Origin of the sequence: Turicibacter sanguinis (assembly GCF_013046825.1) — a bacterium.
GTDB classification, from domain to species: Bacteria; Bacillota_I; Bacilli_A; order MOL361; family Turicibacteraceae; genus Turicibacter; species Turicibacter sanguinis.
The window spans coordinates 857,501-915,171 of sequence record NZ_CP053187.1; the positions used below are offsets into that span (position 1 = coordinate 857,501).

53 protein-coding genes and 2 riboswitches (2 of these 55 running past the window's edge) are annotated in these 57,671 nt (G+C 34.1%); of the genes, 19 read left to right on the forward strand and 34 right to left on the reverse strand.

All coding sequences use genetic code 11. From position 1 onward, the window contains the following. The 12 genes from HLK68_RS04225 to HLK68_RS04280 all read right to left on the reverse strand — a co-directional run. Positions 1 to 1,493: the 5' portion of a zinc-binding metallopeptidase family protein gene (locus tag HLK68_RS04225; protein ID WP_055164436.1), read on the reverse strand. The gene continues 232 nt to the left of window position 1, outside the view; the window shows 1,493 of its 1,725 coding nt (coding positions 1-1,493); its start codon is at positions 1,491 to 1,493; its stop codon lies off the left edge, out of view. A gap of 21 nt (positions 1,494 to 1,514) precedes the next feature. Then, a complete protein-coding gene (locus tag HLK68_RS04230) occupies positions 1,515 to 2,606 on the reverse strand; it encodes a pyridoxal-phosphate-dependent aminotransferase family protein (protein ID WP_006784964.1) in 1,092 nt (363 codons plus the stop codon). A 134-nt stretch (positions 2,607 to 2,740) separates the two neighbouring features. Next, on the reverse strand, positions 2,741 to 3,991 hold the full coding sequence (purD, locus tag HLK68_RS04235) for a phosphoribosylamine--glycine ligase (RefSeq protein ID WP_006784963.1): 1,251 nt from the start codon (positions 3,989 to 3,991) through the stop codon (positions 2,741 to 2,743). Positions 3,992 to 4,015: 24 nt separating this feature from the next. Next, a complete protein-coding gene (purH, locus tag HLK68_RS04240; protein WP_132942737.1) occupies positions 4,016 to 5,548 on the reverse strand; it encodes a bifunctional phosphoribosylaminoimidazolecarboxamide formyltransferase/IMP cyclohydrolase in 1,533 nt (510 codons plus the stop codon). 14 nt (positions 5,549 to 5,562) lie between these two features. Further along, a complete protein-coding gene (gene purN / locus HLK68_RS04245; RefSeq protein ID WP_132942738.1) occupies positions 5,563 to 6,123 on the reverse strand; it encodes a phosphoribosylglycinamide formyltransferase in 561 nt (186 codons plus the stop codon). Then, on the reverse strand, positions 6,120 to 7,145 hold the full coding sequence (purM, locus tag HLK68_RS04250) for a phosphoribosylformylglycinamidine cyclo-ligase (RefSeq protein ID WP_006784960.1): 1,026 nt from the start codon (positions 7,143 to 7,145) through the stop codon (positions 6,120 to 6,122). Before purM ends, purN begins: the two co-directional genes overlap by 4 nt. A gap of 12 nt (positions 7,146 to 7,157) precedes the next feature. Further along, on the reverse strand, positions 7,158 to 8,588 hold the full coding sequence (purF, locus tag HLK68_RS04255) for an amidophosphoribosyltransferase (protein ID WP_006784959.1): 1,431 nt from the start codon (positions 8,586 to 8,588) through the stop codon (positions 7,158 to 7,160). Positions 8,589 to 8,598: 10 nt separating this feature from the next. Next, entirely contained in the window at positions 8,599 to 9,309 is a 711-nt protein-coding gene (gene purC / locus HLK68_RS04260) for a phosphoribosylaminoimidazolesuccinocarboxamide synthase (protein ID WP_006784958.1), read from the reverse strand. 333 nt (positions 9,310 to 9,642) lie between these two features. Next, on the reverse strand, positions 9,643 to 13,350 hold the full coding sequence (locus HLK68_RS04265) for a phosphoribosylformylglycinamidine synthase (RefSeq protein ID WP_132942739.1): 3,708 nt from the start codon (positions 13,348 to 13,350) through the stop codon (positions 9,643 to 9,645). A gap of 20 nt (positions 13,351 to 13,370) precedes the next feature. Further along, positions 13,371 to 14,501 carry a 5-(carboxyamino)imidazole ribonucleotide synthase gene (gene purK, locus HLK68_RS04270; RefSeq protein WP_006784956.1) on the reverse strand — a complete coding sequence of 377 codons (1,131 nt, stop codon included), beginning with the start codon at positions 14,499 to 14,501 and terminating at the stop codon, positions 13,371 to 13,373. Further along, positions 14,494 to 15,006: a 5-(carboxyamino)imidazole ribonucleotide mutase gene (gene purE / locus HLK68_RS04275; protein WP_055164430.1), complete on the reverse strand. Its 513-nt coding sequence runs from the start codon at positions 15,004 to 15,006 to the stop codon at positions 14,494 to 14,496. The genes purK and purE overlap by 8 nt, the downstream gene beginning before the upstream one ends. 46 nt (positions 15,007 to 15,052) lie before the next feature. Further along, the gene (locus HLK68_RS04280; protein ID WP_006784954.1) at positions 15,053 to 16,714 is read right to left on the reverse strand and encodes a formate--tetrahydrofolate ligase; all 1,662 of its coding nucleotides are present in this window, start codon (positions 16,712 to 16,714) and stop codon (positions 15,053 to 15,055) included. Positions 16,715 to 17,137: 423 nt separating this feature from the next. After that, positions 17,138 to 17,238, reverse strand: a riboswitch (purine riboswitch). A 485-nt stretch (positions 17,239 to 17,723) separates the two neighbouring features. On the opposite strand from HLK68_RS04280, the gene guaB reads away from it, so the two are divergent. Continuing rightward, positions 17,724 to 19,202, forward strand: coding sequence for an IMP dehydrogenase (gene guaB, locus HLK68_RS04285; RefSeq protein ID WP_006784953.1), 1,479 nt, complete (start codon positions 17,724 to 17,726; stop codon positions 19,200 to 19,202). A gap of 246 nt (positions 19,203 to 19,448) precedes the next feature. On the opposite strand, the gene HLK68_RS04290 is transcribed toward guaB, so the two are convergent. From HLK68_RS04290 to HLK68_RS04345, 12 genes are all read right to left on the reverse strand, one after another. Continuing rightward, a complete protein-coding gene (locus HLK68_RS04290; protein WP_006784952.1) occupies positions 19,449 to 19,988 on the reverse strand; it encodes a stage V sporulation T C-terminal domain-containing protein in 540 nt (179 codons plus the stop codon). Positions 19,989 to 20,046: 58 nt separating this feature from the next. Then, the gene (gene mfd / locus HLK68_RS04295; RefSeq protein ID WP_006784951.1) at positions 20,047 to 23,577 is read right to left on the reverse strand and encodes a transcription-repair coupling factor; all 3,531 of its coding nucleotides are present in this window, start codon (positions 23,575 to 23,577) and stop codon (positions 20,047 to 20,049) included. A 32-nt stretch (positions 23,578 to 23,609) separates the two neighbouring features. Further along, complete coding sequence (pth, locus tag HLK68_RS04300) at positions 23,610 to 24,170, reverse strand: aminoacyl-tRNA hydrolase (protein WP_006784950.1); 561 nt, start codon at positions 24,168 to 24,170, stop codon at positions 23,610 to 23,612. A gap of 218 nt (positions 24,171 to 24,388) precedes the next feature. Continuing rightward, on the reverse strand, positions 24,389 to 25,363 hold the full coding sequence (locus HLK68_RS04305; protein ID WP_006784949.1) for a ribose-phosphate diphosphokinase: 975 nt from the start codon (positions 25,361 to 25,363) through the stop codon (positions 24,389 to 24,391). A gap of 116 nt (positions 25,364 to 25,479) precedes the next feature. Further along, the gene (gene glmU, locus HLK68_RS04310) at positions 25,480 to 26,850 is read right to left on the reverse strand and encodes a bifunctional UDP-N-acetylglucosamine diphosphorylase/glucosamine-1-phosphate N-acetyltransferase GlmU (RefSeq protein WP_006784948.1); all 1,371 of its coding nucleotides are present in this window, start codon (positions 26,848 to 26,850) and stop codon (positions 25,480 to 25,482) included. Positions 26,851 to 27,083: 233 nt separating this feature from the next. Next, entirely contained in the window at positions 27,084 to 27,338 is a 255-nt protein-coding gene (spoVG, locus tag HLK68_RS04315; RefSeq protein ID WP_006784947.1) for a septation regulator SpoVG, read from the reverse strand. A gap of 254 nt (positions 27,339 to 27,592) precedes the next feature. Continuing rightward, the gene (gene ispE / locus HLK68_RS04320; protein WP_006784946.1) at positions 27,593 to 28,447 is read right to left on the reverse strand and encodes a 4-(cytidine 5'-diphospho)-2-C-methyl-D-erythritol kinase; all 855 of its coding nucleotides are present in this window, start codon (positions 28,445 to 28,447) and stop codon (positions 27,593 to 27,595) included. A gap of 97 nt (positions 28,448 to 28,544) precedes the next feature. Continuing rightward, positions 28,545 to 28,784 carry a Veg family protein gene (locus HLK68_RS04325; protein WP_370454856.1) on the reverse strand — a complete coding sequence of 80 codons (240 nt, stop codon included), beginning with the start codon at positions 28,782 to 28,784 and terminating at the stop codon, positions 28,545 to 28,547. A gap of 106 nt (positions 28,785 to 28,890) precedes the next feature. Further along, positions 28,891 to 29,703, reverse strand: a complete 813-nt coding sequence (gene yabG, locus HLK68_RS04330; protein ID WP_006784944.1) for a sporulation peptidase YabG — start codon at positions 29,701 to 29,703, stop codon at positions 28,891 to 28,893. 108 nt (positions 29,704 to 29,811) lie between these two features. Beyond that, positions 29,812 to 30,687: a 16S rRNA (adenine(1518)-N(6)/adenine(1519)-N(6))-dimethyltransferase RsmA gene (rsmA, locus tag HLK68_RS04335; protein WP_006784943.1), complete on the reverse strand. Its 876-nt coding sequence runs from the start codon at positions 30,685 to 30,687 to the stop codon at positions 29,812 to 29,814. 15 nt (positions 30,688 to 30,702) lie between these two features. Further along, a complete protein-coding gene (gene rnmV / locus HLK68_RS04340) occupies positions 30,703 to 31,245 on the reverse strand; it encodes a ribonuclease M5 (RefSeq protein ID WP_006784942.1) in 543 nt (180 codons plus the stop codon). Positions 31,246 to 31,261: 16 nt separating this feature from the next. Next, a complete protein-coding gene (locus HLK68_RS04345; protein WP_006784941.1) occupies positions 31,262 to 32,578 on the reverse strand; it encodes an HD domain-containing protein in 1,317 nt (438 codons plus the stop codon). A gap of 220 nt (positions 32,579 to 32,798) precedes the next feature. Between HLK68_RS04345 and HLK68_RS04350 the strand changes: the two genes are divergently transcribed. After that, positions 32,799 to 33,125 carry a hypothetical protein gene (locus tag HLK68_RS04350; RefSeq protein ID WP_040764009.1) on the forward strand — a complete coding sequence of 109 codons (327 nt, stop codon included), beginning with the start codon at positions 32,799 to 32,801 and terminating at the stop codon, positions 33,123 to 33,125. A gap of 79 nt (positions 33,126 to 33,204) precedes the next feature. On the opposite strand, the gene HLK68_RS04355 is transcribed toward HLK68_RS04350, so the two are convergent. Together HLK68_RS04355 and pta are read right to left on the reverse strand one after the other, a co-directional pair. Further along, complete coding sequence (locus tag HLK68_RS04355) at positions 33,205 to 33,456, reverse strand: DUF1450 domain-containing protein (RefSeq protein WP_006784939.1); 252 nt, start codon at positions 33,454 to 33,456, stop codon at positions 33,205 to 33,207. A 256-nt stretch (positions 33,457 to 33,712) separates the two neighbouring features. Further along, complete coding sequence (gene pta, locus HLK68_RS04360) at positions 33,713 to 34,678, reverse strand: phosphate acetyltransferase (protein ID WP_006784938.1); 966 nt, start codon at positions 34,676 to 34,678, stop codon at positions 33,713 to 33,715. 152 nt (positions 34,679 to 34,830) lie between these two features. On the opposite strand from pta, the gene HLK68_RS04365 reads away from it, so the two are divergent. Continuing rightward, complete coding sequence (locus HLK68_RS04365) at positions 34,831 to 35,253, forward strand: cell wall hydrolase (protein WP_006784937.1); 423 nt, start codon at positions 34,831 to 34,833, stop codon at positions 35,251 to 35,253. A 26-nt stretch (positions 35,254 to 35,279) separates the two neighbouring features. Then, complete coding sequence (gerQ, locus tag HLK68_RS04370; RefSeq protein WP_132942740.1) at positions 35,280 to 35,906, forward strand: spore coat protein GerQ; 627 nt, start codon at positions 35,280 to 35,282, stop codon at positions 35,904 to 35,906. 48 nt (positions 35,907 to 35,954) lie between these two features. Here gerQ and HLK68_RS04375 read toward each other — a convergent pair whose 3' ends face one another. From HLK68_RS04375 to HLK68_RS04385, 3 genes are all read right to left on the reverse strand, one after another. Beyond that, on the reverse strand, positions 35,955 to 36,620 hold the full coding sequence (locus HLK68_RS04375) for a uracil-DNA glycosylase (RefSeq protein ID WP_006784935.1): 666 nt from the start codon (positions 36,618 to 36,620) through the stop codon (positions 35,955 to 35,957). Between the two features lie 83 nt (positions 36,621 to 36,703). Next, positions 36,704 to 37,474 carry an energy-coupling factor transporter transmembrane component T family protein gene (locus HLK68_RS04380; RefSeq protein WP_132942741.1) on the reverse strand — a complete coding sequence of 257 codons (771 nt, stop codon included), beginning with the start codon at positions 37,472 to 37,474 and terminating at the stop codon, positions 36,704 to 36,706. A 15-nt stretch (positions 37,475 to 37,489) separates the two neighbouring features. Continuing rightward, positions 37,490 to 38,038 carry a Gx transporter family protein gene (locus tag HLK68_RS04385; protein ID WP_006784933.1) on the reverse strand — a complete coding sequence of 183 codons (549 nt, stop codon included), beginning with the start codon at positions 38,036 to 38,038 and terminating at the stop codon, positions 37,490 to 37,492. A 158-nt stretch (positions 38,039 to 38,196) separates the two neighbouring features. Here HLK68_RS04385 and HLK68_RS04390 point away from each other — a divergent pair, with 158 nt between their 5' ends. The 6 genes from HLK68_RS04390 to rbr (HLK68_RS04415) all read left to right on the forward strand — a co-directional run bounded on the left by HLK68_RS04390 (position 38,197) and on the right by rbr (HLK68_RS04415) (position 42,315). Continuing rightward, entirely contained in the window at positions 38,197 to 38,616 is a 420-nt protein-coding gene (locus HLK68_RS04390; RefSeq protein ID WP_132942742.1) for an HIT family protein, read from the forward strand. A gap of 75 nt (positions 38,617 to 38,691) precedes the next feature. Beyond that, entirely contained in the window at positions 38,692 to 39,120 is a 429-nt protein-coding gene (locus tag HLK68_RS04395; protein WP_132942743.1) for a hypothetical protein, read from the forward strand. After that, a complete protein-coding gene (locus HLK68_RS04400) occupies positions 39,104 to 40,060 on the forward strand; it encodes a polyprenyl synthetase family protein (protein ID WP_006784931.1) in 957 nt (318 codons plus the stop codon). Before HLK68_RS04395 ends, HLK68_RS04400 begins: the two co-directional genes overlap by 17 nt. Positions 40,061 to 40,070: 10 nt before the next feature. Then, positions 40,071 to 40,880, forward strand: coding sequence for a Cof-type HAD-IIB family hydrolase (locus HLK68_RS04405; RefSeq protein WP_132942744.1), 810 nt, complete (start codon positions 40,071 to 40,073; stop codon positions 40,878 to 40,880). 175 nt (positions 40,881 to 41,055) lie between these two features. Continuing rightward, entirely contained in the window at positions 41,056 to 41,595 is a 540-nt protein-coding gene (gene rbr / locus HLK68_RS04410) for a rubrerythrin (RefSeq protein WP_009606327.1), read from the forward strand. Positions 41,596 to 41,772: 177 nt separating this feature from the next. Beyond that, a complete protein-coding gene (gene rbr / locus HLK68_RS04415) occupies positions 41,773 to 42,315 on the forward strand; it encodes a rubrerythrin (RefSeq protein WP_055164419.1) in 543 nt (180 codons plus the stop codon). Positions 42,316 to 42,426: 111 nt separating this feature from the next. Here rbr (HLK68_RS04415) and pflA read toward each other — a convergent pair whose 3' ends face one another. The 3 genes from pflA to HLK68_RS04430 all read right to left on the reverse strand — a co-directional run bounded on the left by pflA (position 42,427) and on the right by HLK68_RS04430 (position 46,329). Beyond that, positions 42,427 to 43,158 (reverse strand): pyruvate formate-lyase-activating protein, encoded by a 732-nt coding sequence (gene pflA, locus HLK68_RS04420; protein ID WP_009606323.1) that lies wholly within the window; start codon positions 43,156 to 43,158, stop codon positions 42,427 to 42,429. A 30-nt stretch (positions 43,159 to 43,188) separates the two neighbouring features. After that, positions 43,189 to 45,414 carry a formate C-acetyltransferase gene (pflB, locus tag HLK68_RS04425; RefSeq protein WP_006784764.1) on the reverse strand — a complete coding sequence of 742 codons (2,226 nt, stop codon included), beginning with the start codon at positions 45,412 to 45,414 and terminating at the stop codon, positions 43,189 to 43,191. A gap of 288 nt (positions 45,415 to 45,702) precedes the next feature. After that, positions 45,703 to 46,329: a manganese efflux pump MntP gene (locus HLK68_RS04430; protein ID WP_006784763.1), complete on the reverse strand. Its 627-nt coding sequence runs from the start codon at positions 46,327 to 46,329 to the stop codon at positions 45,703 to 45,705. A gap of 255 nt (positions 46,330 to 46,584) precedes the next feature. Next, positions 46,585 to 46,686, forward strand: a riboswitch (SAM riboswitch). 106 nt (positions 46,687 to 46,792) lie between these two features. Between HLK68_RS04430 and HLK68_RS04435 the strand changes: the two genes are divergently transcribed. The 5 genes from HLK68_RS04435 (at position 46,793) to HLK68_RS04455 (ending at position 52,493) form a co-directional block, all read left to right on the forward strand. Continuing rightward, the gene (locus HLK68_RS04435; protein ID WP_006784762.1) at positions 46,793 to 47,809 is read left to right on the forward strand and encodes a methionine ABC transporter ATP-binding protein; all 1,017 of its coding nucleotides are present in this window, start codon (positions 46,793 to 46,795) and stop codon (positions 47,807 to 47,809) included. After that, positions 47,806 to 48,474 (forward strand): methionine ABC transporter permease, encoded by a 669-nt coding sequence (locus HLK68_RS04440; protein ID WP_006784761.1) that lies wholly within the window; start codon positions 47,806 to 47,808, stop codon positions 48,472 to 48,474. Before HLK68_RS04435 ends, HLK68_RS04440 begins: the two co-directional genes overlap by 4 nt. A gap of 117 nt (positions 48,475 to 48,591) precedes the next feature. Then, the gene (locus HLK68_RS04445) at positions 48,592 to 49,455 is read left to right on the forward strand and encodes a MetQ/NlpA family ABC transporter substrate-binding protein (protein WP_006784760.1); all 864 of its coding nucleotides are present in this window, start codon (positions 48,592 to 48,594) and stop codon (positions 49,453 to 49,455) included. A gap of 173 nt (positions 49,456 to 49,628) precedes the next feature. Beyond that, positions 49,629 to 51,089 carry a leucyl aminopeptidase gene (locus tag HLK68_RS04450; RefSeq protein WP_006784759.1) on the forward strand — a complete coding sequence of 487 codons (1,461 nt, stop codon included), beginning with the start codon at positions 49,629 to 49,631 and terminating at the stop codon, positions 51,087 to 51,089. 111 nt (positions 51,090 to 51,200) lie between these two features. Next, positions 51,201 to 52,493, forward strand: a complete 1,293-nt coding sequence (locus tag HLK68_RS04455; RefSeq protein WP_006784758.1) for an alanine/glycine:cation symporter family protein — start codon at positions 51,201 to 51,203, stop codon at positions 52,491 to 52,493. A 28-nt stretch (positions 52,494 to 52,521) separates the two neighbouring features. Here the strand turns inward: HLK68_RS04455 and HLK68_RS04460 are convergent, their stop codons facing one another. Together HLK68_RS04460 and HLK68_RS04465 are read right to left on the reverse strand one after the other, a co-directional pair. Beyond that, positions 52,522 to 53,073, reverse strand: a complete 552-nt coding sequence (locus tag HLK68_RS04460) for a hypothetical protein (RefSeq protein ID WP_006784757.1) — start codon at positions 53,071 to 53,073, stop codon at positions 52,522 to 52,524. 36 nt (positions 53,074 to 53,109) lie between these two features. Beyond that, complete coding sequence (locus tag HLK68_RS04465; protein WP_006784756.1) at positions 53,110 to 54,384, reverse strand: ArsB/NhaD family transporter; 1,275 nt, start codon at positions 54,382 to 54,384, stop codon at positions 53,110 to 53,112. A gap of 345 nt (positions 54,385 to 54,729) precedes the next feature. Between HLK68_RS04465 and HLK68_RS04470 the strand changes: the two genes are divergently transcribed. From HLK68_RS04470 to HLK68_RS04485, 4 genes are all read left to right on the forward strand, one after another. Then, positions 54,730 to 56,088 (forward strand): MATE family efflux transporter, encoded by a 1,359-nt coding sequence (locus HLK68_RS04470; protein WP_006784755.1) that lies wholly within the window; start codon positions 54,730 to 54,732, stop codon positions 56,086 to 56,088. A 185-nt stretch (positions 56,089 to 56,273) separates the two neighbouring features. Further along, entirely contained in the window at positions 56,274 to 57,293 is a 1,020-nt protein-coding gene (locus HLK68_RS04475) for a spore coat associated protein CotJA (protein ID WP_006784754.1), read from the forward strand. Next, positions 57,286 to 57,534: a spore coat protein CotJB gene (locus HLK68_RS04480; RefSeq protein ID WP_006784753.1), complete on the forward strand. Its 249-nt coding sequence runs from the start codon at positions 57,286 to 57,288 to the stop codon at positions 57,532 to 57,534. The genes HLK68_RS04475 and HLK68_RS04480 overlap by 8 nt, the downstream gene beginning before the upstream one ends. A gap of 14 nt (positions 57,535 to 57,548) precedes the next feature. Further along, a protein-coding gene (locus HLK68_RS04485; protein WP_006784752.1) for a manganese catalase family protein crosses the window boundary here: on the forward strand, positions 57,549 to 57,671 show its start. It continues 468 nt past the right edge of the window; the window shows 123 of its 591 coding nt (coding positions 1-123); its start codon is at positions 57,549 to 57,551; its stop codon lies beyond the right edge, outside the window.

Genomic DNA, 57,671 nt, shown 5'->3' on the forward strand with positions numbered 1-57,671 from the left:
TTTGCCTTACGTGCTCCTCTTACAAATACATCTTTTGCTTCATCTATATTATTAAAAAATTCAAATTCAGCACCATCTTCTTCATAGTTATTAGCATATAAGACCATGTCAACAGGACGCCCAGTTGTAATATCTTTATAAGTTGCAACTGGAATTACAATACGTGCATTCGTTTTATCTGGATTCATAAAAATACTTCGATCAATTGTGCGATATGCATATCCTGTATCCAAATCATCTAAGCGTACAAAGGCTCCAATCTCAGTACCGTACGCACGAATTTCACCTTTTTCGATTGCCAACGTTCCCATGTCATCAAAAATAGTTTTCATATCTTTAATTTCATCTTCTGCCATCAAACGCATTGCTTCTAGTGTTTCTGACTTACCTGCTCCACTATCTCCAATTACTACAATATTACTTTGAATACCATTTTTTAATGTTAATTCAATCATAGCACCATGTAATGGAAGTTTTTTCTCATTAATCATTTTGACATTATATAAAGTTAAAATCATTTTTTTCATATAACCAAAATAATCGTGATTTTCACTATAGGTCGCATATCCAATCATAATGTCATTTTCTTTATCTTGATAGAATACCGCACGATCTTCTTTATCTTTATTTCCATAAACATAAATTAAATCAGGTTTTCTGTCTTTACATTCTTCCAACTCTGCTAATTCAAATAAGTTACACATTGTAACCCCTTGAGCCATAAAATCACGATGAAAATATACGTAGGCTAGGGCAGTTCCTACTTTTGCAGGATACACAAACCAATTATTTGGATCTAGATATAATCCATCAAGTGGATTTATAAAAACCTCTTCGAAAATTCCATCCCTTTTTGTTCGTTTAGGATAAGTGATAAATGGCGGTGTTAATACAATGGACTCAATAAACGCCGGATATCTTAGCCCCCTATATTGCATTGGAAAATCCCATTGAATTTCATTTAATACTAAACCTGCATTTGCTCCAACAATTAATTGGCGATACACATTTTGACGATGTCCCATTAAACGCTCTTCAATAGTACGATAAACCTTTAATACTAAATTAGTAAAGTCATTATTTGCCTCGATAAATTTTATTTTTTGAATCCCAGTTCCTTCTGTACTGTTATAAATGACACTGTACCGTTCTAGACGACGCCAGTAATCGTATAATGCTTCAATAAATTCTATCAATGTATCCTTGTGTTGAAGTAACACTATAAATGATCGATTCATTTGCATAACTTCATCAATCTCTAATACCAATAATAATTTAAAAAGTGATGTTAACTCCGTTGCTACTCGATTTTCACCACATACATAAACTAATTGTTCATAAATTGGTGATTCTTTCTTTTTCAATCTATTTAAGAAACGTGTTAATACTTTCTCAAACCCTTGACTATTTAATAATTCATCTTCAGTATTGCAATAATGTGCAGAAAAGTTAATAACTGCAGTATTACGTTCTAATTCGAATTGTGGCTTCATTATGTATTCTCCCCTCTAAAGCTACTTTTGACATTCCGGTAAAACTTCTTTTATGTATTGCACTAACAAATCAATTTCTTGTTTTGTGATTTCCCCTATAATTCCAACGCGTAACATTTTACCTGCATATGAACCCATTCCACCTGCTACAGTAAAGTTATATCTTTCATCAATTAAAGCAGTCAATTTGCTAGCATTGATATTTTCAGGAGCTAATACGGGAACTAACACATTTCCTCTAATACTTTCGTCTTTAATAAATAATTCAAGGCCGAGATTTGCAAGTTTTTCTTCAGCATATTTTCGAACTTGAACTTTATTTGCAATCACGCTTTCAAGACCTTGATTCAACAATCCATCTAATGCTGTTTTTAATGCTACAACGATAGAAATTGCTGGAGTAAATGGCTGTTCTGATTTTACTTCATAATAATGAAGATATTTTTTATAATCGAAATAATATTTTGGGAGATTTGAATATTCTAAACTCAATTTTGCTTTATCACTTAAGGCTACAAAACTCAATCCAGGAGGTAAGTGGAATCCTTTTTGACTACTTGCCACCGCACAATCTACTCCCCATTCATCTAAATGGAACTCTTGTACAACCATCCCACTAATACAATCCGCAATTAATAAACGATTTGTATCTTTCGTTAAATCCCCTAAAGCTTTCAAATTATTTACAACACCTGTTGCTGTCTCATGATAAGTTACAAATACACCTTTAATTTCGGGATATTTTTCTAAAATTTCTTTTACATCATTTAACTCATAACTTTTTCCCCAATCATAAGCTAACTCATGTACTTTTAATCCATATACAGTACAAATTTCAATAAATCTTTGACCAAACCATCCTGTATTAATGACTAAAACTTCATCCCCATTAGAGAATAGGTTAACGATTGTTGACTCCATTGACCCTGTTCCTGAAGATGTTAAAATAATTACATCATTTTTAGTATCAAATATTCTTTTTAACCCTTCGTTTACATCTTTAATTAATTGATGATAATCAGCCATACGATGATGAATTAAATCTTGCCCTAATACTTCTCGAATTTCCATTGGAATATTCGTAGGACCTGGCGTAAATAATACCTTACTCACTTTCTCACCCACTTCATAAAATTACAAGCTCATTTATAAAATACATCTTTTTAAAAATTTTGTCATTATGCTTTGCAAATATGTAATAAAAATAGACTTAAAGGGAGATTACAAAGATCTCCCTTTTTATATTTTTACTCGACAAATTTCTTTGCAATGTCTAGTCTGTAGAACAAATCATCACAAGTAATTTTTTCTATTTGTCGATAAACATTAGTTCGAGCTTTGTCTAAAGTTTCACCACTTCCAACAACAAAGAGAACGCGTCCACCGTTTGTTGTATAGTCTCCATCTACTAATTTAGTTCCCATGTGACAAACGTCTACATCTTCCAGTAAATCAAGACCTTTAATAATTGCGCCTTTATTATAATTTCCTGGATAACCTTTAGCGGCTAACACAACTCCAACAGTTGGTTTATCTGACCATACACACTCGATTTCTTTCCCCTCAAGCAGTGATAACATGATTTCAGAAAGGTCTGTCTCTAAACGAGGAAGTAGCACTTCCGTTTCTGGATCTCCAAAGCGAGCATTGAATTCAATAACTTTAATACCTGACGATGTTTTCATTAATCCAGCATATAAGATTCCCGTAAATGGTATATTTTCAGCAATCATTGCCTTCGTCATTGGTCCAATAACCATTTTAATCGCTTCCTCATAATCTGATTCCAAAATAAGCGGATGTGGACTGTGATTCCCCATTCCTCCTGTGTTCAACCCTTCATCATTATCATATGCACGCTTATAATCACGTGCAATAGGCATTGGGTTATAAAGTTCATTTGCGACAAAAGCCATTAACGAAAACTCTTCACCTTCCAAGAACTCCTCGATCACTACTTTCGAAGAGGCCTCATCAAACTGACGATATAATAACATTGATTCTAAAGTCTCAATTCCTTCTTCTAATGTTTGACAAATAACTACACCTTTGCCAGCAGCTAGTCCATCTGCTTTAATAACAATTGGCATAGACTGTGTTTTTAAATACTCAACCGCGGGCTCAAATTCTGTAAATTCTTTATATACTGCCGTTGGAATATTATATTTTGACATCATCTGCTTAGCAAAGGCTTTACTGCCTTCAATTAAAGCTGCTTCTTTAGTTGGGCCAAACACTTTTAATCCTTTTGAATTGAAACTATTAACAACTCCCGCTACAAGAGCCATTTCTGGCCCCACTATGGTTAAATCAATTTGATTTTCCAACGCAAAGTCAGTAAGTGCCGCTACGTTTGTTTCCTCAATTGGTACTAAAGTTGCCTCAATCATTCCATCATTTCCTGGTGCACAGAAAATTTGAGAAACTTTTTTATCGCGCATTAATTTTTTTATGATGGCATGCTCACGTCCCCCACGCCCAATAACTAAAACTTTCATAAATTTCTCCCTATCCTCACCAAATTAATGTTTAAAATGTCTTACTTTTGTAAATACCATCGCAATTCCAAATTTATTACAAGCATCAATAGAATCTTGATCTTTAATCGATCCACCTGGTTGAATGATTGCTTTAACTCCATATTTAGCAGCTAATTCAACTGTATCCGACATCGGGAAGAAAGCATCTGATGCTAAATATGAACCTGATGCCAATTCATTAGCTTGTTCAAGTGCAATTTTAGCCGCACCGACGCGATTCATTTGGCCTGCACCAACTCCTACAGTCATATTATCTTTCACTAAAGCAATCGCATTCGACTTCACATGTTTTACAACTTTAAATCCAAATAATAATTGTTCTAAGTCTTCTTGTGTTGGTTTTACTTCTGTTACACATTCTAAGTCTTCAAGTGTTACTTCTAGTGTGTCTAAGTCTTGTTGTAATAATCCACCTTTAACTGTTGTTAATTTATGTCCTAGTTGACGACGATTTGACATGTCTGTTGTTAATAGGCGGATATTTTTCTTTTGTTTTAAAATTTGTAATGCTTCTTCTGTAAAACTTGGTGCAATAATAATTTCTAAGAAGATTTTATGAAGTTCTGTTGCTACTTCTTTGCTAACTTCACGGTTAAGAGCAACAATTCCACCAAAGATTGACGTTGAATCTGCTTCATATGCTTTTGCATAAGCTTCCTCGATTGTTGATCCAATTCCAACACCACATGGATTCATATGTTTTACCGCAACCGCTGCTGGTGCTTCAAATTCAGCTAAAATTTCAAGTGCCGCATTAGCATCTGCAATATTGTTGTATGACAATTCTTTTCCATGTAATTGTTCACTCGCCACTACACTGTAAGATGGTTTTTCTAATGTTTGATAAAATGCTGCTGACTGATGTGGATTTTCTCCATAGCGTAATGATTGTTTTAGGTCGTATGTAACAGTAAGTTTTTCTGGAATTTCAATTTCGTTGATTTGATTAAAGTAGTTTGCAATCATTGCATCATAGGCTGCTGTATGATTAAATACTTTTCCAGCTAATTTTTGACGCGTGTTTAAGGTTGTATTTCCATGTTCACGAATTTCATCAATAATTTGATCGTAATCTTTAACATCTACAACGACTGTTACGTCATTAAAGTTTTTAGCTGCAGAACGTAGCATTGAAGGTCCACCGATATCGATGTTTTCAATTTTATCTTCATGTGTTGATTCAGGATTTTGAATTGTTTTTGCAAATGGATATAAGTTAACACAAACTAAATCTATGTACTCGATGTTGTTTTTTGCTACTTGTTGTTGGTGATATTCATCACCACGTTTTGCTAATAGACCACCATGAACTAATGGATGAAGCGTTTTGACACGTCCTTCTAAAATTTCCGGGAACCCTGTCACCTCGTCAATGGAAATAATATTCATTCCCGCTTCTTCTAATGACTTTTTTGTTCCACCTGTTGAAATAATATCGTATCCTAATTCAATTAAATTTTGTACAAATGGCACTAAGTTTGTTTTATCTGACACACTTACTAATGCACGTTTCATCTCTCTTCATCCTCCTAAATATTTAGCAATTGTTTAATGACAGTTGGATATAGCTCATGTTCTAAGTCATGAATTTTTTGCTCTATTTCTTCTCTTGTCTCTAACCCTGTACGTTTAAAACAAACTTGGTCAATAATCATCCCTGTATCAATACCTGAATCAACGTAATGAACAGTCACTCCCATAATTTTAACCCCATATTTTAATGCGTCTGTGATTCCATCCCGACCAGGAAAAGCTGGTAATAATGCAGGATGGATGTTAATGATTTTTCCTTCGTAAACATCTAATAAAGTTTGACCAACAATGCGCATGTAGCCTGCTAAAACAATTAAATCTGGGTTAAGGGGGATTAACTGAGTACAGATTTCTTGTTCGAAGGCTTCTTTACTAGAATATTCTTTTGAATTAAAAACGAAGGTTGGAATGTTCATTTTATGAGCTCTTTCAATGCAATAGGCACCCGGTTTATCACAAACAAGCAGTGCTACTTCGCAGGCTTGTTTATGTAATTTTTCAACGATAGTTTGAAAGTTACTACCATTCCCTGAAGCAAAGACAACTATTTTTTTCATACTAGTTGTACTCCTTCTTCAGCTACAACGTGACCGATGATATGTGGAGTTTCTCCTGCTTCTGTTAAGACCTCCATTGTTTTTTGAACTGAGTCTTTTGATACAATGATAATCATTCCAATTCCCATGTTAAAGACGTTATACATTTCGCGCTCGTCTAAGTTTCCAAGTTCTTTTAAGTAATTAAAGATTGGAGGCATTGGATATGAGTTTTTATTAATGACGACTCCGTGCCCCTCTGGTAATGTACGTGGAATGTTCTCATCAAATCCTCCACCTGTAATGTGAGCCATCCCATGTACTTCAACTTCTTTTAGTAAAGCCAAGATTGGTTTAACGTAGATTTTTGTTGGTGCTAAGACGGCCTCTGCTACTGTGGCTTGAAGTGATTCAACGTATTGGTTTAAATCGACGTTATGGTCTTTGAATAAGATTTTACGTACTAATGAGTATCCATTTGAGTGAATTCCACTTGATGAAAGTCCGATGATGATATCACCTTCACTTACTTTTTCACCCGTGATTAATTCATCTTTTTCAACAACTCCAACTGCAAATCCAGCTAAATCATAATGTCCATGCTCATACATATCTGGCATTTCGGCTGTTTCCCCACCGATTAAAGCAGCTCCCGCTTGCTCACATCCATCTGCTACTCCTTTAACGATAGCCTCAATTTTAGCAGGTTCATTTTTTCCAACCGCCACGTAATCTAAGAAATATAAGGGTTCTGCTCCTTGTACAACGATATCATTCACACACATTGCGACGCAATCGATTCCAATTGTGTCATGAACATCTGCTTTAATTGCCACCATTAACTTAGTTCCGACTCCATCTGTCCCCGATACTAAGAGAGGGTTTTGGTAATCAAGTGACGATAAATCAAACATAGCACCAAATGATCCAATTCCCGAAAATACTCCTGGACGATTCGTTTTTGCGATATGTTTTTTGATTCGATTAACCGATTCGTAACCTGCTTCTAGACTTACACCTGATTGTTCGTACGCTTTACTCATCTTCTCCACCCCTTATTTAACTTCTTTGTTTGCATTTATAACATCTTCATATAGATATGTCGGATAGTCTCCATTAAAACATGCGACACATTGACCACAGTTTTTACCGTAAGTTACAGGTCGGCCAATACCTTTTGTTAGTCCTTCTACTGAAATAAAGGCTAATGAATCGGCTCCAATTACGTGTCTTATTTCTTCTGTTGTATGGGTTGCAGCAATTAATTCATCGTATGTTGAGAAATCAACTCCATAAAAACATGGAAATTTGATTTCTGGTGAGGCGATACGCACGTGAACTTCTTTAGCCCCTGCATCACGTAACATATCTACCATTCGGCGTGATGTTGTCCCACGAACAATTGAGTCATCAATTAAAATAACGCGTTTATCTTTAACGATTGAACGAACAGCTGATAATTTCATCTTAACGCCTTGTTCACGAAGTTCTTGTGAGGGCTGGATAAAGGTTCGTCCAATGTATTTATTTTTAATCATGCCAATTTCAAATGGAATATTAGCTTCTTCTGCATATCCGATAGCTGCACTTAATCCCGAATCTGGTACTCCTACAACGATATCTGCTTCAACGTGTGATTCTTTAGCTAGAACTCGGCCACAATTTTTACGTGCTTGGTGAACGTTAATTCCTTCTACATCACTATCTGGTCTTGCAAAGTAAACGTACTCCATGCTACACATGCTACGATGACAAGTTTTGGCGTAGCGGTCTGACGTTATCCCATTTAAGTCAATTCTGATGACTTCTCCTGGATGAACATCTCGCAAATATTCTGCTCCAATCACATCAAAAGCACATGTTTCCGATGCAACGACAATTCCTTTATCACCAATTCGACCAAGAGATAGTGGACGTAATCCCAGTTTATCTAAAGCGATGTACATTTCATTTTCTTTTAATAGTAGGAAGGCGAAAGCTCCCTCGATATAAAGTAGGGATTCCTTCAAAGCTGTCATCATATCTCCACGTTGGCGTTTGATTAAATGAGCGAGAATTTCTGAATCAGAGGTAGTCTGAAAGATGCTTCCCTCGTTTTCAAGATAGACTTTAAGTTGATTTGCATTGACTAAATTTCCATTATGACAAAGACCAAGTGGTCCTGATTGAGAGCGGAATAGGAAAGGTTGAACGTTCATAATTCCGCCTCCGCCTGCTGTTGAATAACGAACGTGTCCAATCGCATGGATTCCCTTTAGACGATCGATATCTTGTTGAGTAAAAACATTTCGAACAAGTCCTTCTCCTTTATGTTGATGAAGCATTTTGCCATCACTCGTAACGATTCCAGCGCCTTCTTGACCACGATGTTGAAGAGCATGTAATCCGTAATAAGTTAATTCAGCTGCATTTTCATGATTGAAGATTCCAAAGACTCCACACTCTTCATTCATTTTATTTTCGAAAAATAAATCTAATTCTGCCATATTATTCACCTTAGCGACTTACGCGATTTAAGATTTCAATATAGGCTTCTTCAACATTTCCTAAGTCGCGACGGAAACGATCTTTATCTAACTTTTCGTTTGTTTTTTTATCCCATAAACGGCATGTATCTGGTGAGATTTCATCGGCTAACACAATTTCCCCATTTTTTGTACGTCCAAATTCAATTTTGAAATCAATTAAGCGAATGTCTTGTGCGTCGAAGAATTCAATCAATGCTTTGTTGATTTCTAATGTCATTTCTTTAATTTTTGCTAACTCTTCATAAGTCGCTAAATCTAATGCTACCGCGTGATCTTCATTAATCAACGGATCCCCATAAGCATCATTTTTATAACATAATTCATAAACCACGTTCGATGGAATTGTCCCTTCTTCGATTCCTAAACGTTTTGCCATACTTCCTGCAATAATGTTGCGCACGATAATTTCTAAAGGAACAATTTCAACTTTATGACATAATTGATCACGATCATTTAATTTTTCAATGAAATGGGTTTTCACTCCACGTTTTTCTAACATTTCAAAAATGATTGTTGTAATCGCATTGTTTAAAATACCTTTGTTTGCGATGCTTGATTTTTTTACCCCATTAAATGCTGTTGCATCGTCTTTATAATGAATAATAACTTTGTGATCATCGTCCGTTTTAAAAATTTGCTTTGCTTTTCCTTCATATAACATTACTCGAGTTGGGTTCATGGCCTTATCCTCCGTTTTTCTCTCTTTGTATAGTCTCTCTTTTATCTTTTTACTTGTTAGGGTGACGCTGTGCTTTCTCATTAGATATATAAGAACCTCTAAGTTTTGTGGATTTTTAAACATTTAGCGGTTCTATAGTTATACCTTAGTATCAAAAGGGTTTAAATACTAAGCCTGATGATAAAACGATTGATTACATTTCAGTTTATATATAGAACTTTTGAATCTAGTTTCTTCTCGCAATACGCTCGTAAAGTTCTAAAGCCTCTTCTGTCTCCCGATAATTCAGACTTTATTCACTTCCTACGCGTGTTAATTGCGAGACTCAACGTTTTATTTAAAGTATTTTACTCCGCTTTGGAACAGTAATTGATCGTAATTACCTGGGACATTTTTGAAAATTTGACTTCCGATGCGCTCTGAGTGCCCCATTTTTCCAAGAATGCGTCCATCTGGACTTGTAATTCCTTCAATGGCAGCGATTGATCCATTAGGATTGTAGATTCCATCCATTGTTGGTTTTCCAGTTACGTCTACGTATTGAGTCGCGACTTGACCATTTTTGATTAATTTTTTAATCACAGCATCATTCGCTACAAATTTCCCTTCTCCATGCGAAATTGCGATATTGTGAATATCTCCAACGTTTGCCCCCGATAACCAAGGTGATTTGTTTGAGGCAATACGTGTTTGTATAATTTTTGACATATGTCGGTTCGTATTGTTTTTAACTAGAGTTGGTGAGTCTTCAGTTACCATTCCAAACTGTCCATATGGTAATAATCCTGATTTAATTAATGCTTGGAATCCATTACAAATACCTAAGATTAATCCATCACGCTCTAATAATCCTTCAATACTTTCACGTACCTGTTCATTCATTAAAACTGATGTAATAAATTTTCCTGATCCATCTGGCTCATCTCCAGCACTGAATCCTCCAGATAGCATTAACATTTGAGATTCATTAATGTGTTTAACCATACGTTCAATTGAAGCTTCAATATCTTGATGATTTTGATTACAAAATACATCAATGATTGATTTTGCCCCAGCTTGTTCGAAGGCTCTTGCACTATCATATTCGCAGTTTGTTCCTGGGAATACTGGCAAGAATACTTGTGGTGTTGATTTTATTGATGATGTTTTAATGATGGTATTTTTATAGTCAATGATTGGAACCTCTATTTTTTCAGCTTCAGCGGCAACTGGATATAAATTGCCAAATGTTCCTTGCCATGCTTCTAAGCTTTCTTCAATCGTGATGGCCTCTTGATTGATGACGATTAAAGGTTCCGATGTTGTTTTTCCAAGTAAGTGCGCATGATCAAATAATAATGGTCGATCAGACTCTACGATAATCGATCCCAGTTCTAAGTCGAATACATCATAACCTGTTTTAATGGTTGCACCAATTTTATTCCCGAAACTCATTTTTGCTAATGCTTCAGCAATCCCTCCCTGTTTAACCGAGAAAGCTGATTTAATACATCCGACTGTAACCATGTCATAAATATAGTCAAAGTTAGTTTTTAACTGTTCAATATTTGGCATTAAATCTTTAGTTGGTTCATGTTTAATTAAATAAATATAGTTTTCCGGTGCCTTGAATTCTGGTGATAAAACTTTGTTTGCTTTTTCTGTTTGAACTGCAAATGAAATGAATGTCGGTGGAACATGTAATTCTTCAAATGATCCACTCATACTATCTTTTCCACCGATTGCAGGTAAATTAAACCCTTTTTGAACGTAAATTGACCCGAGTAGCGCTGCAAACGGTTGTCCCCAGTTTTGTGGGTCTTGTCCTAAACGACGAAAGTATTCTTGAAATGAGAAACGAATTCCTTGCCATCTTCCACCTAAGGCAATGATTCTTGCCATTGATTCAACTACTGCATAAGCTGCTCCATGGAATGGTGACCAGGATGTAATTTCTGGATTATATCCATAAGTTAACATACTAACTGTATTTGTCACACCATGACGTAGTGGAATTTTATGAACTGATCCTTCCGTCTCAGTTAATTGATATTTTCCTCCATAAGGCATTAAAACAGTCGTTCCCCCAATGGTTGAGTCAAACATTTCAACCATTCCTTGCTGTGATGCAACATTTGGTTGTTTTAAATTATTTAGGAATTTATCTTTAATTGTGTTTCCTTGTATTTTACTTTGGAATGGATTAGATTCTAAATCTGTTTTAATTGTAACGTTTGTTGTTTGACGCGCACCATTTGTATCTAAGAAAGTACGTGATAAGTTGACGATTGGACGACCATTCCAATTCATCACTAAACGATTGGTATTTGTCACTTCTGCAACAACAGTTGCTTCTAAGTTTTCATGATGTGCAAAGTTAATAAAAGTTTCTACATCTTTAGAAGCGACCAAGACTGCCATACGCTCTTGCGATTCTGAAATTGCAAGTTCTGTTCCATTTAATCCATTGTATTTGACTGGAACAGCATTTAAGTCGATGTTTAATCCATCAGCAAGTTCCCCAATGGCAACAGCTACGCCTCCTGCTCCGAAATCATTACATTTTTTGATTAAGCGCGTTACTTCTCCATTTCTAAATAAACGCTGAATTTTTCTTTCAGTCGGAGCATTTCCTTTTTGAACTTCTGATGAAGCTGTTTGAATTGATGTTTCATTATGAGCTTTGGATGATCCTGTTGCCCCACCAATTCCATCTCTTCCTGTACGCCCACCAAGTAGAATGATGACGTCTCCAGGAGCTGGTTTTTCACGGCGAACATCACTTGCTTTAACTGCTCCGACTACTGCTCCGACTTCCATGTGCTTTGCTTTGTATCCTTCATGATAAACTTCACGAACAAAGCTTGTTGGTAATCCAATTTGATTTCCGTAAGAGCTATTTCCATCTGCTGAACGTTTTGAAATAATTTTTTGAGGAAGTTTACCTTCCATCGTATCTTCGATAGATTCTAAAACATTTGCTCCACCACTAATACGCATCGCTTGGTAAACATATGAACGTCCAGATAGTGGATCACGAATTGCTCCACCAATACATGTTGAAGCCCCACCAAATGGTTCAATTTCTGTTGGATGATTGTGTGTTTCGTTTTTAAACATTAATAACCATGGTTCGTTAACCCCATCAACATCGACATCTATATAAACACTACAAGCATTAATTTCGTCTGACACTTCTAAATCATTTAATAATCCTAATTTGCGTTGTTCTTTCATTGCAATAGTTGCCATATCCATTAATGTCATTGGCTTTTTATTATGGTGAACACGCTCTCGCATTGCGCAGTATTCATTGAAAGTTTGTTGTAAAATTTCATGGAATCGTCCACTTTCGAATGTTACATTTTCAATTAATGTTTCAAACGTTGTGTGACGGCAGTGATCTGACCAGTAAGTATCTAATACTTTTAACTCTGTTTCTGTTGGATTTCGTTTTTCTTCCTTTAAGAAGTAATCTTGAATTAATTTGATGTCTGCTAGGGACATGGCCATCCCGTGTGTCTTTAAGAATGCCGCTAACGCTTCCTCTTTATAGTCAACGAATCCTTCATATGTTTTGACATCTTCAATTTCTATTGATTCATCTAATTGAAGTGGTGCTGTTAAATCTTTTTCACGCATTTCAATCGGATTGATATAGTAGTTTTTAATTTTAGCTAATTCTTCTTTTGACTGTACTCCATCCAAAATAATCACTTTTCCACTCTTAACACGAACCTCATCATTTCCTGTTAAAAGTTGAATACATTGAATTGCTGAGTCGGCACGTTGATCATATTGCCCGGGTAAATATTCTACTGCAAAATAGGTTTTATCACTTAACTCAATTGAGTCACTTGTCATATCTGTTACAATTTCAGATAAAACATTTTGCTTCGCTGTTTCAAGTTCTGTTTCATTAACGTTAAATAAATCATATATATTAATGACACGAGTATTAGTTAGGTTTAAATGTAAATTTTCATTCAAATCATGCCGTAAACTTTTAGCTTCTGTTGCATAGATATCCTTCTTCTCCACAAAAATACGATACTGACTCATTTTCCTCATCCTCACCCTTTTTACTTTGGAAAGTTTTCTAAAAACAGTTCCACAGTTTTATGTAAATCTTCTCTCTTCTTACTTGTAAATGTCATATGTCCAACTTTACGATTTGCTCGTAATTCTTCTTTTCCATAAAGGTGAACTTTTGCCTGATGAAATTCAGGTGTTGTCCACATTTTTAAGGCATAGTCAACATGTTGGCCTAGCAAGTTGACCATGATAGCTGGCTCTATTAGGGTTGGCTTAATTAGTGGTAAGCCACATACTGCTCGAATATGTTGTTCAAATTGCGAAATGTTGCAAGCATCAATTGTATAGTGTCCTGAATTATGAGGACGTGGTGCTAATTCATTAATAATAATGTCATCACCTATAACAAACATCTCAATCGCAAGTGTTCCAACAAAATCTAAACGTTCAATTAAAGTTCTTGCTATTTCTTCCGCCTTTATCATAAGCTCTGAACTAATATCAGCTGGTACGATACTTAAGTGTAAGATATGATTTTGATGAATATTCTCCGCTACCGGGAATGTCTCGACATCACCATTTGTGCCTCTTGTTACGATGACTGAGATTTCTTTTTCAAAAGGAACAAATCCTTCGAGGATACATTCTGTTCCTTCGACAATAGGAATAACTTCTAAGATATCTTCATCAGTTTTTAGCATCCATTGTCCTTTGCCATCATATCCACCACACGTCGTTTTCAAAATAGCTGGGTACCCTAATTGCTTAATGGCATATCTTAACTCCGCTTCACTTTCGACTTTCATGAATGGTGCTGTTTTAAATCCACAATCATTAATGGCGATTTTTTCTAAAAAGCGATGTTGAGTAATCGCAATTGGTCGATTTCCTTGGGGGAGATACCCTTTAGATTCTAGTTGCTTAATCATCTCACTTGAGACATTTTCAAACTCATAGGTAATGACGTCACTTTGTTTAAATAAGGATAACAATGCTAATTCATCATCATAAGTTGCATTAATTTCGATATCAGCAACTTGGGCAAGTGGTCCATTTGCTACTGGTTCTAAAACGGCAATTTTATATCCCATTTGTTTAGCAGCAATTGCCATCATTCTTCCAAGTTGTCCTCCACCGATAATTCCAATCGTTGATGGGGGTAATATTAACTTACTCATTTAAATCGCAATCTCCCAGTACTGAATCCGTCATCTCTTTACGATAATTTTCTAAATAAACTGCAATTTCTTGATATGATGTGCTTAACATGGAAGCTGCTAATAATCCTGCATTTTTGGCTCCAGCTTTTCCAATAGCTACTGTAGCTACCGGAATTCCTCCTGGCATTTGAACAATAGATAGTAACGAATCGAGTCCATTTAAAGCTCTTGATTGAACCGGTACTCCAATAACCGGAAGTGTTGTTTTAGCAGCAACCATTCCAGGAAGGTGCGCAGCACCTCCTGCTCCTGCAATGATTACTTTAATTCCCCTATTACGTGCAGCCTCTGCATATTCAAACATTTTATCTGGTGTTCGATGCGCTGAAACGACACTAGCTTCATAAGAGATTTCTAATTGCTCTAAAACTTTCATCGCTTCTTGCATTGTTTCGAAATCTGATTTACTTCCCATGATAATTCCAACCAATGGTTTGGGTGAGATTTCGTATATTCTCTCCATCAAAAATCCTCCCTATTTTATTTTTTCTATCCTTATATATATGCTTTTAGAATAACCCGATACATTCACCCTCTGGTGTTACATCCATTTTTAAAGCAGCTGGTTCTTTCGGTAATCCTGGCATTGTTAAGACGTTACCTGTTAAGCAAACAATGAATCCAGCTCCTGCTGAGATACGAACTTCACGAATTGTAATGTCAAAATCAGTTGGACGTCCAAGAACTTTTGGATCATCACTTAATGAAACTGGTGTTTTAGCCATACATACTAAGTAATCTTCGTATCCTAATTTTTTTATTGTTTCTAATTGCGCTTTTGCTTCGTCTGTATAGTTTACTCCGCGTGCCCCATAAATTTTTTGAGCGATTGTTAAGATTTTCTCCTCTAATGTTTGGTTACGCTCATAAATTTGATTAAATGTTTGATTGTTCTCTTCAATTAGTGAGACAACTCGAGTTGCTAATTGCTTAGCACCAGCTCCTCCATTTAACCAAACATTTGCGATTTCGCATGGATGATTATTTTGTTCACACCAAGATGTTAAGAATTCAAGTTCTGCCTCTGTATCATGCGTGAATTGGTTAACTGCTACGATGTATGGCAAATTAAATTGCGTGATTGAATCAATATGTTTAGCTAAGTTTTCGATTCCTTTTGATAAGGCTTCAACGTTTTCTTCTTTTAAATCTTCATATTCAACGCCACCATGCATTTTTAATGCACGAATTGTTGCGACGATAACAACACAGTCTGGTGTAAGTTTTCCTTCACGACATTTAATATCTAAGAATTTTTCTGCTCCTAAGTCAGCTCCAAATCCGGCCTCAGTAATCACATAGTCTCCAAGTTTTAAAGCAGTTTTAGTTGCAATAATAGAGTTACATCCATGAGCAATATTTGCGAATGGTCCTCCATGAACGATAGCTGGTGTATGCTCGCATGTTTGAACTAGATTCGGTTTAATTGCATCTTTTAATAACATGGCAATTGCACCTTCAATTTTTAAATCTTTAACGTGAACTGGGTGATCATCCGGAGTATAAGCGACGATGATATTTCCTATACGAGCTTTTAAATCCTCTAAGCTTGTAGCTAAACAAAGGATTGCCATAATTTCAGAAGCAACTGTAATGTTAAATCCATCTTTACGTTCAATTCCATTAACTTTTGAACCTTGTCCAATCGTGATATCACGTAATGTACGATCGTTTAAGTCTAAACAGCGTTTGAATACAATTTTAGTTGGATCAATATTACATTCGTTACCTTGATACATATGATTATCTAGTAATGCACAAATAGCATTGTTTGCTGTTGTAATAGCGTGAATATCTCCTGTAAAGTGAAGATTTAAATCTTCCATCGGTAATACTTGTGAGTACCCTCCACCAGTTGCTCCACCTTTAAGTCCCATAACTGGTCCAAGTGATGGTTCACGTAAGGCGATAACAGATTTCTTATCAATATGGTAAAAACCTTGCCCAAGACCTACTGTCATCGTTGTTTTTCCTTCTCCGGCTTTAGTTGGGCTAATAGCTGTTACTAGGACTAATTTTCCGTCTTTTTTATTTTGATTCATGACACTTAAGTCAATTTTCGCCTTATATTTTCCATAACATTCAACTTCATCTTCAATCCCTAATTGTTTAGCAATCTCAATAATTGGTTTTAATTCAATTTCTTTTGCAATTTGTAAATCATTTTTCATTTAAAATCCACTCCTCTTTGTTTTAATAGCTAACCAAGATATTTCATCTATCTAGAAATAGATATGTTTTTAATAGTTTTAATCCGACTCAGTATCTAAATCTTTTCAATACGAAGATTAACTACAATGCATTTATCACTTAGCAATTATCCAAAATAATCTATTCTTAACTGCTAGGACACGCAGAAGTTTTTCAAAGTTTAGAAACTTCTGTACAATGACATATCTATATTCTTTACTTTAATAAAGCAAAAGAATCTTTTTAGCTACTTTTTTATTTGTAGAAATAAAAAAGCACCTTTAGGACTTAACTAAAGGTGCTAATAGTTAAATGTAACTCTAAAGAATTATATTAGGTAAGTTAAATAAAGCCTTCATCGAGACTATTTTTGCTTTCACTAACATATGACTTTGCGATACACTTTATTATTAGACAACCTTCATAGTCCCTGTATTTACGGTAAGGGGTAGAAACTTTCGAACCATATTATCGATGATATATGAATGCTGTGATTTTTATGTGATTTACTGTAGGTATCAAATTAATTGTAAAAAAAAACATATGCGTTAGTAAAAACACTTAACCCATACGTTTAACTTTTTCGATACACTATTTTTAATTGTAGGCATACGATTGGTGTAAATTGATTCATCTGTTTTGTCATTTGAATTCGCTCCATTTTCTCCAACCCCCTACAAATTCTACAACTTATTTACAATTGCATTATAAACTAATAAAAAATAAATATCAATATCGTTTAGCAAATTTTTCATATGAAAACGAAATAAACATTTTTCATTTTTAGATCCCCTTTAATAGGTTATTATCGTTAACCAAATTGAAGAACACTTTTTGAATCATTTTTTATAAAACTATTAATTTTGAAAAATTATTTTCTATTGCACAGTGTTTGAGTATATGCTATCATGTTTACAACTAAAAAACGGGCTATTCATTAAATAGCTCTTTGAGGACATGAACATGATTATAACATAAGGAGGCCCCACCATGAGCACATTAAATGGTAAAGTAGTATATCAAGGATTAACATTCGATGATGTTTTATTAATCCCTCAGCGTAGTGAAGTATTACCTAAAGACGTTTCTTTAAAAACAAAACTAACACGTGAAATCGAGTTAAATATCCCAATTATTTCTTCAGCAATGGATACAGTAACTGAATCACGTTTAGCAATTGCTCTTGCTCACCAAGGTGGAGTTGGATTTATCCATAAAAATATGTCAATTGAAGAACAAGCAGAAGAAGTTCGTCGCGTTAAATTATATCAAAATGGAATGATTTCAGATCCTGTAACATTATCTGCTGACATTACAATCGCCGAAGCTAATGAAAAGTGTAAACATTATAAAGTTTCTGGATTCCCAGTTGTTAATGAGAATGGAATCTTAACTGGTATTATTACTAATCGTGATATGAAATACCGTGAAGACCAAACAGTTAAAGTATCAGAAGTTATGACAGGACGCGATGCTTTAATTACTGCTCCAGTTGGTACAACACTTGATGAAGCTAAACAAATATTAATGCAACATCGTATCGAAAAATTACCAATCATTAACGATGCGGGTATCTTATGCGGATTAGTAACCATCAAAGATATTGATAAAACAATGTCTTACCCAAATAGTTGTAAAGATTCTCAAGGACGTTTACGTTGTGGTGCCGCTGTTGGGGTTGGAGCTGATACATTAGATCGCGTAGCTGCTTTAGTTGATGCGGGTGTAGATGTTATTACAGTGGACTCTGCTCATGGTCATTCAGTTGGTGTTATTGAAACAGTGCGTAAAATCAAGGAAACTTATCCACAGTTACAAGTAATCGGTGGAAATATCGTAACTCCAGAAGCCGCAAAAGATTTAATTGATGCGGGTGCTGATGCCGTTAAAGTTGGTATTGGACCTGGTTCTATCTGTACAACTCGCGTTGTTGCTGGAGTTGGTGTTCCTCAAATTACAGCTGTTAACGAAGTATACGAATACTGTAAAACAGTTGGTGTTCCGGTTATCGCTGATGGTGGTTTAAAATTAAGTGGTGACTTTGTAAAAGCTATTGCAGCAGGAGCTGACTGTGCAATGTTTGGTGGTTTATTCGCAGGATGTGAAGAAGCACCAGGTGAAGAGATTTTATATAACGGTCGTCGTTATAAAACATATGTAGGAATGGGCTCTTTAGCTGCTATGAAACGCGGTTCAAGTGATCGTTACTTCCAAGGCGGAAAACAACAAGAGGCTAAAAAATTAGTTCCAGAAGGAATTGAAGCTCGCGTTCCATTCAAGGGAAAACTTGAAGATGTCGTTTACCAATTATGTGGTGGATTACGTGCCGGAATGGGATATTGCGGAACAGCAACGATTGAAGATTTAAAAACAAATGGTAAATTTGTTCGTATTACAGGAGCAGGATTACGTGAATCTCATCCACACGATGTTGAAATTACTCAAGAAGCTCCAAACTATCAAAAATAACATAAAAAAAGAGAACCTTCAAAAAAGATGGTTCTCTTTTTTTATGAATCTTGTATTCTTCAATTGTGGATAAGTTTTACACAGAAAATTCATTATATGTTCCTTCGCCAGGATAGCATTAAAATTTTTCCAAGTAAGAAAATCTTATCTCAAATTAAGTTTTTTTGTCTGACATCAATTGAAATTGAAAAGTTATTAGTATAAAAAAAGGAACTTATCCATGATTGTGGATAAGTCCCTAACCTATTAACCTTCTAGGTATTTACCTAAGAATGCTGTAGCAATTTTAACGCTATTGATGTCTAGTTCATTAACTAATTCGTCTTCTTCAGTTCCAACTAAGATAACAGCTCCTAAGCTATCTCCATTAGAAATGATTGGAATCATAACAAATGAACGTTCAGTTGTTTCACCATCAACGATTTCTAATACTTCTTTACCTTCAGCAATTTTAGAAGTACGATTTTCAATCATATCACTTAATGGACGGCTAACACGACGATTTAAGTATTGTTTTTTGATGTCCCCTGCAGCCGCAATAATATCTTCACGATCTACAATTAAAATACCTTTTTTAGTTGATGCTTGCATAGCATCTGCATATTGTTGTGCAAAAGCTGAAATATCAGCAATTGGAGAGTATTTTTTTAATACTACTTCACCTGATTGATTAACGAAAATTTCTAATGAATCCCCTTCGCGAATACGCATAGTTCTACGGATTTCTTTTGGGATTACGACACGACCTAAGTCGTCAATACGACGAACAACTCCTGTTGCTTTCATCTTTCTCAAAACCTCACTTTCAAATTATCTAACATTAGTTTTTATTTTTTTTAATAAATTATACCTTTTTTACATCTTTTTTGAATCTTTCGAAATTTGTAAATAGTTGCAAAGCGTATTCAAACCATTGAAGTCTTTTTACAGCTGGTAAATCAAAAATAATATTTATTTTATTCTCTTTATACGCTAAACGAATCATAGAACCAATTTGATGAACAGCCTCAAATAATTTCTGTCCATCAATATCTTGTGTAATTTCTTCCTTTAATATGAATTCTATCGTATTTTTAGTCGATTTTGTTTTCACAAGATAAGGTTCAGTTAAATTTTTTAAAAACGTTAAATCAATTAAATATTTCACATCATCTGGGAAATCACCAAAGCGATCAATTAACTCATCGATGATGTCATCATATTCAGTTTGGGTTTTAATATTTTTAATTTTTTGATAAATCTCAATCTTAGTTGATTCATCACTAATGTAAAAGTCTGGTATGTAAGCGTCAACTTTCGTTGGAAAGTCAAATTCTAATTTTGGCATTTCAAAAGAAGCGACTTCAAAGTTGCTACCTTCTCTTGCGTGCACAACTGCTTCACTTAACAATTGAGTGTATAAATCTAACCCAACTGTATCAATGAATCCATATTGTTGTGCTCCTAGCATATCTCCAGCACCTCGTATTGCTAAATCTCGCATTGCAATTTTAAATCCTGAACCAAGTTCAGTAAATTCCTTAATGGTTTGTAACCTTTTTTCAGCATTTTCTGTTAATACTTTATTCTTTGGATACATGCAATAGGCATATGCAATACGATCGCTTCGGCCCACTCGTCCTCGTAACTGATAAAGTTGCGATAACCCCAGTCGATAAGAGTCTGATATGATCAGAGTATTAGCATTTGGTATATCAATCCCTGTTTCGATAATTGTTGTACAGACTAGAACGTTGAATTTTTTATCCTCAAAATCAGCCATCGTTTGTTCGAGTTGCTCTTTACTCATTTGGCCATGAGCATATTCAACAATTGCATCCGGAACTAATTTTTTAATTCGTGCCGCACGCTTTTCTATATCTGAAACCCTGTTATATAAATAAAAAACTTGTCCATCCCTAGCTAATTCACGTTCGATTGCATCACGAATCACCCCATCATGTTCTTCAAGTACATAAGTTTGCACTGGATAGCGATTCATTGGTGGGGTTTCAATAAGCGATAAACTTCTAATTCCAATCATCGACATTTGTAATGTCCTTGGAATCGGCGTTGCAGTAAGCGTTAAGACGTCAACTTCAGTTTTAAACTCTTTGATTTTCTCTTTATGTTCAACTCCAAATCGTTGTTCCTCATCAATAATTAAAAGACCTAAATCTTTGAATTTTACATCTTTCGATAATAATCGATGAGTTCCGACAACGATATCTATTTTACCACTTTTTATATTTGTTAGCAATTCTTGTTGTTCTTTTAGTGAGACATAGCGGTTTAATAGACCAATTTTAACCGGAAACTCCTTAAATCTAGAAACAAATGACTCATAGTGTTGTTTTGTTAAAATAGTAGTTGGTGCTAAATACGCAACTTGTTTCCCATCCATAACGGCTTTAAATGCAGCACGCATAGCTACCTCAGTTTTTCCATATCCAACATCTCCAATTAATAATCTATCCATTGGATGAGGTTGCTCCATATCTTCTTTAATTTCAGTAACAGCCTTTAATTGATCTTCTGTTTCAACATAAGGAAATGCATTTTCAAATGCATGTTGTTCGATAGTATCTTTTGAAAAAGCATATCCTGGTAAATGCTCACGTTGGGCATAAATTTTAATCAATTTGTCTGCAATATCTTTTACTGTTTTCTTAACTTTAGCTTTCGTTTTTTCCCATTCAGATGTTCCCAGTTTATTAATCTTTGGTTTTGCTCCTTCAGAACCAACATATTTTTGAACCATCTGAATTTTATCGATAGGAACGTATAATTTATCATCTCCACGATAAGCAATCATTAAGAAATCTTTTCTAGCTCCATTACTTTCAAGCGTCTCGATTCCAATATATTGTCCGATTCCGTGTTGAACATGAACCACATAATCACCGATTTTAAGTTCATTAAAATCTTTAATTTTCTTGCCTTCTTTAAATGAACTTTTATAAGTTGGTTGCTTTTTACGCTTAGTATTAATTTCATAATCGGTATAAACGACAATATTAGAGTCAATCAATTCAAATCCAAGAGGAAGAGGCTCATAAATAATATGAATCGATCCTTCCCTAACCTCATCAGGCTGAGTTGGAATAGCAACCATAATTCCTGATTCCTCTAGATAATTAGCCAATTTATTACGACTCTCTACACTTGATACCGCAATAAACACAGTACTCTTATTCTCTTTTAATCGTTTACACTCTTTAGCAAAAAACTCCAACTGTCCATGAAACTCTGAAACACTCTTTGTTAAAATCTTGACTGTATCCGTCAATTTAACATCTTGTAATTGGCTTGTATGCTCAAGTAGATATAACTGTGTTGAAGCTTCAATTTCTGTAATCGGGCGATATAAATTTAAATCAACAACTGTTTTACCATTAATAATTGCGCCTTCTTGCCAAGAAAGTGCATCTTCATTCATATGATTTTGGTTCTCAATAATGCGGTTATAATCAATATAAATCACCAATGGATTCGTAAAATACGACAATAAGGTATCTGGATTTTCATAAAGTAATGAAATGTATTTGTGCATGATTTCGAGATTATTATGATTTTTAATATTCTCAATATCATTAAATACCTTCTCACGCAATTGATCTTGCGTCTCAATATCTAATAATTTTAATGTTTTACTTAAACGAGATTTAATCTGTGCTTCAAATACCTCTACTTGTTTATCTGAGTATACCAATTCATATGTTGGCGGAATCGAAATTTTTTGAATTTGATGAATTGAACGCTGTGTTTCAGTTGAAAAATAACGAATAGAATCCACTTCATCATCAAAGAATTCAATACGAATTGGATTTTCCTCAGTCATCGGGAAAATATCTATGATTCCGCCACGAACACTGAACTCTCCCATCCTCTCAACAGCACGTACTGAATTATAACCAAGCTCAACTAATTTACGCTTTAATTTATCTAATTCATATTCATGACCACACTCTAGAATAATTTCTGCTTGTTCAAATATTGATTTTGGCGTTAAAAAGCGCGTGGCTCCCGCTACATGGGTAATCACAATCTTCACTTCATTCTCAAGAATAGAAGCTAACGTATTCATACGTTCTATTCTAAGTTCAGAACTTGAAGCTAACATCTCGGCTGTAATAAATTCATCCATAGGAAAAAGACGGACTGAACCCTCGTCCATCAAATTTGATAACTGATCATATAATCGTTGAGCATGATATAAATTTTGCATTAAAATAACAACAGGACGTTGTTGTTTTTCATAAATCATTTGTAACAACGGACCATAAAATGATGATGTTACACCACTTAATAAAATATTTCTTTGTTCCCCTTCAAGTGTCTTCATCAGCGAATCTAATTCGTTTGACTTTAACAAGTAATCATTCATAACATTCATTTTTAACACCCACTTTCCCATCAATAACACTATTACTTACTGTATTCAGTCATTACCTTATTAAATGAATCAGTTAATGCTAATGTACAAGCCCCAACTGCTAAATCGATTGCTTGATTCACAAGAGCTAACTCATCTTCAGTAAATTTGCCAAGCACGTAATCTACAACAGGAATTTTAGGATGGCGATCGATTCCTACACGAATACGTTTAAACTCCTGAGTTTTAACGTGAGCAATTAACGATTTAATTCCGTTATGACCACCTGCACTACCTTTTAAACGTAAGCGGATTTTTCCATGGGGTAAATCTAAATCATCATAAATAACCACTAAATCTTCGATATCAATATCATAAAAATCCATGACGGCACGTACCGATTCTCCAGATAAGTTCATAAAAGTCGTTGGTTTTAATAAAATAACCTTTTCACCTTTTACAACTCCTCGTCCAATCTGACCTTTGAATTTTTTCTCATCAGTTAACTCAATATTCCACTCTTTACTTAATGCATCAATTACCATAAAACCAGCATTATGACGCGTTCTTTCGTATTTTGAACCCGGATTTCCGAGACCTACAAACAATTTCATTTTCTTCACCTCTAAAGTTTAAATAACATATCTATTTTACAGTAATCGCATATGATTTACCAATATTTCTTCCTAGTATTTCAATCACTTTCAATATATTACAATTATTTCAAATAAAACATCAAAGCTTCCTATAGTTTGAACCTTTATAAGAAAAATATATCTTTTTTCAAAAATAAAAAAGACAGTGCTCACACACTGTCTTTTTTACTTTAATACTAGAAATTGTATAAATCACGGTTATAAACGAATAAGTCTGATACCGGCTCATCGTTTAAGATATGTAAAATACCTTCGGCTAATAATTCACCCACTGATAATTGAGTGATTTTAGGACTTTGTTTTTCTTTTGGCAGATTAATAGTATTTGTCGTCACTAATTCTTTGATAGCTGAGTTTTCAATACGCTCAACAGCTGGCCCTGACAGAATTGGGTGTGTACATGCTGCGTAAACAGATAACGCTCCACGTTCTTTTAAAGCATTTGCTGCAATTTGGATTGTTCCAGCAGTATCGATCATGTCATCAATGATGATAGCATGTTTTCCATCTACTTCACCAATTAAGCCCATTACTTCCGCTACGTTTGGTTTTGGACGACGTTTATCAATGATAGCGATTGGTGCATTTAAATATTCAGCTAATGTACGAGCACGAGTTGCTCCACCATGGTCTGGTGATACAACTACAATATCTTCTAATTTTTTATCAATAAAATACTTCGCAATGATTGGCATTGCACGGAAATCATCAATTGGGATATCGAAGAATCCTTGAATTTGAGTTGCATGTAAGTCCATCGTCATAACGCGAGTTGCACCAGCTGCCTCAATTAAGTTAGCAACTAATTTTGCTGTAATTGGTTGACGAGCTTTAGCTTTACGGTCTTGTCGTGAATATCCGTAATAAGGCATGATAACGTTGATAGTTTTTGCTGACGCACGTTTTAACGCATCAATCATTACTAAAAGTTCCATTAAATTCTCGTTAACAGGCGCATGTGTTGGCTGAACAACAAAACAATGATGCCCACGAACAGTTTCATTAATATTGACTTGAACCTCTCCATCAGCGAAGCGATTTGAAGTACAGTCTGATAATGGAACACCGATGCGGTCTGCAATTTCTTGTGCTAACTCACGATTAGCATTCAAACTAAAAATTTTAAACTTCTTACGATTAATTTCTGCCATGATGATTTAACCTCCTAGAATAAACACACTTCAGACAGTATTTTACACAATTTATCGTTTTTTTTCAATTATTTCGACGGATGTTTCATGCCTTATTGGTAAAAAAACGAAATTTATTACAGTTTCTGACGAATTTTGTTAGCGTAACCTTCTTTTGTTACTTGTTTTGGACGAGCAATTGCAAATCCATCTGCAGGTACATCCTGATTAATTGTTGATCCAGCTGCTAAATAAGCATTTGGTTCAATCGTAACAGGTGCTACTAAGTTTACGTTACATCCAACCATTGTATTTGCACCAATCACTGTTTTATGTTTGTTTTTACCATCATAGTTTACAGTAATTGATCCGCAACCCATATTGACATTCTCACCAAGTTCTGCATCACCAATATAACTTAAGTGTGCCGATTTTGCTCCATCTTTAAACACAGATTTCTTAATTTCTACGAAATTACCGATACGTGCTTGATTACCAATCTCAGCATGCATACGAATGTGAGCAAATGGTCCTACTGTTGTATGATCACCGATAACAGAATCTGAAATAACAGAAGCATTCACAGTTGTATTTTCCCCAATTTTTGAATTAATAATTTGTGAATTTGCACCGATTACTGTATTAGCACCAATTACTGTATTTCCAGAGATAATTGTTCCTGGATAAATCACAACATCTTGTCCAATCACAACATCAGTGCCAATATAAGTCGCTTCTGGATCAATAATTGAAACACCGTTACGCATATGTTGTTCATTGATTCGTTTACGAAGTACTTTTTCTGCATACGCTAATTGAACACGATCATTTACACCTAACGTTTCTTCAAAATCTTCATTTACATAAGCAACAACTTTTAATCCCATGTCACGAATAATTCCAACTAAATCCGTTAAATAATACTCACCTTGAGAGTTATTATTTGTAATTTTAGTTAAAGCTTCAAATAATACTTTATTATCATAACAGCAAACACCAGTATTAATTTCTTGAACTAATAACTCCTCTGCATTTGCATCTTTTTGCTCAACAATTCGTAAAACATTTCCTGCTTCATCACGAATAATACGTCCATATCCTGTTGGATCTTCAGCTTTAGCAGTTAAAATAGTAATAGCTGCTTCTTGTTGTTGATGATAATCAAATAAGTTAGCAATCGTTTGTTCCGTTAACAATGGAACGTCCCCATACGTTACAATTGTTACACCTTCTAATCCTTCTAGTTGATCTTTTGTCATCATTACAGCATGACCTGTTCCTAATTGTTCAGTTTGCATCGCATACTCAACACGATCTTTTAATTCAGCACGTACTGAATCTGCTTCATAACCAATAACGGTAACAATTTTTTCAACACCAATTTTTTGTAAATTAGTAACTGCATGATCGACCATTGATTTTCCTAATACAGGATGTAAAACTTTATGTAAACTCGACTTCATACGCGTCCCTTTTCCTGCTGCTAAAACAACCGCATATTTATTCATAAAATGATCCCTCCAATGATTTATTTTCAATACTCCTAGTATAACATATTTCGTGTTTTGTGCGTGTTTTAATTTATATCCAACTGACGACAAAAGCCCATAAATCTATGTTAAGATTTATGGGCTTTTTGATGCTTTTTCGTGAAGTTTAATTATATAAATATTCATCAATAATAAATTATTGAGTAGTATCTTGCTTAATAAAACTCCCCTAATTTTCACTTATACAGAAATTATTCTGTAGCTTCATAAGCTTTAATAACGAATTGCTCTAATTCTTGACGTGTTTCGTGGTTGATTGGATGTGCAATATCCTTAAATTCCCCCGTTGATGTTTTACGACTTGGCATCGCCACAAACAAGTGTTCATCCCCTTGGATCACTCGTAAATCATGAATGACGAAACAATCGTCTAAAGTAATTGATGCGATAGCTTTCATTCTGTTGTCTGTTTCTACTTTGCGAATTCTTACATCCGTAATATTCATTTCTCTCATCCTCCTAATCGTCATTACTTTCTCCGAGATAACTATACCATGTATTGTAAGCACTTTTATGTTCTTTTTGTGTTCTACGTCATTTTTTACAGTTTTATACAATTTAATGGCATCGTTCATCAAAATCCATATCTTTTGCCTACAAATACCCTTTTATTGTAACATTAAACATCTTAAAAAACGTGTCCTTAACGAAAAAAAGACATTTTATTTTACATAAAATGTCTTTTTTTGAATTTTTATCACTATCCAATTAATCTAACAGCATGAACCTCATGTTCACGGAAACATCCATTAATACTATTTATAATACGTCTTAATTTATATTCTTTACGCACTAATGCAAACACTGTTGGTCCACTTCCACTCATTAAAACAGCATCAGCCCCAAATTGAACCAATTTATTCTTAATTTCCGCAACAACTGGATAACGTTCAAATGTTACAGATTCCAATGAGTTTCCAAGTCTTGTGCAAATTCCTTGATAATCTTTTTCATTGATGCACTCTAACATTCCCTCAATATCTAAATGCTCAACATTTTTAGCATCTAATGCTTCATAAACTTCTTTTGTTGAAACCCCAATACGTGGTTTAATTAAAATAACCCAACATTTTGGTGGTGATGGAATTTGTTGAATTTTTTCTCCACGTCCTGTCGCTAAAGCTGTTCCGCCGTACACACAAAATGGCACATCAGATCCAAGTTTTGCCCCAAGTTCTGCTAACTCATCAATTGTACAATCTACTTGCCACAATTCTTTTAATGCTTTTAAGGTTGCCGCAGCATTGCTACTACCACCCGCTAATCCCGCAGCAACAGGAATACGTTTTTTAATATAGATTTCAACCCCTTTATCTATATTAAAATGTTCTTTAAATAACTTTGCTGCTTGATAAGCTAAATTCTTTTCATTTAAAGGCATTGTGAATTCATTTGATTTGATTTTGATTTCATTTTTTTCAAGGGGAGTGACTGTAATATAGTCGGCTAAATCAACAGTTGTCATAACCATCTCAACTTCATGATAGTTATCTTCACGTTTATAAAGCGTATCTAGTGCTAAGTTAATTTTTGCTGGAGCTTTAATTGTCACCATAGCCATTCCTCCAATCGTTATGACTTTATTTTATCACAGGAATTTATTTTATTATACAAAAAAAGTAGTAAACTATGTTGACTACTTTTTTTTAATATTAATTAAATTTTAATTCTACCGATCCAGTTAAAATATCAATATAGCTATAAGAAACACGATCAACCGAATCGCGGTCATTATCTAAATCAATTACAAAAATAGAAGGATACGTACTTGATAAAACACCTGTGTGTTCAATCACACGGTTACGACTTTCATAGGCAGTTAATTTAACTTCCTTACCTACTTGTTCACTTAACTCTTGACGAATATTCACTATATTATTAGCCAAAAACATCACGCCCTTTCCATTATAAAGCATACCATAAAAAGAAAATTTTTTCAATATTATTATGCGCTAAAGACTTGAAATTATGTATTAAGAATGATAAAATAAAATATTTTTAAACTTTTCTAATCCCATAGCGGAGAGTACCTTTAGTTTGCAAGCCCCCGATACCTGCTATTTTAGCAATTGTTTTTTCAATTGCCTCTCTTAAATCCACTTCTTCTTCATAAGGAGTTAACGCTACTGTTGATGCAATAATAGCAGGGTCTAACGCATGAATATTAATTCGCTTTGGTGAAGAAGCAAAATTTGCTCCTGAGCCGATTAATGCTTCAAAATGTGATTGACAAGCTCCTGCAATAACGATTAGATAATCCAAAGAAGGTTCAATTTCACGTAAAGCATTAACTGTTTCAACAAAGTATTTCGAACTACGATAAGAATTCAAGTCTTCCTCATGTTCTTTATCTTCTAACGCATCATGGCCTGTTATCACAACGATATTAGGTCTTAATTTTTTAACAAGTTCGGGAACTCGAACTCCCATTTCTTTTTCCGGTATTGCAAAGGCTTGGGCATAAACTTTTGCATATTTATATAATTTTATACTTTTTTGTAAATATTCTTCATCTCCATCAATGTGTAAGATACGACCACTGATATAAAAATCCCCATTATCATAGCTCCGCATTTGACTCATAACAGGGGGTAAAATCGTCCGGTATTGATCAAATTCTATTTGTTCAGCACGTTGATACTCTTCTCGCGAAATAATCTCTAAATCACTAATAGGAGCATCAGCAGTTAGTCGAAAGAAAATTCCCTTCAAATAGGCTATATCTCCATGAATTTCTTCAATCCTAAACATGGTATCTGAATTATAAGAACGTCTTCCCACAATGTCTCCAACTTTCACCACGTCACTCATATCATCACCTCACATTATTATATGTCTAAGTCATGATTTGGGTACAAAAACCTAATCTTTATAAAGAAAATGAGCATCAAACCTAAAAATGGTCTGATGCTCATTTTTTTATAGTGAGTGAATGTGTTTATAAAATACGTTTGATAAATGTCCGAACTCTTCAATCGTTAAAGTTTCACCACGGCGGCTAGGTACAATTCCCGCCTCTTCTAATAACTTAGTCACATCTTCCTTCGCTAAGTCATTAAAGTGTTGATTTAAGTTATTTTGAATTGTTTTACGACGTTGTTTAAATGCTGCATGAACAATTTCTAAGAAGAAATCTTCATTTTCAACGGCTACCGCTGGTTGCTCACGCTTTGTTAATTTAACAACTGAGCTATCTACATTTGGTGCTGGAATGAAGACTGTTTTCGGTACATTTAAAGCAATTTTAGCTTCCGTATAATATTGAACAGCAATTGATAAAGCATTGTAATCTTTTGAACCAGGATTCGCTGATAAACGCTCTGCTACTTCCTTTTGCATCATTGTAACATACCAATCAATCGGTAATTTCTTTTCAATTAAGCCCATTAAAATTGGTGTTGTAATATAGTATGGTAAATTTGCTACAACGGCAATATGTTTAACGTCTTTAAATTCTTCTTCAATCATTGACGCAACATCTGCCTTTAAAATATCTTGGTGAATGACTTTAACGTTATCATAAGGGGCCAATGTTTCTGCTAAGATGGGAATTAATCGTGGGTCAATTTCATAAGCCACTACTTTTTTCGCTTTACGCGCAATAAATTCTGTCAAGGCTCCGATACCAGGACCAATTTCGATAACCCCAACCTCATCATTTAAATCGGCTGCATTCACAATTTTATTTAAAATATTGGTATCTGTTAAAAAGTTTTGTCCAAAGCTTTTTTTAAAGGTAAAACCGTGTTTTTCAATAATTTCTTTTGTATTAGACTTTGTTGCAATATCTCTCATAATTTAATACTCCTCTTACTTTTTAGATAACGCTTCAATGACTTGTTCCTTCGAAATACCAAACATCATTAAACGTTTTTGCAGTTGTTTCCCATTAACATATCCAATCCCTAAAACATCACTTAGGTGCTCACGAAGAGATGAACTATTAGCATGTCCAATGAGTTGATTTTCAATTAAAAACTGCATTTCAATTTCCTCTACAATTGTTTTACTTGCAGTTAATAAATTTTCAAGCGCTGCTTTGATTGCCTCATTAGAGGCGTGTTCTACTCCAACACCACTTCCATTTTTAGCGATTGCATCTTGTTTTTTTAAATAAGCATGTTTACATTCAGGAACAACCTCAGTGACTGCCTGTCTAATTTTATTTCCTGGAAAATCAGGATCAGTAAAAACGATAACTCCTCGCGTCTCATTTAAAATTTTAATGCGTTCTAAAGTAGGTTTATCAATCGCTGAGCCATTTGTCTCAATTGTCTCTATATCGGGAAAAATCTCTTTTAATCGACGTGTATCGTCGCGCCCTTCTACTACAATTACTTCTTTAAATAACATATTTTAGCCTCTACTTCTATCTCTGTCTACCTTCATCTCGAACATTTTCATATAATAATTCAAGAATTTTAATCTTTGCATCACAGTTCTCACACTTTTCGATTAAATCTAATGGAAAATAGATTTTATGTTCTTGTTTTGCTTTAACTGCAATAATTCCTTTAATAATCGTTGATACCTCTGAAATTTCTTGAATTGAACCATCACGCATCAGTAATTCAATGCAATCTGGTAAACAATTTGTTTTGTGTCCATAATAATCATAAGGCGTCTTCATACTATGGTCAGTTAGTAAATAATAATTTGGGTCAATTCCTAATTCAATCATATAATTTTTTATATTTTCTAATTTATCGTGCGATTGCTCACTTGGAATATAGTGAACTTCCTTAAATAATCGACGACTCATAAAACGATCGGCGAAATCACGTAAAATAGCATCATCTTCTTCAGTAAATTGTGCAGCATAATACTGAATAGTTGAATCATCAAATTTTAAATACGTTTCAATCGATGGTTCTGCTTGTAAAAATAGATTTCTCAAATCATCAATTGGTTTTTTAAATTCATAATCTGATTCAATTAATTCTCGAACACGACGAAGCATATTTTGAATAATTAAATCAAAACTACGCCCTGTTGAATGTAAATAGACTTGCCAATACATTTGATAACGACTCATTAAATAATCTTCAATCGCATGCATTCCTGAAACTTTATAGACAATTTTATTATTAATCACTCGCATTGTTCTTAAAATACGATCAACATCAATCTCTCCATAAGGTGCTCCAGTAAAATAAGCATCTCTTAATAAATAATCTAAACGGTCTGCATCAAGTTGACTAGAAATGATATTGATAACGAGTGGATTTGGATAAGTCTTATTAATAACATCTCTAACTTTTTTCGCAAATCCAGGCTGATAATTTTCAAGAACTGCATTAACTTCCGTATTTTCCATAATAATACGCTCAGTAAACACCTCATGTCGAACTTCAAACACTGATTCAAAAGAATGCGAAAAAGGTCCATGTCCTAAATCATGCAGTAGAGCAGCAGACAAAATTAATAAACGTTCTTCTTCATCTAGCTCAATTTCACGATGAAATAAAGCACGAATCATTTGTCTTGCCATTTCATAAACACCTAGAGAGTGTGAAAAACGACTATGTTCTGCAGTATGGAAAACCATATACGTTCCACCTAATTGTTTAATGCGGCGTAAGCGTTGAACCTCTTTTGTTTGAATTAAATCCCAGATTAACTTATCATAAACATGAACATATCCATATACAGGGTCTCTAAAAACCTTCTCTTCTAACATTTTCATTGCACTATCACCATCTATATTAAATTAAATACTTTTTTCATTTTAATCAATGTAAATAAACTCATTTCTTACATTATTAGTATACCACATAATATAGCGACTTAAAGCCAGACAACAAAAGCTTTGACAATAATTAAGATAAATACAAGGCTTTTACAGGTTTCGACATTCAAATATGATATAATCATCTCTGATAACGCTTTTATCAGGATGTGATTTCATGTGTATAAAGACCTACAATCAACTGATGCAGAGGCAAGAATCTTTTTTAAGAAAACATTATTTATTTGAAATGCTCATTTTTGAAATTTATAATACGCTACAATCTTTTTCTCCTAGTTCATTAAATACAGTAGAACTCTTTTCTGAACTATCCCCCTTTTTAAAGGCGCGCATCTCATTTATAATGCATTCTCAGACAGACGCTTCCGATTTATTTAAAACTCATGAAGAAATCATAAAATATGTTGCCGATCTTTTAGCAGACAAAATATTTTCAATTCATGTTAAAAATGGAGGCTATTATTATGAACAGGTAGAAAAATAAACTTTCTATCCTAATCATGACCACAGCTTTTCTAATTCAAACAAAAAAGACGATAAATAATCATTTATCGTCTTTTTTGTTATTTTCCTAAAAATTCTTTAACTTTTGCAATTAATTCATCTTCATTCGTAGCTAAAATCGGTTTATTATTAACAAATACAAACGCTCGATCACGACCTGGGCCACAATATGATTGACATCCAGTATAGATCTTTGCTTTTGGGTCAATTGCTTTTAACCGTGGTAATAATGTATTTACATTTGTTGCCTTACATTTATCGCAAATGCGGAACTCATTTGGTTCTGCAAATAAATCATCTAAATTAAACATATTGCTACACCTTCCTTTTCCTCTCATGCTTCAAGTGTATCTCTATAGAGTTTATAAAAAAATAAAGATTGTGTCAACTATAACACTAATTCAACAGACATGAAGAAACCTCCTATTCATAATATAGGAGGTCTTATTATTTATATATAGAAATTTTCAGTCCTAGGTCTCTATCCTCGAAAAGTCACCTTTCTCTAATAAAGAAAGTAAGAATTTATCCAGTATGAAAAACTTATCTGGACCTATATATTAAATATTATAATAAAGTTTGGTTAGCTGTAATGATTGCAGTGCTGTACACATCTTCTGGTGAACATCCACGTGATAAATCATTTACTGGTTTATTTAATCCAGCTAAGATTGGCCCTACTGCTTCAAATCCACCTAAACGTTGCGCAATTTTGTATCCAATATTTCCAGCATTTAAATCAGGGAATACGAATACGTTAGCATGCCCTGCAACTTTTGAATCTTTAACTTTTGTAGCAGCTACTGATGGAACGAAGGCGGCATCAAATTGTAATTCTCCATCATAGTCAAAATCAAGTTCCATACCATTTAAAATTTCCATTGCATCTGTTACTTTTTTAGTTTCTTCTGTTTTTGCAGAACCTTTTGTTGAGAAGCTTAATAATGCTACTTTCGGCTCCATATCAAACATACGTGCAACACGTGCAGACTCGATTGCAAATTCAGCTAAATCGCTGCTTGATGGATTTGGATTGATTGCGCAATCACCAAAGATATAACGCTCATCTCCACGTAACATTGCGAAGTATCCAAATGTTTTTGAAATTCCTGGTTTAGTTTTGATAATTTGTAATGCAGGGCGAACTGTATCTCCTGTTGAATGAATTGCTCCTGATACTAATCCTGCTGCTAATCCCATATGAACTAACATTGTTCCAAAATAGTTTACATTTAATACTAATTCACGAGCTTGTTCTTCAGTTACTTTTCCTTTACGAACTGCTACTAATTCAGCAACCATTTCATCTAATTTGTCATAATGTTTTGGATCGATAATTTCGCATCCTTCTAATGAATATGTTCCTGCTGCTGCTTGAACTTCTTCAGCTGAACCAATTAAAATTGGTTTTAACATGTTTTCGCGTGCTAATAAGCTTGCTGCTTGAACAACGCGTGGTTCATTACCTTCAGGGAATACGATACGAATATTTTTCCCGATAATTTGATTCTTTAAACTTGTCATGATATCCATCGAATTTACCACCTTTAATATATGTTCTATATGTCTACTTTCATTTTACTCCTTTTGCTAAAAAAATAAAAGGTTAATACCTTTTATTTTTTTTATTTTTTTTATCATTTTTTGGCAACCGATACCATATGATTTACAGAGAGGTGATGGTCATGGCGGTTATTAAAGCTACACAAAAAGATGTGGAACTACTCGCTAGACTCATGCGTGCCGAAGCTGAGAGTGACGGAAATATGGGAATGCTATGCGTTGGAAACGTTGGCGTTAACCGTGTTCTTGCAGATTGTCTCGACTTCAAAGACATTAATTCGGTTGAACAAATGATATTTCAATCACCTGGTGGATTTGAAGCAACACAATATGGTTACTTTTATCAACGCGCACGTGAAAATGAAATTCAACTCGCTCGTCGAGTGATTAATGGAGAACGGTTCGAACCTGCAAGTACAGCACTTTGGTTCTACAACCCTTTCCAAGAGGATTGTCCTATTAAATTCTGGGGACAATGGAATTCTGGTCGATATGGAGAGCACTGCTTCTATATTCCACTAGAATCTGAAAATTGTTACGATTAAGGCAGTAATCTGAAAGGAGAGACATTATGAGTTATTATTATTCTTACCCTTATGGTCCAGTTCCAAATCCAATGGATTCTTATTGGCGATATCAATCTGTAACACCTGGAGGTACAAATCAAAATACGATTCCTCCATATCCTGCAGGAGCACCTATTACTCCACAAACACCAGATGAACCAAACCAAGTCCCACAACCTCCTCTTTACAATCCAGCAATCGTGCCATTTGGAAACACTTTAGCAAGAGGGATTAACTCTTATATTGAAAATATTTTACGATTAAATCGTGGAAAAATGGCAACTGTTTATATGACTTTCCAAGCTGGACAAACGGCAATGAACAAAAGCTTCACAGGGGTAGTTGAAGCAGCCGGAAAAGATCACATTATTTTAAGTGATCCAAACACAGGACATCGATATATTTTATTAATGGTATACGTAGACTATATCGAATTCCCTGAAGAAATCAACTACTACTATCCAATCGATAATACACTCAATATTGTCGATCCTGATTTATTAGAAAAATATCCAGACCTTGCGGCCGTTTACAATTATGTAAAACAACAACAAGAACAACAATTCCAACAATTAAAACAGCAACAGCAGCAACAACAAATGACTCAAGGTGATTTAACTCAACAATACTAATTAAAAACAGCACAAATAGTCTAATTAAGAACTATTTGTGCTGTTTTTTTATCTTAATGTCCAATCAATAGGCTTTAAGCCTTGAGAAATCAAAAATTCATTTGTACGTGAAAATGGATGACTACCAAAAAAACCACGGTAAGCTGATAAAGGAGAGGGATGTGCTGATTCAATCACAAAGTGACGTGATTGATCAATTAACTTCGCTTTATTTCTTGCATGTTTTCCCCATAAAATAAATACAATTGGAGTTTGCTTTTTATTTAACTCTTTTAAAACTTGATCTGTAAAAGTTTCCCACCCCATGCCAACGTGTGACATTGGTTCTCCCTCTTTTACCGTTAACGTTGTATTTAGCAATAGTACTCCTTGCTTTGCCCATTGACTTAAATCTCCACTCTGTGGATAAATGCATCCGATATCGTCCACTAGTTCAGTAAAAATATTTCGAAGTGATGGTGGGAATGCTGTCCCTTTTTCAACTGAAAAACTCAATCCATTTGCTTGATGGGGTCCATGATAAGGATCCTGACCTAAAATGACCACCTTCACTTCTGAATAAGGCGTTAAATTAAAAGCGGAAAAAACTTTTTCACGAGGAGGATAAACAGTCGTTGTTTCATAAGCCTCTTTCAATTGTGAAAATAATTGTTTCATATACGGCAGTTCAAATTCTTTAGATAACACTAACTGCCAATCATTATGTAGAATCATCTGGCTTCACCTCATTACTTAATCTTTTAAAATTTATATCATTTACTATAAAAATAAAGGAACCTATTACAAGGTTCCGCTATTTAAACAAGAACTATACCGGCTAATACGATACAAGTCAAACTAACCATCACTGTATCTTTATTCTTCCACGTTAATTGATAAATAGAAGTTCGGTGCTCACCCACAATATAACCTCGGCAATCCATGACGTCCATCATCATCGTTAAACGTTTAATAGTATTAGCAATTGCCGGAATAATGATAGACATGAGTTTATTTAGTTTTTCCATAAATGGTAGTTCACTAAAATCTAACCCACGTGATTGTTGAGCACTATAAATAACTTTGACTTCATCTAAAATCATTGGAATTAAACGAATGGCTAGACTAGTCATAAATGCAAATTTTTCAGCTGCAACACTATTAAATAATCGTCTTGCACCTGCAACTAATTCATTTGGCGCTGTTGTAAAAGTCAATAAAGCACCCATTAATACAAATAATATCATTTTACTACTATAGAAAAGACCTTGAATAAATCCATCTGAAAAAATTTTAATAAAACCAAACTCAAATAACAGACGATTACCTTCTGTTAAGGTGAAAAAGATAATAAAGAATAGATACATGTACTTTAAAAACATCGCCTGTTTTAAATAAAATTTGAGTGGAATATTACTCATTAATAAAAAGCAGATCATAAATAAAAAACCAATTAACAATTGAGTCCACGATGAAATCATAATAATCATTAATACATTTAAAAACATAATGATGATTTTAGCTCGTGGATCAAGATTATGATAACTCGATGATGTAGGGATATATCGCCCAAGCCATAATTTTTTCATCTATCTCTCCTACTATTATGCTGTTAACTTATAGTTTTTTTTGAATAAATCAAATTCATTTAAACGTGACATTGTCAATTTAGCAACGATTCCAACTGCAACACCAGTCACTAGTCCTAGTGGTAATAAAAGCATCATATAATACGCAATCGCTTTTGTTTGAATTAAAATCATGGCTACAATTATCTGTCCAATATTGTGCATGACTCCACCAATCATACTAACACCTATTAAACTTACTTGATTTTTTCCTAGTTTAAAGACTGTGATCATAGCAATATAACTTAAAATTGCCCCCACAAAGCCATAGAAAAACATTGAGAATGTCCCTAGTAATAGGGTCGTTAATACGGTTTTTAATATAATAACAAACAACATATCTTTAACATCTAAATAATATAATCCAATTACTATCATAATATTAGCTAACCCTAGTTTCATCCCTGGAATCGGTAATTTAATAGGAAGCATTGCTTCAACAATTCCTAGGACAATCGCTAATGCCGCAATTAAGACGACTAACATCATTTTCTCTAAATTCTCACGATTATTTTTACGATTCAATATTGAAACCTCCCGACTTTGAACCTCTATATTATATCACGACAAATACCGTCTTTTTAACCCCTACCTTGCACATAATGTTAGCACTTTAAAGTTTACAAATTATTTGATAAAATTAAGACCATGAAGATTGAAAGTTAAGATAGGAGGGCTACTCAATGAGCCAATGTATTTTTTGTAAAATCATTAATAAAGAAATTCCAGGACATGTCGTTTATGAAGATGAATTTGTATTAGCATTTTTAGATATTTCTCAATCAACAAAGGGTCACACTCTAGTTATTCCTAAAAAACACGCTCAAGATGTATTTTCAATGACTGCAGAAGATATGAGTCATGTCTTTAGCATCGTGCCAAAGTTAGCAAATGCATTAAAAACAACATTCAATTGTAACGGATTAAATGTTGTTAATAATAACGGTGTGGCAGCTGGACAAACGGTATTCCACTATCATGTGCATTTAATTCCCCGTTATGATGAAACAGATGGTTTTTCAAATTCTTATGCAAACAATATGGAAAATTATACGCCTGAAACGTTAGCAGCACTTAAAGAAGAGGTTATTAAAAGTCTGTAATCTTCGTCTGTATATTTATCCCTTAATTTCAAATAATAATTATGTTAAAACTTTGAATAATAGGGAGAAATATGCATGAACGAACAGGTTATATCAGAAATTAAAACTTTAATTGCTCCACATATTTCATTAACTATCTCCGTGAATGAAGACTTATTAGCAAATCTTGAGACATATTTTATTTCGAATAAAAAGACTTTCAAGGAGTATAAATCAACATTAGTGGCGATAGGTTTATTAAGCTTATACATTAATTGTCATCAACAAATTAACAATACTTTATCTCATCAGGAGATTTCAAGATTCATTTTATTGGGAGATTATTTCTATAGCCTTTATTATCATTATTGCTCCCTTAACGCTTTTCATCTCGTGAAATATAATTTAGCACAGAAGCTTAAACAAATAGAATTAGTCACAATTAATCAAGACCTCCCCTCTTTAACATCTGAAATCATAAAATTCTTTAATGAGGAGGTCCCTTACGATGAGCTTATTATGTAAATTTGGGTACGATGAGCAATACTTTAATGACCTACTCCTTAAAGCTGTGAGCTCGGATTCAACACTTTTTTCTGATCCTAAAATGATGAACGATCTTCTTCAAATCATTATGAACGGTGGTAAAAGAATTAGACCTTTATTCGTGTTATTGGCAGCTGATTTAAAAGAGAATGTCAATAAACAAGAGATTTATACAGCTGCAGTTGCAATTGAGTTAATGCATGTTGCGTCATTAATTCACGATGATATCATCGATGAATCAACAACAAGACACAATGTGACCACTCTGCATGAGCAATATTCACTTACGGTCGGCGTACATCTTGGAAATTTTGTTTTAAATAAAAGTTTAGAGCTTTTTTCTGAATTTAAAATTCCAAAATTACATCAAGAAATTGCGGTTGTTATGAATAACCTTTGCTTAGGCGAGCTTAATCAACAGCATAATCACTTTAATTTTGACTTAAGTTTTGATGATTACATCAATAAAAGCTATCAAAAAACAGGTGCTTTAATTTCTTTAAGTTTAGTTGTTGGTGGATTAGTAGCGGGATTAGATGCCAATATCATCAATCAACTCTCTACTATTGGGAGTCAAATCGGTATCGCTTATCAATTAAAAGACGATATTCTTGATTTTACAAGTACATCAAAGAAAATAGGCAAACCTGTTGGCTATGACTTAAGAAATGGTATTATTACATTGCCAACGATTTTTGCATTAGAGGATTCCCTTTTAAAAGACGATCTTTTATCACTTAATGTTGAAACGGAAAAAAGTAAATTTGATTTATTATGTGAGCAAATTAAAAATAGTGAACATATCCAAAGAGCAAACGACATTTGCTTCAAGTATATCAATTCATCTAAAAATTTAATTAATGAATTACCCCTTCAAAAAAATCAGTTTTTAAATCTAATAAATTTAATATTCAACTAAGGAGAAAACTATGAGTTATAAAATGATCGTGTTAGATTTAGATGGAACGTTAATGTCATCTAGAAATGAAATTTTACCAGAAACTAAACAAGCGTTATTCAAAGCACAAGAAAATGGAGTTATGATTGTTTTAGCTTCTGGACGTCCAACTTATGGAATGATTAAAGCTGCTAAAGAATTAAGATTAGATGAATATCCAGGATACATCTTATCTTATAATGGGGGACGCATCATTTCAGTTCAAACTGATGAACTAATTTATGATAAATCATTAACACCTGAAATTTGTCATGAATTATATGATTTAGCACGTGAAATGAATGTAAATATTATGGCGTATGAGGATGAAGCTATTATTACAGAAGATGATGATCAATATATCCGTAAAGAAGGAGCTATTAATAATATGCCTCTTAATCGTGTTAAAGGATTTAAAGAAGCAGTCACATTTAATTCAGTTAAATGTTTATGTACAGGCGAACCCGAATACCTAGCAGAAGTTGAAATGAAATTTAAAGAACGTCTTGGAGAACGTCTAAGTGTTATGCGATCAATGCCATTCTTCTTAGAAATTATGCCTCAAAATATTAATAAGGCATATTCTTTACAAAAATTACTTGATCACGTAGGATTAGATAAATCCCAGTTAATTGCTTGTGGAGATGGATACAATGACCTTCCAATGATCGAATTTGCGGGACTTGGTGTTGCAATGGGGAATGCAGTCGATGAGGTAAAAGCAGCTGCTAACTACGTAACTGCATCAAATAATGACAATGGAATTGCTCAAGTTATTGAAAAATTTATCTTTAACAAATAAATATTAAAAAGCAATTATCAGTATATGATAGTTGCTTTTTCTTATGCTTAAATATTAAGAATTATTACTGATATTTTATATAAAAGTTGCTTCTATCACCCTTGATAAATAGTTTCTATATGCTAAGATAAGCTTGTAAAGATGATTTAACTTATCTTATCGGGGGGATTATCAAATGACAAATTTAAAAGGTAGTAAAACAGAAGCAAACTTATTAACAGCCTTTGCTGGGGAATCAATGGCTCGTAATAAATATACCTATTACGCATCCCAAGCTAAAAAAGAAGGATATGAACAAATCTCTAATATCTTTTTAGAAACAGCTAACAACGAAAAAGAACACGCAAAAATGTGGTATAAATTATTAAATGATGGTATCGGAAATACAATGGAAAACTTAAAAGCAGCGGCTGCCGGTGAACACGATGAATGGACCCATATGTACGCTGAATTTGCCGAAGTTGCTCGTGAAGAAGGATTCACTCGTATTGCCTACCTATTTGAACAAGTAGCAACAATCGAAAAACATCACGAAGAACGTTACTTAAAACTACTTCAAAATATCGAAGAAGGAACAGTATTTGAACACGAAGGAGAGGAAGCTTGGATTTGCCTAAACTGCGGACATATCCACTATGGTAAAAAAGCACCTAAAGCTTGCCCAGTTTGCGCGCATCCACAAGCATACTTCCAACAAGAAGCAAAAAATTACTAATTAAAAAGTTGAGTCCAGTAATTAGTAACCACTATATAAATCAAGCTATATTCCTTTGAATATAGCTTTTAAATTTTCAAAAACAATATCATTAAATTTATAGTTCCTTGAACAACTGTCAAGTAAAATGCTATAATTTAATTCGTAACCATTTATTTACATTATGGAGGAAGAAAAATGAGTAACTTAAAAGGAACTAAAACTGAACAAAACTTAATGACAGCTTTTGCTGGGGAATCAATGGCTCGTAATAAATATACTTATTATGCAGCTAAAGCTCAAGAAGAAGGATATGAGCAAATTGCTAACGTATTCCTTGAAACTGCTCGCAACGAAATGGAGCATGCAAAATTATGGTATAAATTACTTCATGACGGAGAAGTTGCTGATACAATGACTAACTTAAAAGATGCTGCTGCTGGGGAAAATGGTGAGTGGACAGATATGTATGCTCGCTTCGCTGAAGTTGCTCGTGAAGAAGGATTAAATCGTATCGCGGTATTATTTGAAATGGTTGGGAAAATTGAAAAACACCATGAAGAACGCTACCTAGAATTATTAAAAAATCTTGAAGAAGGTAAAGTTTTCGAGCGTGAAGAAGAACAAGCATGGGTTTGTTTAGAATGTGGACATATCCACTATGGAAAAAAAGCACCTAAAGCTTGCCCAGTATGCACTTATCCACAAGCACACTTTGAATTACAAGCTAAAAACTATTAATATTTGAACATTATAAAGTTAAAAGGTTCTATCTCATAATGAGATAGAACCTTTTTTAACATATAAAAACCGCTAATCCTACAAAAAGGAAGGATTAGCGGTAGAAGGAATTTAGATTGCTTTACCTAAAATTTCTTCAGCATGTTTAACAACTTCATCACTTGGAGCCTCTTGTCCTTTTAATGGATAATCATACCCCATTTGAGTCCATTTATACTCACCCATGCTGTGATAAGGTAAAACTTCGATTTTTTCAACTGTTTTCAGAGTTTTAATATATTCGGCTGTTTGTTTAAGATCTTCTTCATCATCAGTTAATCCTGGTACTAAAACACGGCGAATCCACATTGGAATACCAGCATCCGATACAAGTCGACCAAATTCTAATATGTGTGCATTATCTTTACCAGTTAACTGTTTATGTTTGTGTGCGTCAAACATTTTGATATCCAACATTAGCATATCTGTTACTGATAATAATTCTTTAAGTTGTGCTTTACGTTCTTCAGTATTGAAATGTAAATCACCTGAAGTATCGATGTTAGTATGAATGCCATGTTTTTTACACTCTTTAAATAATTCTGTCACAAATGGCATTTGTAATAAAGGTTCTCCACCACTTACAGTGATTCCTCCACCTGAAGCCTCAAAAAACTCTTTATACTTAATTAATTCGTCAACAATTTCTGAAACTTCCGTTACTTTCCCTTCTTTCATTTTCCATGAATCTGGGTTGTGACAATAAGCACATCGTAAGCCGCATCCTTGGACAAAGACGATAAATCTAAGTCCAGGACCATCAACTGTTCCGAAAGATTCTACTGAGTGTACATATCCATTCATACTAATCACCTTATCTTCTATTCTTCCCAATTACATTTTTTCATGCATTGTACGGTTAATAACGTCTAATTGTTGAGCACGAGTTAACTTGATGAAGTTTACCGCATACCCAGATACACGAATTGTTAATTGTGGATATTTCTCTGGATGTTCCATAGCATCTAATAAAGTATCACGGTTAAATACATTGATATTTAAGTGATGTCCTTTTTTGTTTACATAAGCATCCATGATTGCTACTAAGTTTTTGTTACGTTCTTCATCTGTACGTCCTAATGATTTTGGTACTAATGAGAATGTATTTGAAATACCATCTTGTGCAGACTCGAATGGTAATTTAGCTACAGATGACATTGAAGCGATAGCTCCGTGAGAGTCACGTCCGTGCATTGGGTTAGCACCTGGAGCGAATGGTTCACCAGCTTTACGACCACATGGAGTTGTTCCTGTTTTCTTACCGTAAACAACGTTTGAAGTGATTGTTAAGATTGATTGAGTTTGTAATTTAGCACGGTATGGTTTATGTTTACGTACTTTTGTCATGAATGAAGACATAACATCAATTGCAATTTGGTCTACGCGATCATCGTTGTTTCCGTATTTAGGGAAATCTCCTTCAACTTCGAAATCAACTGCGATTCCAAATTCATCACGAACTGGTTTAACTTTAGCGTATTTGATAGCTGATAATGAGTCAGCTACTACTGATAATCCGGCAATACCAGTTGCTGAAACGCGTTCTGCATCTGTATCATGTAATGCCATTTCGATACGCTCATAGCTATATTTGTCATGCATGTAGTGGATGATATTTAATGTATTAACATATAAATCTGCTAACCATTCCATTACTTCATCATAACGTTCCATTACTTTATCGTAATCTAATACTTCGTCAGTAATTGGAGCCCAATGTGGTCCAACTTGTGCTTTAGATTTTTCATCTTTACCACCGTTGATTGCATATAATAATGCTTTTGCTAAGTTTGCACGAGCACCGAAGAATTGTAATTGTTTACCAACTTTCATTGGTGATACGCAACATGCGATAGCATAGTCATCTCCATAGATTGGACGCATGATGTCATCATTTTCATATTGGATAGCTGAAGTTTTGATTGACATTTTTGCACAGTATTCTTTGAATCCTTGTGGTAATTTAGTTGACCATAATACTGTTAAGTTTGGTTCTGGAGCTGGTCCTAAGTTATCTAATGTATGTAATACACGGAATGAGTTTTTAGTTACTAATGGGAATCCATCAGTTGACATACCAGCGATTGATTCAGTTACCCAAGTTGGATCTCCTGAGAATAATTCATTGTAGTCTGGAGTACGAGAGAATTTAACTAAACGTAATTTCATTACGAAGTGGTCCATCATCTCTTGTGCTTGTTCTTCTGTGATTACTCCATTTTGTAAGTCACGTTCAATATAGATATCTAAGAATGTAGAAGTACGTCCTAAAGACATTGCAGCACCGTTTTGTTCTTTGATTGCTGCTAAATATCCGAAGTATAACCATTGGATAGCTTCTTTAGCTGTTGTAGCTGGTTTAGAAATATCGAAACCATGTTTCGCAGCCATTTCTTTTAATTCTTTTAACGCACGGTATTGTTCTGAAATCTCTTCACGTAAACGAATAGTTTCTTCGTCCATGATACGAGATGTATTGTTATGATCATTTAATTTTTCAGCCATTAAACGGTCGATTCCGTATAAAGCTACACGACGGTAGTCCCCGATAATACGTCCACGTCCATAAGCATCTGGTAATCCTGTGATAACACCTGATTTACGAGCAGCACGGATTTCTGGAGTATAAGCATCGAATACACCTTGGTTATGAGTTTTACGGTATTCAGTGAAAATGTGAGATACTTCTGGATCTACATGGAATCCATAAGATTCAGCAGCTTTTTCAGCCATACGAATTCCACCAAATGGTTGTAAAGAACGTTTGAATGGTTTATCAGTTTGGAAACCAACGATTGTTTCTAACTCTTTATTTAAGTATCCTGGTTCATGAGAAGTAATAGTTGATACGATTTTAGTATCTAAATCAAGAACTCCACCAGCCTCACGTTCAGCTTTAGATAATTCCATTACTTGATCCCATAATTTTGTTGTTGCTTCTGTTGGTCCTGCTAAGAATGAATCGTCACCCTCATAAACAGTAATGTTTTGATTGATAAAGTCACGCACATCAATTTTTTCTTTCCAGTTTTCACCTTTAAAGCCTTGCCAAGCTTCCATGATAATTCCTCCTTGTGGTCCAATTTGAACCTCTCTCTGAAATTTCGAATACCTGTTACTGCACTTTGATTTTATAACAGATAGCCTCATTTTGTAAAGGGTTTGCATAGCATCATAACATTTAACTATCCCCATAAACGTTATAACGTATATATCTTTTACATTGTCTATTATATTGCCGATAATGGAAAAAATCAACTTATATGCTCTAATATTTTGAAATTTTATTGTGACATTTTTATCCACCTAAAAAAACTTCTTTAAGATACATCCTAAAGAAGTTTTATATTAGGACAATATAGATTTTATTCCTAATATAACAATTAATATTCCACCAAATATATTAGCTTTATTTCCAATTATATGACCTAATTTTCTACCAAAGGTTGCTCCCATATAAGATAAAAGAAAGGCAACACCTGAAATGCAAATGACAGCTAACATAATCTGCTCATAAATTAGTCCATACGTAATTCCAGCAGCTAACGCATCGATACTTGTCGCAATACCAAACATCACTAATAATCTAAACGTGATTTTATTTGTTTTTCCAGTTCGTAAACACTTAACCTGACTACACTTTTTTTGTTGGCAAATCGGATACGGACAATTATCTGGTTCTTCTTCAAATGTTTCTTTAATCATTCTTGACCCCAAAATGATTAAAATAACACCTGCAATATATTGATTATAAGTTGTAATATTTCCACTTACGATTGTCAGCGAGATAATTCCTAAAATAAATAATAATCCTTGAAAAAATCCAAAGCTTGTCGCTACCTTCAAGCGCTGTCTTATTGAACTTGTAGCTCCATCCATTCCGAGTGTTATTGAAACAGCAAAAGCATCCATTGCCAACGCTACTGACATTGTAATAATAACAATAATGTAATCATTCAATAAAATCTCCCCCATCTCTAATCTTCCTTGCTCCTACATCTTATCTATTTACCTCATTTAATATACCTATTTTAAAATTAATCTAGAATTATTAAATATTGTATAAAAAATTAGGAACGCTAAACAAAAAAATATTTTTTAATTTCTTACCTTATATATATGTATTTCTGTATAAGTTAAAAAATGGAAAAAATAGATTGACTTTTAAACTAAACGCCTTATAATAAGTATTAAGTCACAACAAACTAAAATTTTATACAGATACACAAACTCTTATCAAGAGCGGCGGAGGGACAGGCCCTGTGATGCCCGGCAACCATCAATTAATGATACGGTGCCAATTCCTGCAGATTTTTATCTGACAGATGAGAGAAAGTGTGACATTACATGCAAATGTAGTCCACCTTTCTACTTATCTAAGTAGGAAGGTTTTTTTGTATCAATGTTAAATGACTTATCTAAGGAAAGGGGAGAGAATATGATTATCCTTGATCAAGTTAAAAAAGTATTCCAAACTTCATCCGGCCAAGTAACAGCAGTTGATTCTGTTAATCTAGAGATTAAAAAGGGAGAAATCTTCGGAATTATCGGCTACAGTGGTGCTGGAAAAAGTACATTAATCAGAATGTTAAACTTACTCGAACGACCAACCGACGGGACCGTTACAATTGACGGAAAAGATCTAACTAAGGTATCTGCTAAAGAACTTCGCTTAGCACGTCAACAAATCGGAATGGTATTTCAACACTTTAACCTACTTTGGTCTCGAACTGTTTATGAAAATATCGCCTTTTCTCTTGAAATTGCTGGCGTTAAGAAAAATGAAATCAAACCTCGTGTACTAGAATTAATTCAATTAGTTGGATTAAGCGGGAAAGAAAATAACTACCCTTCCCAATTAAGTGGAGGTCAAAAGCAACGTGTCGGAATCGCTAGAGCGTTGGCAAATAACCCAAAAGTTTTACTGTGTGATGAGGCTACATCAGCCCTCGATCCACAAACAACAGACGAAATCCTAGACTTATTAGTCACAATTAATAGAAAATACAATTTAACTATCGTTCTAATTACACATGAAATGCATGTCATTCAAAAAATCTGTCACCATGTTGCCATTATGGAAAATGGTCGTATCATCGAACAAGGTGATGTCTTAACTGTCTTTAGAACCCCAAGTCACTCCGTTACTAAACGATTTGTAAAGCAAGTTGTCAATGAAGACGAATCACTTAATACGTTAGATACCCTATCAAAACAATTCCCTGATGGAAAAATTGTTTTATTAAAATACTTCCAAGGAAATGCTGAAAAACCATTTATCACAAACGTTATTCGACAATATGATGTTGATATTAATATTATTCACGGGAAAGTTGTTCAAACACAAGATGGTGGTTATGGATCACTTTACGTTCAACTAACAGGAAATGATATTAATTCTGCACTTAATTATTTAAAAGAGGCAGGAGTAGAAATTGAGGTGATGGCACGATGATTTCATCATTACTACCGAATGTACGCTTTGATAAAATGTTTGATGCCACAACTGAAACACTATATATGTCACTAATTGCTTGTATTTGTGTTTTCTTATTAGGTCTTATCATCGGATTAATCTTATTCTTAACAGGACCTAATCAGTTACTTGAAAATAAATGGATTAATCGTATTTTATCTGCTTTCGTCAATATATTCCGATCAATTCCATTCGTTATCTTAATTATTTTGTTACTTCCATTCACAAAATGGTTAGTCGGAAGTATGTTAGGTCCGAATGCTGCACTTCCTGCTCTAATTATTGGAGCAGCACCATTCTATGGTCGATTAGTAGAAATCGCTCTTCGCGAAATCGATAAAGGAGTTATCGAAGCTTCAGTCGCAATGGGAGCTTCAATATGGACAATTATTTGGAAAGTTTTAATTCCTGAAAGCTTACCTGCATTAGTATCTGGTATTACTGTCACAACGATTTCTCTTGTTGGTTACACAGCAATGGCCGGTGTAATCGGAGCAGGAGGGCTTGGTAATTTGGCCTATCTTGATGGATTCCAGCGTAATCGCATGGATGTTGTATTTGTAGCGACAGTCATCATTTTAATTATTGTCTTTACCATCCAAATGCTCGGAGATTTTATTACTAAAAAAATCGATAAACGTTAAAAGAAATCTGACGTTAAGTAACTATTAGATAAATCCTTAATTTTTCACGAAATTGAGATTTATATAGGAATCGTGGGGGAACACGATAAAAACAAAATCCAAGGAGGAGAATTAAATATGAAAAAATTATCTTTAGGTTTATTAAGCTTTGCTGCAGCCCTAACATTAGTTGGTTGCCAAAATGACACAAAACCAGAAACTTCTACACCAGAAGCGCCAGAAACTGAGGAAGTAAAACCTGCAGAAACGACAAAGTTATCTATTGGAGCATCTGCGGTCCCTCATGCTGAAATATTAGAGTTTGCTGCTCCATTATTATTAGAAGAAGGAATCGAGCTTGATATTACAGTATTCCAAGACTATGTTTTACCTAATACAACGGTGGAAAATGGAGAATTAGATGCAAACTACTTCCAACACATTCCTTATTTAGAAGAATTCAATGTTGAGCATGGAACAAACCTTGTAAATGCGGGTGGAATTCATATCGAACCTATTGGAGTTTATTCTAAAAAATATACATCATTAGATGAATTGCCAGAAGGAGCAACAATCATCATGAGTAATTCAGTTGCTGATCACGGACGTATGCTAGGATTATTACAAACAGAAGGCTTAATCAAATTAGATGATTCTGTTGAAGTTAGCAAAGCAACTGTAGAAAATATCATTGAAAATCCTAAAAACTTAAAATTCCAAACAGATATCGATCCAGGATTACTAGTTCAAGTTTATAATGCTGAAGAAGGTGATGCTGTTTTAATTAATACAAACTACGCGCTTGATGGTGGATTGAATCCAATGAATGATGCTATCGTAATGGAAGGATCACAGTCACCATATGTGAACATCGTTGCAGTTAAGAGCGGAAATGAAAATAATGAAGCAATTCAAACATTAGTTAAAGTGTTACACTCTGAAGAAGTTCAACAATTCATTATTGATACTTACGAAGGAGCAGTTGTCCCTGTATCTGAATAGTGAATCAAATGGCTCTCATAACGAGAGTCATTTTTTAATAAATATAATAGATTTAGAATGAAAGTAAAAAAAAATTCTATCCTAAAAATGAGAAAAAGTATAAAATATAAGCTTTTTTCAAACTGGAAACTTTTAACTATGTTATAATAATGACAAATGAAAGGGTGAGAAACATGATTCAATTTAAATCAACAGTAAATTTTAAAAATGAAAAAACAAATTTAGTAGTTGGTGTATTTAGCGATACGACACATCCATTATTCTTGCAATTAGATAAGGCGTTAAATAAACGTTTATCTGCTTCTTTAGAAGAAAAATTAATTCCTACTACTTTCAAAGAGATTACACCAATTTATCCACTTGGACAAATTGAAAGCAAAAAAGTTTATATCGTTGGTTTAGGAAAATCAACAGACTTTAATACTGAGAAGTGCCGCCAAGTAATCGGACAAGTTGCAAAAATAGCAAAAGATGATGTAACAATCCTACTTGAAACATTTGATAGCAAACAAACCTCAATCAATGAGTTAGCAACGATTTGTGGTGAAGCTATTACACTTGCAACTTATAAGATGGAAACATATAAAACAGAAGAAAAAGTAAAAACTCCAGTCAAGTTCTACATTCATAGTGAATGTTCAATTGAAGCAGATTTAAAGCGCGGTATTATCTACGGAGAAGCAACAAATAGTGCTCGTCAATTATTAAATGAACCAGGAAATAAATTAACAGCAACTAATTTAGCAAATGCTGTTGCAACGTTCGCAAACGAACATAACCTTGAAGTTCGTATTGTTGAAAAAGAAGAAATGGAGCAATTAGGAATGGGAGGAATTCTTGGTGTAAATCAAGGTTCTGTTGAACCTCCAAAAATGATTGTTGCTAAATATCAAGGAACACCTCGTTTTGAAAACATTACAGCTTTAGTCGGTAAAGGTTTAACATTTGATACAGGGGGATATTGTTTAAAACCACGCGCTGGAATGGAAAATATGAAATCTGATATGGGGGGAGCTGCTTCAGCATTTGGAGCATTCCAAGTAGCTGTCCGCTTAAACCTACCCGTTAACTTACTATTAGTTATCCCTTCAACAGATAACATGATTAGCGGTAATGCAATTAAACCAGGTGATGTTATTAAAACGATGAATGGAAAAACAGTTGAGGTAACCAATACAGATGCTGAAGGTCGTTTAATCTTAGCAGATGGAATTACATTTGCTAAACATTTAGGAGCTAGTAAAATTATCGATTTAGCCACTTTAACGGGAGCTATTATCGCAGCTTTAGGAACGGATACAACAGGTGCCTTCACAAATAACCAAACCTTCTATAATCAATTCTTAAAAGCAGCAGAATTAACAAACGAATACGTTTGGCAAATGCCACTTCATCCACGTGATCAAAAAGCATTACGTTCCAGTGATGTTGCCGACTTAAATAATGCACCAATTGGAAAACCAGGAGCAATTATGGCGGCTGCTTTCTTAAAAGAATTCGTTGAAGAAACACCATGGATTCACTTAGACATCGCAGGAACTGCTGATACAAAGGCAGCTCATGACTTAGGACCAAAAGGTGGAACTGGGGTTATGGTTCGTACCATTGCTAAATTATTAGAACTACAAGCTTAATCATTAAAACGTAGGAATTACTTATGAATTCCTACGTTTTTTTAATACATAATTTCTTAAGTTGATAAATAAGATAGTTAACAAGGATGGAAAAAAAGATGGGGGACTTATATGATAAAAGAAATAGAACACATTATTTGGTCTTACTTAGCAATTCCCACTTTGTTAATCGTAAGCTTAATTTTTACTTTTTATTATAGAGGGGCACAATTTCGATTTAAGGAAATGATTAAATGTTTAACCAAAAAAACACCAACTAGTGAGGGTGTTTCATCTTTTCAATCCTTTACTATGGCCCTCGCTGCACGAGTAGGGGTAGGTTCTTTGGCCGGGGTTGCACTCGGAATTTATATTGGAGGACCGGGAAGTGTTTTTTGGATGTGGGTCAGCGCATTTATTACAGCTGCCGCTTCGTTTGCAGAAAGTACACTTGCCCAAATTTATAAACGAAAAGATGGAAAGATGTATATTGGAGGACCGGCCTACTATATTGAAGATGGCTTACATAAAAAATCTTTTGCTATCATTTACGCTATTATTATTATTCTAACTTATACTTTTGGTTTTAGTGCAATTCAGGCTAATACAATTGCGACTTCATTTAATGATGTATTATCTATCCCTCCGCTTATAACAGGAATCTTTCTTGCCATTTTAAGTGGATGCATTATATTTGGAGGGGCTGCATCCATAGCTAAAATGACTTCAAAAATCGTACCTATTATGGCGCTATTTTACATTGGAATTGGGATATTTGTTATGCTGACGCATCTTTCATATATTCCCACATTCTTCACTACAATTCTCGAAGATGCCTTTCAACCCTCTCCATTAATCGGGGGCACCGTAATGTTTACAATTATTACAGGAATTAAACGCGGGGTTTTTTCAAATGAAGCGGGAATGGGATCGGGTGCTCACGCGGCTGCAACAACAGATAGTGAGTTTCCAATTGAACAAGGTTATATCCAAGCATTTGGTGTTTATGTTACAACCTTATTCATTTGTACTATTACAGCCTTTTTAATCATGGTAACAGATGCTATCAGTGTTGCTGATAACTATAGTAATGGGATTGAACTGACTCAATATGCTTTAACAAGTTTATTTGGTCCAATTGGAGGAATTATTCTAGCAATTGCTATCTTCTTCTTCGCCTTTAGTACGATTTTAACTGGATATTTTTATGGCGAATCTAACGTCAAATATCTCTTTAAAACCAATCATGTCCTCTTCCTCGTACGAATTATTGTGATTGTGGTCATCATTATCTCTGCCTGTGCTTCAGCAGGACTTATTTGGTCACTAGTTGATATCGGTGTTGGATTAACTGCAACCATTAACATTATTGCTCTTTGCTATTTAGCATCAGAGGTGAAAAAGCGCCTGCGAAAATTACCATAAAAAAAGCCATCGTATGATGGCTTTTTCTTTATTCTTCGTTAGAAGGAAAGACATGACTTAAATAATTTGGATTTGATTTATCATAAATCAAATCCGATTCCTCTGCTGTCTTTCTAATTTCATCTTCAATTTCTTGAATTTTATTTAAAATTGATTCTGCATGGAATTTTTCAACATTGTAATACAAGAACAAATCTTCAAAAGCCTTTGCGGTTTTATTTAACTCTTGATTGATTTTAATGAATGAGGCAATATTTTTACTCTTTGCCGCATTTTTAAATTGCTCTAAATCAATTTTAATGGTTTCAATAACATCCTCTTCATTTTCGTATTCTTTAAGAGGAAGGGGATATGGTTTTAATCGTTCTAAGAAGTAACGATTTGATTTGTTAATGTTGTAAACATACGATAAGCGGAAATCACCAATATGGAATCTTACATAACAGCAACTACTTGGGAGTTGTAAAACTTCTCCACCCATTTGACGTAAAACCATTTCATGTTGATTGGCTTGCATACGCATATAACTAGCGTTCGTAAAAATACCTGCACCTGTAAATTCCGGATTAAATTTATCCATAATATATCTCCTTTATCATCAAATTATTTAATCACATTATACATAAAAGATTAGAAGATAAATAGTAGAAATGATAACAGAAATAATCATAATAGGGAATCCAATCTTTAAAAAATCCCCAAACGATAATTTATATCCTTTCTTATGAAGCATTCCACTAACAATAACATTTGATGAAGCTCCAACGATACTACCATTACCACCTAGACAAGCTCCTAAGGCTAACGCCCACCATAACGGTGCAATATTCATTCCAGTCATTGTTCCGATATTAATAATTAAAGGAATCATTGTTGCAACGAATGGAATATTATCTAAGAATGCAGAGGCAATAGCTGCAACCCATAAAATAAGTAATGCAGTAATCATTAGATTTCCACCTGTTAACTCAATCAATCCGCTGGCTAAAACTTCAAGTACCCCTACTTTTTCTAGTGCTCCTACCATGACGAATAATCCCATGAAGAAGAAGATCGTTGGCCATTCAACTTCTAATAAAACTTCTTCAACATCAATTCTACTAATTAATAACAAGACTCCAGCCCCAAACAATGCAATAGTTGCTGACTCAATTCCAAGTGCATGATGAGTTGCAAACCCTGCGATAGTTAGTAGTAAAATAATCCCGCTTTTTTTTAGCAACGTAGGATTTGTAATAGTTTTAGAAACATCGAATTCAGCAATTTTAGCTTTATTCTCATCACTGATAACAAAATGTTTTCTAAATACAAATTTTAAGATGAATAAGACTGTTGCAAAAATTACAAGAACAACTGGTCCTAAATTAAATAAGACATCTGTAAATGATAGCCCTGTCGCTCCACTAATCATAATGATTGTTGGATCTCCAATTGAAGTAGCTAATCCACCGATATTGGCACTAAATACCTCGGTTAATAAAAATGGTATGGCATTAAGTCCAAGCGTTTCTGTAATAACAAACGTAACCGGTGCAATTAATAAAATAGTTGTTACATTATCTAACAAGGCAGAAGAAATAGCTGTAATAACCGCAAAATAAATCATAATTCTCCATGGACTACCTTTAGATAATTGTGCTGTTTTGATTGCAACATATTGGAAAATTCCAGTTCGTTTTAAAATATTAACAATAATCATCATACCGATTAAGAGCCCGACCGTATTGAAATCAATAAAGCCTAATGCTTCTTCCTGTGTTAAGATATGAAAAACTAACATCAGAACTGCTCCTAATAGAGCTATAACTGTTCTATTAAATTTTTCAGAAATAATAAGGCCATATGCAATCAAGAAAATAACGATTGCCGGAAGAAATAATTGACTCGCCATCCCGTACCACTCCTTTATACACAAAATATACATATTTTTTTCTTCAAATGATTATAGGATAAAAAACTACCAATTAATACAAGAAATTATTGTAATATTTAGGAATTAATTAGGTAGATTTAGGTAAACGATGGTTTTAATTAACAAAAAATGTAAAAAAATATCCGTTTTAAAACGTTTTTTTCTATAAAAAACTATTTTTTAATATATCCAAATAAAAATTTTTTAAACGTTTTTATTTCATTCTCTTCTAACAATCAATAATTAACAATTTATGTAAAGTGATTTTTCTTTAAATTTACATATACTATTTTAAAAAGATTAAATTATAACGTGGTGAAAAGAATGACATCTAGAAGTGATTTTTTAGGAAGTGAGAAAGTTGGAAAGCTTCTTTTTTCTTTTTCACTTCCTGCTTTTTTAGGAATGTTTGCCAGTGGTATCTATAACATTGTTGATACAATATTCATTAGCAAGGGCGTTGGAATTTTGGCTGTCGGTGGGGTTGGAATTGTTTATCCAATTCAAACCCTTTATGTAGCCTTTGCTCAGATGATTTCAATTGGAGCAGCTTCTGCTATTTCGCGAAGTCTCGGTGAAAAAAATGAATCCCGAGCAAATCAAATTACAACAAATTCCTACGTGTTAACCTTAATAATTTCCATTATCTTAATGATTTTAACCTTTCTTTTTACAGATAAAATTTTATATTTTTTCGGCGTCAATCAAGATTTAGCTCCATTTGCTAAAGATTACTTACGCATGTCTATTTGGGCTATTCCATTCAATGCTCTAGCCTTAATTTCAAGCGCCGTTTTCCGTGCAGAAGGAAATATTAAAATATCAATGGTAACAGTCTTAATTGGTGCTCTTGTTAATATTGCACTCGATCCTCTTTTTATTTTTATCTTTAAGCTTGGAATAAAAGGTGCTGCTTTAGCAACGATTATCGCACAGATGCTTGCAACAGCTTTTTCACTATTTTATATTTTGAGTCATCGAAGTATCGTCAAATTTGAAAAGAAATACCTAATTCCCAATTTAGAAATTATCAAGTCCATCATTAGTGTCGGATTTTCAGCTTTCGCAAGAAATGGTGCAAGCTCATTATTTGCGCTCATTACCAATGCAACTCTTAGAACCTATGGTGGCACAGCCTCTTTAACAGCATTCGGTACTGTTAACCGCATTATCTCCTTTTTCTTTCTTCCTATCATGGGAATCAATCAAGGAATGCAACCGATTGCTAGCTATAACTATGGCGCAAAACAACCAGACCGAATTAAACAAGTTGTTAAATTATCCTTAATTTATACAACTGTTATTGGAGTTATAGCCTCTGTCATTGGAATTCTATTTCCTTTTGCAACGATTAGTTTATTCCTAAAAGATACTACAATTATGCAAGAAGCATCATTTGTTTTAAAACTACAATTATTTTTCTTTTGGACCATCGGACTTCAAATGGTCACCTCTACTTTATTTCAATCTCTTGGTCAGGCCATCCCCTCTTTATTCCTATCTATTCTCAGACAATTCATTATTCTGATTCCATTAATTCTTATTCTTCCTAGATTTACACCATTAGGAATTAATGGAGTCTGGTATGCCTTCCCTATCTCCGATTTTATAGCCTTTATAATTATCGCTATTATCTTAAAAATAAAATGGAACAAATTAGATAAAACAGTGCCAAAAACATAAAAACGATTTAGCAATATTATTTAAAATTACAATTTTATTCAAACTCATTCGTCTCTCACTCACCATATTAAACTTTTATCATATGCTAGAATTAGGCAAAGATGTTGCCAATAAGTAATGAATTTCTAATAAATTTGGAGGATTTTATTAGTTTTAATTACTGTTTAATATGGAGGTGCAAACCGTTGATTTATAATTCGAATTCTAATCAGTCACGTGCCTGTGGAGGTTCTAACGTAGCTGCAATGCCATTTTATCAACCTATGATGGCTTCTCAGCCTATGGTACAACCTACTATGGTACAGCCTATGATGGCTTCTCAAGCTATGGCCCAACCTGTTATGATGCAACAACCTATGATGACTTCTCAAGCTATGACCCAACCTGCTATGATGCAACAACCTATGATAGCTTCTCAAGCTATGACTCAACCCGCTATGATGCAACAACCTATGATGACTTCTCAAGTTGTGTCTCAGCCTGCTATGATGCAACAGCCTATGATGACTCCCCAAGCTACGGTTCAACAAGCTGTGACTCAACCAAATATGGTTGATAATACCCTTAGTTACGACCAAAATATGACTCAACCTAACTATCAAAATGCAATGATTTCTACACAATCAATGCCTCTTGCTAGTTATCCAGCATACGGTACTGCTTCTATTTATAGTAGCCAAGTTGGAATGCCAACTAATCAACTTGTAACAACACAAACGACTCAATCAGTTCCAGTTGCACAGAATCAATCTACGACTACCCATCATAAAAAAACAACTTATGTTGAAACTTATGCGCAACCATGTACAAACCAAGAACCTGTAAGTAATCAAATAACAACAACCAAAACGACAACTGAGAAATATCCACTAACCGGTAATATGGTTTATAGCGTTCAACAACAACCAAAAGGTTCAACTATGCAAGACTATAACTTATACTTGCTAGAAAAAGAATACTATGGTGATGATACCGATCAACCTGTGTATACTAAAACACAATCTTATCGAGATGGTCGTGCTGATGGATCACCACTCATCTCTTGCGATAATATTCCACTCGCAACTAGTTGTGTTAAAATGCAATCTTATCAAAATTTAAATGATTCTACTAATACACTTCAACAAGGAACTGCCTTTGCAGATTTATACATGCCTTACACTCCTAGAAAAGTTCCTGTAAGAGGAGGTAACCGCTATGAATAAAAACGAACTACTACGTAACATCCAAGCAATCAGTTTAGTTGCAGTAGATTTAAGACTTTTTCTCGATACACATCCAGGCAATCAAAAAGCACTAGCTGATTACAAAAATGCTACTGCTCAATATCAATCATTAAAAGATCAATACGAAAAAGAATATGGTCCACTCCTTAATTTCGGTCACAGTGATTTAACAGGAAAGTATAATTGGATAGATGAACCATGGCCATGGAAAAATAAATAAGGGGGACATATTAAATGTGGGTATATGAAAAAAGATTACAAATTCCAGTGGATATAAAAAAACGTGATTTAAAAATGGCTAAAGATATTTATGATGCCCTAGGAGGTGCTGATGGAGAATTAACTGCTTCAATGGAA

Excerpts from the sequence above, each read along its gene's own strand:
- HLK68_RS04440 (WP_006784761.1), top strand. The coding sequence starts at position 47,806 with ATGATTTCATCATTACTACCGAATGTACGCTTTGATAAAATGTTTGAT.
- purK (WP_006784956.1), bottom strand. The coding sequence starts at position 14,501 with ATGAGTAAGTTAATATTACCCCCATCAACGATTGGAATTATCGGTGGA.
- HLK68_RS04455 (WP_006784758.1), top strand. The coding sequence starts at position 51,201 with ATGATAAAAGAAATAGAACACATTATTTGGTCTTACTTAGCAATTCCC.
- HLK68_RS04470 (WP_006784755.1), top strand. The coding sequence starts at position 54,730 with ATGACATCTAGAAGTGATTTTTTAGGAAGTGAGAAAGTTGGAAAGCTT.
- yabG (WP_006784944.1), bottom strand. The coding sequence starts at position 29,703 with ATGAGTGACGTGGTGAAAGTTGGAGACATTGTGGGAAGACGTTCTTAT.
- purE (WP_055164430.1), bottom strand. The coding sequence starts at position 15,006 with ATGGAGAGAATATACGAAATCTCACCCAAACCATTGGTTGGAATTATC.
- HLK68_RS04265 (WP_132942739.1), bottom strand. The coding sequence starts at position 13,350 with ATGAGTCAGTATCGTATTTTTGTGGAGAAGAAGGATATCTATGCAACA.
- HLK68_RS04345 (WP_006784941.1), bottom strand. The coding sequence starts at position 32,578 with ATGAAAATGTTAGAAGAGAAGGTTTTTAGAGACCCTGTATATGGATAT.
- purM (WP_006784960.1), bottom strand. The coding sequence starts at position 7,145 with ATGAGTAAAGCGTACGAACAATCAGGTGTAAGTCTAGAAGCAGGTTAC.
- purF (WP_006784959.1), bottom strand. The coding sequence starts at position 8,588 with ATGGCAGAATTAGATTTATTTTTCGAAAATAAAATGAATGAAGAGTGT.
- HLK68_RS04395 (WP_132942743.1), top strand. The coding sequence starts at position 38,692 with ATGAACGAACAGGTTATATCAGAAATTAAAACTTTAATTGCTCCACAT.
- pth (WP_006784950.1), bottom strand. The coding sequence starts at position 24,170 with ATGAAATTGTTTGTAGGTCTCGGAAATCCGGGTTCAAAATACGAAAGA.
- purN (WP_132942738.1), bottom strand. The coding sequence starts at position 6,123 with ATGAAAAAAATAGTTGTCTTTGCTTCAGGGAATGGTAGTAACTTTCAA.
- purC (WP_006784958.1), bottom strand. The coding sequence starts at position 9,309 with ATGAACCCAACTCGAGTAATGTTATATGAAGGAAAAGCAAAGCAAATT.
- rsmA (WP_006784943.1), bottom strand. The coding sequence starts at position 30,687 with ATGAGAGATATTGCAACAAAGTCTAATACAAAAGAAATTATTGAAAAA.
- HLK68_RS04430 (WP_006784763.1), bottom strand. The coding sequence starts at position 46,329 with ATGGGGGAGATTTTATTGAATGATTACATTATTGTTATTATTACAATG.
- purH (WP_132942737.1), bottom strand. The coding sequence starts at position 5,548 with ATGAAACGTGCATTAGTAAGTGTGTCAGATAAAACAAACTTAGTGCCA.
- HLK68_RS04465 (WP_006784756.1), bottom strand. The coding sequence starts at position 54,384 with ATGGCGAGTCAATTATTTCTTCCGGCAATCGTTATTTTCTTGATTGCA.
- gerQ (WP_132942740.1), top strand. The coding sequence starts at position 35,280 with ATGAGTTATTATTATTCTTACCCTTATGGTCCAGTTCCAAATCCAATG.
- HLK68_RS04400 (WP_006784931.1), top strand. The coding sequence starts at position 39,104 with ATGAGCTTATTATGTAAATTTGGGTACGATGAGCAATACTTTAATGAC.
- HLK68_RS04460 (WP_006784757.1), bottom strand. The coding sequence starts at position 53,073 with ATGGATAAATTTAATCCGGAATTTACAGGTGCAGGTATTTTTACGAAC.
- HLK68_RS04325 (WP_370454856.1), bottom strand. The coding sequence starts at position 28,784 with ATGTTTTTGGCTAATAATATAGTGAATATTCGTCAAGAGTTAAGTGAA.
- HLK68_RS04305 (WP_006784949.1), bottom strand. The coding sequence starts at position 25,363 with ATGGCAGAAATTAATCGTAAGAAGTTTAAAATTTTTAGTTTGAATGCT.
- rbr (WP_009606327.1), top strand. The coding sequence starts at position 41,056 with ATGACAAATTTAAAAGGTAGTAAAACAGAAGCAAACTTATTAACAGCC.
- pflA (WP_009606323.1), bottom strand. The coding sequence starts at position 43,158 with ATGAATGGATATGTACACTCAGTAGAATCTTTCGGAACAGTTGATGGT.
- HLK68_RS04390 (WP_132942742.1), top strand. The coding sequence starts at position 38,197 with ATGAGCCAATGTATTTTTTGTAAAATCATTAATAAAGAAATTCCAGGA.
- rbr (WP_055164419.1), top strand. The coding sequence starts at position 41,773 with ATGAGTAACTTAAAAGGAACTAAAACTGAACAAAACTTAATGACAGCT.
- HLK68_RS04450 (WP_006784759.1), top strand. The coding sequence starts at position 49,629 with ATGATTCAATTTAAATCAACAGTAAATTTTAAAAATGAAAAAACAAAT.
- pflB (WP_006784764.1), bottom strand. The coding sequence starts at position 45,414 with ATGGAAGCTTGGCAAGGCTTTAAAGGTGAAAACTGGAAAGAAAAAATT.
- HLK68_RS04280 (WP_006784954.1), bottom strand. The coding sequence starts at position 16,714 with ATGAAAAATGATTTACAAATTGCAAAAGAAATTGAATTAAAACCAATT.
- HLK68_RS04435 (WP_006784762.1), top strand. The coding sequence starts at position 46,793 with ATGATTATCCTTGATCAAGTTAAAAAAGTATTCCAAACTTCATCCGGC.
- HLK68_RS04445 (WP_006784760.1), top strand. The coding sequence starts at position 48,592 with ATGAAAAAATTATCTTTAGGTTTATTAAGCTTTGCTGCAGCCCTAACA.
- HLK68_RS04480 (WP_006784753.1), top strand. The coding sequence starts at position 57,286 with ATGAATAAAAACGAACTACTACGTAACATCCAAGCAATCAGTTTAGTT.
- HLK68_RS04380 (WP_132942741.1), bottom strand. The coding sequence starts at position 37,474 with ATGAAAAAATTATGGCTTGGGCGATATATCCCTACATCATCGAGTTAT.
- spoVG (WP_006784947.1), bottom strand. The coding sequence starts at position 27,338 with ATGAATATTACGGATGTAAGAATTCGCAAAGTAGAAACAGACAACAGA.
- guaB (WP_006784953.1), top strand. The coding sequence starts at position 17,724 with ATGAGCACATTAAATGGTAAAGTAGTATATCAAGGATTAACATTCGAT.
- glmU (WP_006784948.1), bottom strand. The coding sequence starts at position 26,850 with ATGAATAAATATGCGGTTGTTTTAGCAGCAGGAAAAGGGACGCGTATG.
- rnmV (WP_006784942.1), bottom strand. The coding sequence starts at position 31,245 with ATGTTATTTAAAGAAGTAATTGTAGTAGAAGGGCGCGACGATACACGT.
- HLK68_RS04405 (WP_132942744.1), top strand. The coding sequence starts at position 40,071 with ATGAGTTATAAAATGATCGTGTTAGATTTAGATGGAACGTTAATGTCA.
- HLK68_RS04350 (WP_040764009.1), top strand. The coding sequence starts at position 32,799 with ATGTGTATAAAGACCTACAATCAACTGATGCAGAGGCAAGAATCTTTT.
- HLK68_RS04290 (WP_006784952.1), bottom strand. The coding sequence starts at position 19,988 with ATGAAAGCAACAGGAGTTGTTCGTCGTATTGACGACTTAGGTCGTGTC.
- pta (WP_006784938.1), bottom strand. The coding sequence starts at position 34,678 with ATGGATATCATGACAAGTTTAAAGAATCAAATTATCGGGAAAAATATT.
- HLK68_RS04375 (WP_006784935.1), bottom strand. The coding sequence starts at position 36,620 with ATGATTCTACATAATGATTGGCAGTTAGTGTTATCTAAAGAATTTGAA.
- ispE (WP_006784946.1), bottom strand. The coding sequence starts at position 28,447 with ATGGTGACAATTAAAGCTCCAGCAAAAATTAACTTAGCACTAGATACG.
- mfd (WP_006784951.1), bottom strand. The coding sequence starts at position 23,577 with ATGAATGTTATGAATGATTACTTGTTAAAGTCAAACGAATTAGATTCG.
- purD (WP_006784963.1), bottom strand. The coding sequence starts at position 3,991 with ATGAAAGTTTTAGTTATTGGGCGTGGGGGACGTGAGCATGCCATCATA.
- HLK68_RS04355 (WP_006784939.1), bottom strand. The coding sequence starts at position 33,456 with ATGTTTAATTTAGATGATTTATTTGCAGAACCAAATGAGTTCCGCATT.
- HLK68_RS04365 (WP_006784937.1), top strand. The coding sequence starts at position 34,831 with ATGGCGGTTATTAAAGCTACACAAAAAGATGTGGAACTACTCGCTAGA.